This window comes from Stenotrophomonas sp. FW305-C-20-S1 (assembly GCF_058783335.1).
This window is the reverse complement of the sequence record NZ_JBYTEK010000006.1, coordinates 57,672-115,342: the sequence shown is the minus strand read 5'-3', so window position 1 is coordinate 115,342 and position 57,671 is coordinate 57,672. Positions and strand designations below refer to the sequence as shown.

At 67.0% G+C, this 57,671-nt stretch carries 44 protein-coding genes (2 of these 44 cut by a window edge); 21 read left to right on the top strand and 23 right to left on the bottom strand.

All coding sequences use genetic code 11. From position 1 onward, the window contains the following. The 4 genes from cheD to AC3WTC_RS05060 form a co-directional block, all read left to right on the top strand. Nucleotides 1-547, top strand: partial view of a chemoreceptor glutamine deamidase CheD gene (gene cheD / locus AC3WTC_RS05075; RefSeq protein WP_025878962.1) — the 3' portion only. 50 nt of this gene lie to the left of the window's left edge; the window shows 547 of its 597 coding nt (coding positions 51-597); the start codon falls outside the window, past its left edge; its stop codon occupies nt 545-547. Further along, nucleotides 544-1,617 carry a protein-glutamate methylesterase/protein-glutamine glutaminase gene (locus AC3WTC_RS05070; protein ID WP_492710819.1) on the top strand — a complete coding sequence of 358 codons (1,074 nt, stop codon included), beginning with the start codon at nt 544-546 and terminating at the stop codon, nt 1,615-1,617. Before cheD ends, AC3WTC_RS05070 begins: the two co-directional genes overlap by 4 nt. 87 nt (nt 1,618-1,704) lie before the next feature. Further along, the gene (locus AC3WTC_RS05065) at nt 1,705-3,300 is read left to right on the top strand and encodes a hypothetical protein (RefSeq protein WP_492710817.1); all 1,596 of its coding nucleotides are present in this window, start codon (nt 1,705-1,707) and stop codon (nt 3,298-3,300) included. A gap of 44 nt (nt 3,301-3,344) precedes the next feature. Next, nucleotides 3,345-4,295 (top strand): hypothetical protein, encoded by a 951-nt coding sequence (locus AC3WTC_RS05060; RefSeq protein WP_492710815.1) that lies wholly within the window; start codon nt 3,345-3,347, stop codon nt 4,293-4,295. 178 nt (nt 4,296-4,473) lie between these two features. Here AC3WTC_RS05060 and acnB read toward each other — a convergent pair whose 3' ends face one another. The 3 genes from acnB to AC3WTC_RS05045 are packed head-to-tail and all read right to left on the bottom strand — an operon-like array spanning nt 4,474 to nt 7,739. Continuing rightward, complete coding sequence (acnB, locus tag AC3WTC_RS05055; protein WP_223495029.1) at nt 4,474-7,065, bottom strand: bifunctional aconitate hydratase 2/2-methylisocitrate dehydratase; 2,592 nt, start codon at nt 7,063-7,065, stop codon at nt 4,474-4,476. Between the two features lie 41 nt (nt 7,066-7,106). Beyond that, on the bottom strand, nt 7,107-7,508 hold the full coding sequence (locus AC3WTC_RS05050; RefSeq protein WP_049466025.1) for a type II toxin-antitoxin system VapC family toxin: 402 nt from the start codon (nt 7,506-7,508) through the stop codon (nt 7,107-7,109). A 6-nt stretch (nt 7,509-7,514) separates the two neighbouring features. Continuing rightward, nucleotides 7,515-7,739 carry an AbrB/MazE/SpoVT family DNA-binding domain-containing protein gene (locus tag AC3WTC_RS05045; RefSeq protein WP_025878955.1) on the bottom strand — a complete coding sequence of 75 codons (225 nt, stop codon included), beginning with the start codon at nt 7,737-7,739 and terminating at the stop codon, nt 7,515-7,517. Between the two features lie 190 nt (nt 7,740-7,929). Between AC3WTC_RS05045 and bamE the strand changes: the two genes are divergently transcribed. Both bamE and acnA read left to right on the top strand, forming a co-directional pair. Next, nucleotides 7,930-8,301, top strand: a complete 372-nt coding sequence (bamE, locus tag AC3WTC_RS05040; protein WP_025878954.1) for an outer membrane protein assembly factor BamE domain-containing protein — start codon at nt 7,930-7,932, stop codon at nt 8,299-8,301. Between the two features lie 257 nt (nt 8,302-8,558). Continuing rightward, nucleotides 8,559-11,312, top strand: coding sequence for an aconitate hydratase AcnA (gene acnA / locus AC3WTC_RS05035; protein WP_140227023.1), 2,754 nt, complete (start codon nt 8,559-8,561; stop codon nt 11,310-11,312). 265 nt (nt 11,313-11,577) lie between these two features. Here the strand turns inward: acnA and AC3WTC_RS05030 are convergent, their stop codons facing one another. Next, complete coding sequence (locus AC3WTC_RS05030; protein ID WP_025878952.1) at nt 11,578-13,128, bottom strand: BCCT family transporter; 1,551 nt, start codon at nt 13,126-13,128, stop codon at nt 11,578-11,580. Between the two features lie 170 nt (nt 13,129-13,298). On the opposite strand from AC3WTC_RS05030, the gene betI reads away from it, so the two are divergent. The 5 genes from betI to AC3WTC_RS05005 all read left to right on the top strand — a co-directional run bounded on the left by betI (nt 13,299) and on the right by AC3WTC_RS05005 (nt 20,160). Beyond that, nucleotides 13,299-13,889 carry a transcriptional regulator BetI gene (gene betI, locus AC3WTC_RS05025; protein WP_025878951.1) on the top strand — a complete coding sequence of 197 codons (591 nt, stop codon included), beginning with the start codon at nt 13,299-13,301 and terminating at the stop codon, nt 13,887-13,889. 41 nt (nt 13,890-13,930) lie between these two features. After that, entirely contained in the window at nt 13,931-15,403 is a 1,473-nt protein-coding gene (betB, locus tag AC3WTC_RS05020; RefSeq protein ID WP_492710810.1) for a betaine-aldehyde dehydrogenase, read from the top strand. A gap of 101 nt (nt 15,404-15,504) precedes the next feature. Next, nucleotides 15,505-17,187 (top strand): choline dehydrogenase, encoded by a 1,683-nt coding sequence (gene betA, locus AC3WTC_RS05015; protein WP_032975473.1) that lies wholly within the window; start codon nt 15,505-15,507, stop codon nt 17,185-17,187. 262 nt (nt 17,188-17,449) lie between these two features. Then, nucleotides 17,450-19,126 carry a long-chain fatty acid--CoA ligase gene (locus tag AC3WTC_RS05010; protein ID WP_025878948.1) on the top strand — a complete coding sequence of 559 codons (1,677 nt, stop codon included), beginning with the start codon at nt 17,450-17,452 and terminating at the stop codon, nt 19,124-19,126. Nucleotides 19,127-19,287: 161 nt separating this feature from the next. Continuing rightward, the gene (locus AC3WTC_RS05005) at nt 19,288-20,160 is read left to right on the top strand and encodes a crotonase/enoyl-CoA hydratase family protein (protein WP_025878947.1); all 873 of its coding nucleotides are present in this window, start codon (nt 19,288-19,290) and stop codon (nt 20,158-20,160) included. A 105-nt stretch (nt 20,161-20,265) separates the two neighbouring features. Here the strand turns inward: AC3WTC_RS05005 and AC3WTC_RS05000 are convergent, their stop codons facing one another. The 8 genes from AC3WTC_RS05000 to AC3WTC_RS04965 form a co-directional block, all read right to left on the bottom strand. Continuing rightward, on the bottom strand, nt 20,266-22,437 hold the full coding sequence (locus tag AC3WTC_RS05000) for a response regulator (protein ID WP_032975476.1): 2,172 nt from the start codon (nt 22,435-22,437) through the stop codon (nt 20,266-20,268). Next, a complete protein-coding gene (rpfG, locus tag AC3WTC_RS04995) occupies nt 22,434-23,579 on the bottom strand; it encodes a cyclic di-GMP phosphodiesterase response regulator RpfG (RefSeq protein WP_025878945.1) in 1,146 nt (381 codons plus the stop codon). Before rpfG ends, AC3WTC_RS05000 begins: the two co-directional genes overlap by 4 nt. A 203-nt stretch (nt 23,580-23,782) precedes the next feature. Continuing rightward, nucleotides 23,783-25,294, bottom strand: a complete 1,512-nt coding sequence (gene lysS / locus AC3WTC_RS04990) for a lysine--tRNA ligase (protein ID WP_025878944.1) — start codon at nt 25,292-25,294, stop codon at nt 23,783-23,785. A gap of 348 nt (nt 25,295-25,642) precedes the next feature. Beyond that, nucleotides 25,643-27,283, bottom strand: coding sequence for an acetolactate synthase large subunit (locus tag AC3WTC_RS04985; RefSeq protein WP_025878943.1), 1,641 nt, complete (start codon nt 27,281-27,283; stop codon nt 25,643-25,645). A 75-nt stretch (nt 27,284-27,358) separates the two neighbouring features. After that, nucleotides 27,359-28,750 carry an NAD-dependent succinate-semialdehyde dehydrogenase gene (locus AC3WTC_RS04980; RefSeq protein WP_492710806.1) on the bottom strand — a complete coding sequence of 464 codons (1,392 nt, stop codon included), beginning with the start codon at nt 28,748-28,750 and terminating at the stop codon, nt 27,359-27,361. A 637-nt stretch (nt 28,751-29,387) separates the two neighbouring features. Beyond that, entirely contained in the window at nt 29,388-30,170 is a 783-nt protein-coding gene (locus AC3WTC_RS04975) for a helix-turn-helix transcriptional regulator (protein WP_025874707.1), read from the bottom strand. Nucleotides 30,171-30,269: 99 nt separating this feature from the next. Next, nucleotides 30,270-31,395, bottom strand: a protein-coding gene (gene prfB, locus AC3WTC_RS04970; RefSeq protein WP_099783880.1) for a peptide chain release factor 2 whose coding sequence is annotated in 2 segments (ribosomal slippage) — nt 30,270-31,319 and nt 31,321-31,395 — 1,125 coding nt in all. Because the reading frame shifts where the segments join, the coding sequence is not laid out codon by codon here. Between the two features lie 90 nt (nt 31,396-31,485). Beyond that, on the bottom strand, nt 31,486-32,328 hold the full coding sequence (locus AC3WTC_RS04965) for a LytTR family DNA-binding domain-containing protein (protein ID WP_492710858.1): 843 nt from the start codon (nt 32,326-32,328) through the stop codon (nt 31,486-31,488). Between the two features lie 197 nt (nt 32,329-32,525). On the opposite strand from AC3WTC_RS04965, the gene AC3WTC_RS04960 reads away from it, so the two are divergent. Then, nucleotides 32,526-33,734: an acyltransferase family protein gene (locus tag AC3WTC_RS04960; RefSeq protein ID WP_492710803.1), complete on the top strand. Its 1,209-nt coding sequence runs from the start codon at nt 32,526-32,528 to the stop codon at nt 33,732-33,734. Between the two features lie 76 nt (nt 33,735-33,810). On the opposite strand, the gene AC3WTC_RS04955 is transcribed toward AC3WTC_RS04960, so the two are convergent. Then, a complete protein-coding gene (locus AC3WTC_RS04955) occupies nt 33,811-36,717 on the bottom strand; it encodes a DUF2135 domain-containing protein (protein ID WP_492710802.1) in 2,907 nt (968 codons plus the stop codon). 133 nt (nt 36,718-36,850) lie between these two features. Between AC3WTC_RS04955 and AC3WTC_RS04950 the strand changes: the two genes are divergently transcribed. Continuing rightward, complete coding sequence (locus tag AC3WTC_RS04950; protein ID WP_080148844.1) at nt 36,851-37,900, top strand: DUF1176 domain-containing protein; 1,050 nt, start codon at nt 36,851-36,853, stop codon at nt 37,898-37,900. 40 nt (nt 37,901-37,940) lie between these two features. Here AC3WTC_RS04950 and recJ read toward each other — a convergent pair whose 3' ends face one another. After that, nucleotides 37,941-39,698, bottom strand: a complete 1,758-nt coding sequence (gene recJ, locus AC3WTC_RS04945; RefSeq protein WP_080148925.1) for a single-stranded-DNA-specific exonuclease RecJ — start codon at nt 39,696-39,698, stop codon at nt 37,941-37,943. A gap of 121 nt (nt 39,699-39,819) precedes the next feature. Here recJ and AC3WTC_RS04940 point away from each other — a divergent pair, with 121 nt between their 5' ends. Together AC3WTC_RS04940 and AC3WTC_RS04935 are read left to right on the top strand one after the other, a co-directional pair. Continuing rightward, complete coding sequence (locus tag AC3WTC_RS04940) at nt 39,820-40,863, top strand: DUF1176 domain-containing protein (RefSeq protein WP_059064105.1); 1,044 nt, start codon at nt 39,820-39,822, stop codon at nt 40,861-40,863. Nucleotides 40,864-40,879: 16 nt separating this feature from the next. After that, nucleotides 40,880-41,929: a DUF1176 domain-containing protein gene (locus tag AC3WTC_RS04935; RefSeq protein WP_492710800.1), complete on the top strand. Its 1,050-nt coding sequence runs from the start codon at nt 40,880-40,882 to the stop codon at nt 41,927-41,929. A 36-nt stretch (nt 41,930-41,965) separates the two neighbouring features. Here the strand turns inward: AC3WTC_RS04935 and AC3WTC_RS04930 are convergent, their stop codons facing one another. The 6 genes from AC3WTC_RS04930 to dapB all read right to left on the bottom strand — a co-directional run bounded on the left by AC3WTC_RS04930 (nt 41,966) and on the right by dapB (nt 49,356). Beyond that, nucleotides 41,966-42,886, bottom strand: a complete 921-nt coding sequence (locus tag AC3WTC_RS04930; RefSeq protein ID WP_025874723.1) for a phosphoglycerate mutase — start codon at nt 42,884-42,886, stop codon at nt 41,966-41,968. A gap of 3 nt (nt 42,887-42,889) precedes the next feature. Further along, entirely contained in the window at nt 42,890-43,354 is a 465-nt protein-coding gene (gene greA, locus AC3WTC_RS04925; RefSeq protein ID WP_492710856.1) for a transcription elongation factor GreA, read from the bottom strand. Between the two features lie 8 nt (nt 43,355-43,362). Then, nucleotides 43,363-46,605 (bottom strand): carbamoyl-phosphate synthase large subunit, encoded by a 3,243-nt coding sequence (gene carB, locus AC3WTC_RS04920; protein WP_492710797.1) that lies wholly within the window; start codon nt 46,603-46,605, stop codon nt 43,363-43,365. A 54-nt stretch (nt 46,606-46,659) separates the two neighbouring features. Next, nucleotides 46,660-47,208 carry a hypothetical protein gene (locus tag AC3WTC_RS04915; protein ID WP_492710795.1) on the bottom strand — a complete coding sequence of 183 codons (549 nt, stop codon included), beginning with the start codon at nt 47,206-47,208 and terminating at the stop codon, nt 46,660-46,662. Continuing rightward, nucleotides 47,208-48,338, bottom strand: coding sequence for a glutamine-hydrolyzing carbamoyl-phosphate synthase small subunit (gene carA, locus AC3WTC_RS04910; protein WP_025874731.1), 1,131 nt, complete (start codon nt 48,336-48,338; stop codon nt 47,208-47,210). Before carA ends, AC3WTC_RS04915 begins: the two co-directional genes overlap by 1 nt. A gap of 289 nt (nt 48,339-48,627) precedes the next feature. After that, complete coding sequence (gene dapB / locus AC3WTC_RS04905; RefSeq protein ID WP_025874733.1) at nt 48,628-49,356, bottom strand: 4-hydroxy-tetrahydrodipicolinate reductase; 729 nt, start codon at nt 49,354-49,356, stop codon at nt 48,628-48,630. Nucleotides 49,357-49,515: 159 nt separating this feature from the next. On the opposite strand from dapB, the gene AC3WTC_RS04900 reads away from it, so the two are divergent. Further along, a complete protein-coding gene (locus AC3WTC_RS04900; protein WP_080148926.1) occupies nt 49,516-49,911 on the top strand; it encodes a MerR family transcriptional regulator in 396 nt (131 codons plus the stop codon). 55 nt (nt 49,912-49,966) lie between these two features. After that, nucleotides 49,967-50,548, top strand: coding sequence for an NAD(P)H-dependent oxidoreductase (locus AC3WTC_RS04895; RefSeq protein WP_492710792.1), 582 nt, complete (start codon nt 49,967-49,969; stop codon nt 50,546-50,548). 204 nt (nt 50,549-50,752) lie between these two features. Here the strand turns inward: AC3WTC_RS04895 and AC3WTC_RS04890 are convergent, their stop codons facing one another. From AC3WTC_RS04890 to AC3WTC_RS04880, 3 genes are read right to left on the bottom strand one after another with little or no spacing between them, the layout of a single operon-like run. Beyond that, nucleotides 50,753-51,007 (bottom strand): DUF6587 family protein, encoded by a 255-nt coding sequence (locus tag AC3WTC_RS04890; protein WP_080148849.1) that lies wholly within the window; start codon nt 51,005-51,007, stop codon nt 50,753-50,755. Next, the gene (feoB, locus tag AC3WTC_RS04885) at nt 51,007-52,869 is read right to left on the bottom strand and encodes a ferrous iron transport protein B (RefSeq protein WP_080148850.1); all 1,863 of its coding nucleotides are present in this window, start codon (nt 52,867-52,869) and stop codon (nt 51,007-51,009) included. The genes AC3WTC_RS04890 and feoB overlap by 1 nt, the downstream gene beginning before the upstream one ends. Continuing rightward, complete coding sequence (locus tag AC3WTC_RS04880; RefSeq protein WP_025874743.1) at nt 52,866-53,120, bottom strand: FeoA family protein; 255 nt, start codon at nt 53,118-53,120, stop codon at nt 52,866-52,868. The genes feoB and AC3WTC_RS04880 overlap by 4 nt, the downstream gene beginning before the upstream one ends. A gap of 120 nt (nt 53,121-53,240) precedes the next feature. Here AC3WTC_RS04880 and AC3WTC_RS04875 point away from each other — a divergent pair, with 120 nt between their 5' ends. The 4 genes from AC3WTC_RS04875 to AC3WTC_RS04860 form a co-directional block, all read left to right on the top strand. Continuing rightward, on the top strand, nt 53,241-54,029 hold the full coding sequence (locus tag AC3WTC_RS04875; protein WP_033831003.1) for an enoyl-CoA hydratase-related protein: 789 nt from the start codon (nt 53,241-53,243) through the stop codon (nt 54,027-54,029). Nucleotide 54,030: 1 nt separating this feature from the next. After that, nucleotides 54,031-54,417, top strand: coding sequence for a VOC family protein (locus AC3WTC_RS04870; protein ID WP_025874747.1), 387 nt, complete (start codon nt 54,031-54,033; stop codon nt 54,415-54,417). A 173-nt stretch (nt 54,418-54,590) separates the two neighbouring features. After that, nucleotides 54,591-55,484 (top strand): hydroxymethylglutaryl-CoA lyase, encoded by an 894-nt coding sequence (locus AC3WTC_RS04865; RefSeq protein ID WP_080148851.1) that lies wholly within the window; start codon nt 54,591-54,593, stop codon nt 55,482-55,484. Next, nucleotides 55,481-57,671: the 5' portion of a sensor domain-containing protein gene (locus AC3WTC_RS04860; protein ID WP_080148852.1), read on the top strand. Its footprint extends 383 nt past the window's final position; the window shows 2,191 of its 2,574 coding nt (coding positions 1-2,191); the start codon lies at nt 55,481-55,483; its stop codon lies beyond the right edge, outside the window. The genes AC3WTC_RS04865 and AC3WTC_RS04860 overlap by 4 nt, the downstream gene beginning before the upstream one ends.

Genomic DNA, 57,671 nt, shown 5'->3' with positions numbered 1-57,671 from the left:
CTTCAAGACCATCGCCGCCAAGCTGCTGCCAACCCAGTACCTGGTGGTGGATGACACCACCGCGCTGACCACTACGCTGGGCTCCTGCGTGGCAGCTTGCCTGCGCGACCCGGTACTGAAGATCGGCGGCATGAACCACTTCCTGCTGCCCGAAGGCAACGCCGGCGACGGCGCGCCCGCACGTTATGGCAGCTATGCGATGGAACTGCTGATCAACGACATGCTCAAGCGCGGCGCCCACCGCAAGCGCATCGAGGCGAAGGTGTTCGGCGGCGCCAACGTGCTGAAGGGCTTCACCAGCAATCCGGTAGGCACCCGCAACGCCGAGTTCGTGCGCCAGTACCTGCAGGCCGAACACATCCCGATCCTCGCCGAGGACCTGTGCGGCATCCATCCGCGCAAGATCTGGTTCTTCGCCGATACCGGCCGCGTGGTGGTGCAGCGCCTGCCACACGCCCACGAAGCCGAAGTGGCCGCGACCGAATCGGCCGTGCGCGCACGCCTGTCCAAGGCCCCGGTCACCGGTGGCGTGGAGCTGTTCGAATGACCCTGACCGGCAACGCCCCCTGCCGGGTCCTGATCGTCGACGACTCCGCGGTCGTCCGGCAGATGCTTACCGAGATCCTGTCCAGCGATCCGGCCATCGACGTGGTCGGCACCGCCGCCGACCCGCTGCTGGCCCGCGAGAAGATCAAGCGCCTGGCCCCGGACGTGATCACCCTGGACGTGGAAATGCCACGCATGGATGGCCTGGCGTTCCTGGAAAACCTGATGCGCCTGCACCCGCTGCCGGTGGTGATGATCTCTTCGCTGACCGAACGCGGCGCCGATACCACCCTGCAGGCACTGGGCCTGGGCGCGGTGGACTTCGTGTCCAAGCCCAAGCTCGACGTGGCCCGCGGCCTGCAGGGCTATGCCGATGAAATCATCGCCAAGGTGAAGATGGCTGCGCGTTCCCGGGTGCGCCCGCTGGTACGCGTGGCCACGCCGAAACTCACGCTGGACACCGCCCCTGCCGCACGCCCGGCAGCAACGCAGTTCCGCACCACCGACCGCCTGATCGCCATCGGCTCGTCGGCTGGCGGTACCGAAGCATTGCGCGTGGTGCTGGAAGGCATGCCCGCAGACGGTCCGGCCGTGGTGATGACCCAACACCTGCCCGCCAGCTTCAGCACCGCCTTCGCCGAACGACTGGACCGTCACTCGGCAATGGCCGTGCGCGAAGCCAGCGACGGTGAAGCGGTGCTGCCCGGCCACGCCTACCTCCCTCCGGGCGGCAAGCACCTGCGGATCATCCGCGACGGTGCACGCTGGCGTTGCCGTGTCGACGATGGTCCTGCGGTGAACCGGCACAAGCCGGCGGTGGACGTGCTGTTCCGCTCGGTGGCACAGAGCGCGGGCGGCAATGCCATCGGCGCGATCCTCACCGGCATGGGCGACGACGGCGCACGCGGCCTGCTGGAAATGCGCCAGGCCGGCGCGCCGACGCTGGTGCAGGACGAGGCGACCAGCGTGGTCTGGGGCATGCCCGGCGCGGCCTTCAAGCTCGGCGCCGCCGAAGAACAGGTGCCGCTGGAGCGCATTGCCGAACGACTGCTGGCGCTGGCCCGCGGCTGACCGACCACAGCGCCGCAGCGCTTCATCCCGTCCTTCAAACGCCGGCCCCGGAGGGGCCAGCTGTTTCGTTCTTCAAGGAGCTTCACCATGGCCCAGCGCCGCTTCCCCACCCGAACCTCGCTGCTGACTGCCGCGCTGCTGGCCCCGCTGGCGGCCACGTCTGCCGCACAATCAGCACCGCCGCACACAACACCCGTCGCTGCTACCGCCACCGCTGCCACCACCGACCACCCTGCCCCCTGGACTGATCGCGTACAGATCCAGAGCGGTCCGGCCGGCGCGCTGAAGCGTATGCACGCACCCGACGTGGCGCTGCGCATCGTCACTCCCGATGACAGCGAGGCGCTCACGCCTAAGGGGCTCGCGCTTCTCTTCAGCGGCAACGAGCCGGACTACTTCCAGCGTAACAACCTGCCCGGCAGCATCATCGAAGGACAAGCCAGTCCCGCCATCACACTGATGCCAAACGTGGCCAAGGCGCTGGTGGGCGGCTACTTCCGCTATGCACCCGACGCGCTGCCCGCGCAGACCAGTACCCTGCGCTTCAGTGCAGACACGTGGGCACTGGTGCACCAGGGCAACACGCGCAAGGATCCCCTCTACCGCCTCAACCACTCCAGCACCATCGAGCAGCGGCGTGCCGACGGTACGCTGGCGGAAATCATCAGCTGCAATGACAGCGACAACCGCGCAACCCTGGAAGCATGGCAGGCCGATGATTACGCGCGGCTCAAGGGGGCCGCGCAGATGATCACGATGAAATGCATCGAGAAGCTGGTCAAGAGGATCCCCGCAATGTACCCGCGCCCGTTGGCCGCTGAAGATGTCAGCGCCTATGCTGACGGCGCCGCTCCCCCGGCACGGGTGCGCGTCTACGCAGCCCTGGGGCGCACCACCACCCTGTACACCGATGCCGCCTGCCGCGAGGATTACCGCGACAGGATCGACGTCAAGTACAACAACGCCGGCGACAAAGGCGTGCTCGGCATCCCCGTCACGGAAACCCTGCGCAGCAAAGAAAACGAGCGGTTTTCCACGCTCAGCTACCAGGAATACGAAGTACCCGGTGGCAAGCCGCTGATCTTCGAGGCACGCTTCGACGCAAGCAGTCGCGTGTACTGCGACGGCAAGCTGTCGGGTCAGTTCGTGGCCAGGCCCGGTCAGGATTACGAAGTGGAATTTGAAGTGGCCGACAAGATCTGTCGGCTGCATATCCGCCAGGTGCATGCCGACGGCAGCATGACACCGCAGCAGGCGCGGGCCACCCCCACCATCTGTGAGCGCACCCGCGCACCGGTTCGCATCGAGCCGCGGCAGGAAATGCAGGTGCTGCTGTTCAGCCCGGGCGAGGTGCAGATCCAGGATGCCAGCCTGAGCAGCGCACCGCAGCGGCTGAGCGACGATGCAGGCAGCAGCCAGGCACTGCAGCAGATGCTGCAGCAGGCCAGCAGCACCCCCGGTACGCGGTTGTGCGTGGTGGTCCCGGCCGCGGATTACAGCAGCGTCCTGCACGATGCCGTGCGCGAACGCGTGCTGGATGCGCCGCAGGTGTTGCCCAGTCTGTGGGAGGAGACGTCCACGGTGAACCAGCGCCGCAATGCCGCCGCCGATGCTCCGGTCGACATCGCCGCGGCGGTCACGCGCTGCAAGGCGTTCCCGATCAAGGAATTCGCGGCGCAGTGAGTTGCAGCGCGCGCACCCATCACGTTTCCCCAAGGAGTACCACCGTGGCATTACGCCCAGCCTGCCTCACCGCCGCGATCGCGGCCAGCCTGCTGCTGGCTCCGTCGGCCTACGCCGTCGACGAAGCACCCATACCTGTCGCCGCCTCTGCGGTCACGTCCGGTGCATCACCCGATCCGGCAACGGACACCACGCCCGTAACCGATATCGCCGAGGCCGCACCGGCAGCTGCGGCCGTCGCCGGACCAGCCGTCGGGGACGTCACAGTGGCTGTGGCACCCGCACTGGATCTCAGCAGCCTGCAACGGGTAAAGGTCACTTCCGGCCTGGGCGTCGGGCCCAACGGCAATCGCGTGGGCGACCATGTGCTGCGCCTGGTGATGCGCGGTGACACCGCCGCGGTCACCGCAGCCAAGGTCGGTCTGTCTGCCTTGGCGTTCGTCACCGGCGTGGGTGACATCGGCACCAGCAACAGCTTCAGCAAGAACAACGTGCGCGGCGAGGACATCCAGTCCGTTCCCAGCCCGGCCTTCGGTGCGTTGCCCGGCATGATCCGCGAGCAGTTGGCGCTCTATTTCGCAGCGCATCCCGGCGCCATTCCCAGCGACGAGCGCACCGTGGAAGCCAGCGCCGGCCAGTGGTCGCTGGTGTACCAGAAGCTCAGCGACGCAGAGACCCCGTATGAGCTGCGCCACGATGTAACCATCGGCTTCCCGCTGGTGCGCAAGCTGTTCCGCAGCGCCAGTGGCGGCCAGGGCGTGCACTGCCAGGACGAAGCGCGGGTTGCTCCGCTGCAGGAATGGCAGGCTGACGACTACGCCAAGGCGAAAGCTGCATCGCGTGAGTTCGCCGAAGCCTGCATCGTCCGCTTCGTCGCCGAGCTGCCGCGCCTGTTCCCCGACCACGGTGCGTTGCCCGAAACGGCCGCGGAACCGGAGCTGCCGATGGACACGCCAGCGGTGACCGAGGAAGCGGCCGCCGCCGCCCAGGCCTGACCCCGGACGGACCTGAATCGCGACTAGTGCCGGCCGCTGGCCGGCAGCGCTCTTGACCTCGCACGGCTGCCGGCCAGCGGCCGGCACTACCAGGCATCATCGGCACCACAAAAAACCCCCGGCTTTCACCGGGGGTTTTTCGTTTCAACGGGCTGCCGGCCAGCGGCCGGCACTACCCTCAGGCAGCGACCGTGTTGGCCACGTCCTGGTATTCCTCGATCTGGTCGAAGTTCATGTAACGGTAGATCTCGCTGCCGCTGGCGGCGATCACACCGATATCGGCCATGTACTCTTCCTTGGTCGGGATGCGGCCCAGGCGCGAGCAGATCGCCGCCAGTTCCGCCGAACCCAGGTACACGTTGGTGTTGCGGCCCAGGCGGTTCGGGAAGTTGCGGGTCGAGGTCGACATCGCGGTGGAGCCTTCGCGGATCTGCGCCTGGTTGCCCATGCACAGCGAGCAGCCCGGCATTTCCATGCGTGCGCCGGTCGCGCCGAAGGTGCCGTACACGCCTTCCTTGGTCAGCTCGGACGCATCCATCTTGGTCGGCGGGGCCACCCACAGGCGGGTCGGCAGGTCACGCTTGCCTTCCAGCAGCTTCGCAGCCGCACGGAAGTGACCGATGTTGGTCATGCACGAACCGATGAACACTTCGTCGATCTTGGCGCCAGCGACTTCGGACAGGGTCTTCACGTCGTCCGGGTCGTTCGGGCAGGCCACGATCGGCTCGTGGATGTCGGCCAGGTCGATCTCGATGACGGCGGCGTACTCGGCGTCGGCATCCGGCTCCAGCAGCTCCGGGTTGGCCAGCCACGCTTCCATCTTCTCGATACGGCGCTGCAGCGAGCGCGGATCCTGGTACCCCTCGGCAATCATCCACTTCAGCAGCGTGATGTTGCTGGTGAGGTACTCGATGATCGGCTCCTTGTTCAGGCGCACCGAGCAGCCGGCCGCCGAACGCTCGGCCGAGGCATCGGACAGTTCGAACGCCTGTTCGACCTTCAGTTCCGGCAGGCCTTCGATTTCCAGGATGCGGCCGGAGAAGATGTTCTTCTTGCCAGCCTTGGCCACGGTCAGCAGGCCCGACTTGATCGCGTACAGCGGAATCGCGTTGACCAGGTCACGCAGGGTCACGCCCGGCTGCATCTTGCCCTTGAAGCGCACCAGCACCGACTCCGGCATGTCCAGCGGCATCACGCCGGTGGCAGCGGCGAAGGCGACCAGGCCCGAACCGGCCGGGAACGAAATGCCCACCGGGAAACGGGTGTGCGAGTCGCCACCGGTGCCGACGGTGTCCGGCAGCAGCATGCGGTTGAGCCAGCTGTGGATCACGCCATCGCCCGGACGCAGCGAGACGCCGCCGCGGGTGGAGATGAACTCCGGCAGGGTGTGATGAGTCTTGACGTCCACCGGCTTCGGGTAGGCCGCGGTGTGGCAGAACGACTGCATCACCAGGTCGGCCGAGAAGCCCAGGCAGGCCAGGTCCTTCAGCTCGTCGCGGGTCATCGGGCCGGTGGTGTCCTGCGAGCCCACCGAGGTCATCTTCGGTTCGCAGTAGGTGCCCGGGCGCATGCCCTTGCCTTCCGGCAGGCCACAGGCGCGGCCGACCATCTTCTGTGCCAGCGAGAAGCCCTTGCCGGTGTCGGCCGGCTGCACCGGCAGGCGGAACAGGTCGGTCGGGGCCAGGCCCAGCGCTTCACGCGCCTTGCCGGTCAGGCCACGGCCGATGATCAGCGGAATGCGGCCACCGGCACGCACTTCGTCGAACAGCACTTCGGACTTGACCTGGAACTCGGCGATCACTTCGCCGTTCTTCAGCGCCTTGCCATCGTACGGACGCAGCTCGACCACATCGCCGTGCTCCATCTTCGACACGTCCAGCTCGATCGGCAGCGCGCCGGCATCTTCCATGGTGTTGTAGAAGATCGGGGCGATCTTCGAACCCAGGCAGACGCCACCGGCGCGCTTGTTCGGGATGTACGGAATGTCATCGCCGGTCCACCACAGCACGCTGTTGGTGGCCGACTTGCGCGAGGAACCGGTGCCGACCACGTCGCCGACATAGGCGACCAGATGGCCCTTGTCCTTCAGCGACAGGATCTGCTGGATCGGGCCGCGCTTGCCGTCTTCTTCCGGGGTGAACGCGGCGTCGTCACGCTTGTTCTTCAGCATCGCCAGGGCGTGCATCGGAATGTCCGGGCGGGTGGTCGCGTCCGGTGCCGGCGACAGGTCGTCGGTGTTGGTTTCGCCCGGCACCTTGAACACGGTGACGGTCAGGCTCTGCGGCACTTCCGGGTTGCTGGTGAACCACTCGGCATCGGCCCAGCTCTGCAGTACGGCCTGGGCGTTGGCGTTGCCCGCCTTGGCCTTTTCCTGCACGTCGTGGAAGGCATCGAACACCAGCAGGGTCTTCTTCAGCGCGTCGGCAGCGATGGCGCCAACGCTGGCATCGTCCAGCAGCTGCACCAGCGGCGCGACGTTGTAACCGCCCAGCATGGTGCCCAGCAGTTCGGTGGCGCGCTCGCGGCTGATCAGCGGGTTCTGCTCGCTGCCCAGTGCGATCGCGGCCAGGTACGAGGCCTTGACCTTGGCAGCGTCATCGACGCCGGCCGGCACGCGGTGGGTCAGCAGGTCGAGCAGGAACTCGGCCTCGCCCTGCGGCGGGTTCTTCAGCAGTTCGATGACATCGGCCGTCTGCTGCGCGGTCAGCGGCAGGGGCGGGATGCCAAGCGCAGCGCGCTCGGCGACGTGGTGGCGGTAGGCTTCCAACATGACAACTCCCGGGTAATGCGTGAGGTGAATAAAAAGTGGGCTCAGGCTTGCGGCACGATCAGCTTCAGGCCCTTGAAGTAGTCGCGATAAAACGTGTCGTTCCAGGTGATCAGGCCATCGCACTGCAGCAGGGCGTGCGCGCCGATCATGAATTCGTCCAGGCCACGGCGCTGGCTGCCGCCGCGCTGGCGATGGCGGCGATGCATCTCACCCGCACGCAGTGCCGACTTGGCTTCCAGCGCGTTGAAGTGCACGCCCATTTCTTCCAGCGCTTCCAGCACCTCGGCACCGCCGCGCAGGGCGGCGCAGATCTCGGCCAGGGTCGCGCCGCAGACCACCACGCGGCCGCCGACCAGGCTCTGCCGCAGGCAGGCTTCCACCGCATCGGCCTGCGGGCCGTTGCTGAGCAGTTCGACCAGTACCGGTGAATCGACGGCGATCATCACCGCTTACTCCTCGTCGCGCAGGTCGCGCACGGCCGCGTCGGCCGATTCGAAGCCGTCCAGCGAGAACTTTCCGCGGGCGCGGGAGATCGCATCGTCCACGCTCTTGCGCAGGATGATCCGGCTGCCTTCCAGCTCCACCTTCAGCAAGGTGCCCTTGGTCAGGCCCAGCGCATCGCGCACTGCCTTGGGCAGGGTGATCTGTCCGCGTTCAGCAACGGTGGCTTCCATGGGGTACGCCTCAAAAAGTATGTATGAATTATACATACCCGTCGCATCCGGAACAAACCTCCCGATATGTGACCCTGATCCCGCGTCAGTCGCAGCCGGGGGTTAGACTCGCCCAGCAGCCCTGCTGCGCCCCGGCTGGACGCCCCGGCGTTCCAACCGCACCTATCCGCTCCATAAATAAGGAAGTTTCATGCGCGCGCTCGCCCTTGCCCTGATCCTCGCAGCCCCGCTGGCCGTTTCGACGACCTCCGCCCATGCCAACCCGTTCGGCGCCTACACCACCGGCATCGAGATCACCCAGCAGCAGATGGACACCCTGGAAGTGGGCAAGACCACCCAGGACAACATCCGTGAGAAGTTCGGCGCCCCCGGCCGCCGCGAACAGCTGGGCGACACCCAGGTCTGGTACTACGACTTCGTGAAGATCAAGAGCTTCGGCAAGAACATCCAGGAAGCGACCGTACTGGAGTTCAACAAGCAGGGCGTGCTGACGGCCAAGTCCAAGAGCAACGCTGTCGGCAAGACCGGCAATCCGCTGATCGATGCCGCCAACGGCAAGTAAGTCCTGAAGCCGATGCATTCCTGGACGGGGCGCCCATGAGCGCCCCGTCTGCGTGCGGGCCGGCGCAAAAACGATGCACACGCTGACACGAAGGCTACACACACCGCTGTAACCTTGCGTTCCAAGCCTGCCGGGTCATTGCCGGGCACTGGATCGCCGATACTGGGCAGGATCCGGGGCCGGAGTGCCACCGGCAAACGCAAGCAGGCCCGCCCATGCGGGCCACTGCAAGCCATCCGCAAGAGGAGTCATCCCGCATGAGCGATTCGTTCTCCACCCGCAGCCAGCTGGACGTCGGCGGCAAGACCTACGACTACTTCAGCCTGCCCAAGCTGGGCCAGCGCTTCGACATCTCCCACCTGCCCTACTCGATGAAGATCCTGCTGGAGAACCTGCTCCGGCACGAGGATGGCGGCGTCACCGTCGGCAAGGATCACATCGAGGCCGTCGCCCGCTGGCAGCCCAGCGCCGAACCGGATACCGAAATCGCCTTCATGCCCGCGCGCGTGGTCCTGCAGGACTTCACCGGCGTGCCCTGCGTGGTCGACCTGGCCGCGATGCGCGATGCGGTGGTCAAGCTCGGCGGCCGCCCCGAACAGATCAATCCGCTGATTCCCTCCGAACTGGTCATCGACCACTCGGTGCAGGTGGATGTGTTCGGCAAGCCCGACGCACTGGACCTCAACGGCAAGATTGAATTCCAGCGCAACCAGGAACGCTACGGCTTCCTGCGCTGGGGCCAGAAGGCCTTCGACAACTTCAAGGTGGTGCCGCCCAACACCGGCATCGTCCACCAGGTGAACCTGGAAAACCTGGCCCGCGTGGTGATGACCGCGGACAAGGACGGCAAGGCCGTTGCGTATCCGGATACCGTGTTCGGTACCGACAGCCACACCACGATGATCAACGGCATCGGCGTGCTCGGCTGGGGCGTGGGCGGCATCGAAGCCGAGGCGGCCATGCTCGGCCAACCTTCGTCGATGCTGATTCCGCAGGTGGTCGGCTTCAAGCTGACCGGCAAGCTGCCCGAAGGCGCCACCGCCACCGACCTGGTGCTGACCGTCACCCAGATGCTGCGCAAGCTCGGCGTGGTCGGCAAGTTCGTGGAGTTCTACGGTGATGGCCTGCAGCATCTGCCACTGGCCGACCGCGCGACGATCGGCAACATGGCCCCCGAATACGGCGCCACCTGCGGCATCTTCCCGATCGACAACGAATCGCTGACCTACCTGCGCCTGTCCGGCCGCAGCGAAGAGCAGATCGCCCTGGTCGAAGCCTACGCCAAGGCGCAGGGCCTGTGGCACGACGCCAACAGCCCGCATGCGCAGTACAGCACCACGCTGGAACTGGACATGGGCACGGTGAAGCCCTCGCTGGCCGGCCCCAAGCGCCCGCAGGACCGCGTGCTGCTGGAAGACGTGCAGAAGAACTACCGCGACGCGCTGGTCGGCATGACCGCCAACCGCGACAAGCGCAGCGAGGATGTCTCCACCTTCGTCAATGAAGGCGGCGGCGCCGCAGTGGGCAACGAGCAGCTGGCCAAGGGCTACGCCGACATCGAGATGGACGGCAGGAAGGTGCGGCTGAAGGATGGTGCGGTGGTCATCGCCGCCATCACCTCGTGCACCAACACCTCCAACCCGGCGGTGATGATCGGTGCCGGCCTGCTGGCCCGCAACGCGGCCGCCAAGGGGCTGGACCGCAAGCCGTGGGTCAAGACCTCGCTCGGCCCAGGCTCGCGTGTGGTCACCGACTATCTTGAAAAGGCCGGCGTTCTCACCGAGCTGGAGAAGATCGGCTTCTACGTGGTGGGCTATGGCTGCACCACCTGCATCGGCAACTCCGGCCCGCTGCCGACCGAAGTCAGTGCCGGCATCGCCAGTGGTGATCTGGTGGTGACCTCGGTGCTGTCGGGCAACCGCAACTTCGAGGGCCGCGTGCACCCCGAAGTGAAGATGAACTACCTGGCCAGCCCGCCGCTGGTGGTGGCCTACGCCATCGCCGGCACCACCGACATCGACCTGACCACCGAACCGCTGGGCACCGGCAGCGATGGTCAGCCGGTGTACCTGCGCGACATCTGGCCAAGCAACAAGGAGATCGGCGACGTCATCGCCGCCACCGTCGGCCCGGAGATGTTCAAGCAGAACTACGCCGACGTGTTCAAGGGCGATACCCGCTGGAACACCATCGCCTCGCCGGACGGTGACCTGTACGAATGGAGCGATGCGTCCACCTACATCAAGAACCCGCCCTACTTCGATGGCATGACCATGCAGGTCGGCACCATCGATGATGTGCACGGCGCGCGGGTGATGGGCCTGTTCGGCGATTCGATCACCACCGACCACATCTCCCCGGCCGGCAACATCAAGAAGGATTCGCCCGCAGGTCGCTTCCTGCAGGAGCGCGGCGTGCAGCCGGCCGACTTCAACAGCTACGGCAGCCGCCGCGGCAACGATGACGTGATGGTCCGCGGCACCTTCGCCAACATCCGCATCAAGAACCTGATGTTCGGTGGCGAAGAAGGCGGCAACACCCTGTACTACCCGGCCAACGGCGGCCAGCCGGAAAAGCTGGCGATCTACGATGCGGCGATGAAGTACAAGGCCGACAAGGTGCCGCTGGTGGTGCTGGCCGGCAAGGAATACGGCACCGGCTCGTCGCGTGACTGGGCCGCCAAGGGCACCCTGCTGCTGGGGGTGAAGGCGGTCATCGCCGAAAGCTTCGAACGCATCCACCGCTCCAACCTGGTCGGCATGGGCGTGCTGCCGCTGCAGTTCCGCAACGGCGAAAACGCACAGTCGCTGGGCCTGGATGGATCGGAAGTGATCGATGTCACCGGCCTGCAGGACGGCGCCAGCAAGCGCGCCACGGTCACCGCGACCAAGGCCGATGGCACGAAGAAGACCTTCGAAGTCTCGGTGATGCTGCTGACCCCGAAGGAAGTGGAGTACTTCCGCCACGGCGGCCTGCTGCAGTACGTGCTGCGCCAGCTGGCAGGTCGCTGAACCCTTCCGTGGACCCGATGGGCGGAAGCCCGGCCCCCGCGCCAGCGCGGGGGCGCTGCGGAGGCGCGCGAACCCGTGGTTCGCAAGCGCGCCTCCTCGCCCACCACGGTGGCCTGCTGCAGTACGTGCTGCGCCAGCTAGCTGCCAGGTAACGGGTAGCGCCGGGCCATGCCCGGCGGATCCCGGAAAAAAACGAAAAGGGCCGGATCCTCACAGATCCGGCCCTTTTCTTTGCTGCTCGCCGGGCGTGGCGGCCCGGCGACACCTATCGCCGCGGCGCGTCCGGGTCGGTACGCAGCGCCTTCAGCAGGCCCCACATGTAGAACGCCAGGATGAACGAGAACGGCAGGCCGCACAGCACCACCGCCGTCTGCATCGCGCTGAAGTTGCCGGCCAGCAACAGGCCGACACTGGCCACGGTGATGCCCGCCGCCCAGAACACGCGCAGCCAGATCGGCGCGTCATGCCCATCCTCCACGCCATCATCGACACGCCGGGTACACAGGTTGGCGATCATCAGCGTGCCCGAATCGACCGGGGTCAGGAACAACACGAAACCAATGACCACTGCCGCACCAGCGATGTACGGCGCTGCGGGCAAGTATTCCAGCAGCTTGAACAGGGTCATCGCCGCATCGTGCTGGGCCACTTGGCCCAGCACCGCCTGGCCGTGGTTCAGCACCAGGTCGATCGCGGTGTTGCCGAAGATCGACAGCCACGCCAGGGTGAAACCCAACGGGATCAGCAGCACGCCCATGATCACTTCGCGGATGGTGCGGCCGCGCGAGATGCGCGCCACGAACAGGCCCACGAACGGCGCCCAGGCAATCCACCACGCCCAGTAGAACAACGTCCACGAGCCCATCCACTCACGCCCCTTCGGGTCGTTGAGGTACATGTCGAAGCTCTTGCGCACGAACGCGCCCAGGTAGTCGCCGGTGTTCTGTACCAGGCCATCGAACAGGTGCAGGGTTGGCCCGGTCACCAGCACGAACAGCAGCAGCAGGCACAGCAGGCGCACGTTGAGGTTGGACAGCCAGGCGATGCCCTTCTCCACGCCGGCAACCACGCCGATGGTGGCCACGACCATCATCACCAGCACGATCGCCACCAGCACCTGCGGCGTATCCGGGATGTGGAACAGGTAGACCAGGCCGGACTGCACCACCAGTGCACCGATGCCGAGGTTGGTGACCATCGAGATCAGCGTCGCGAGGATGCCGAAGCCATCGACCATGTCGCCGATGCGGCCATGGATGCGCTCGCCGAAGATCGGGTACAGCGCCGAACGCAGGGCCAGCGGCAGGTTGCGGCGGTAGGCGAAGTAGCCCAGCGCCACGCCGACCAGCGCGTACAGCGCCCAGCCATGCAGGCCCCAGTGCAGGAAGGTCAGCACCATCGCTTCGCGGCCCGCGGCGACGGTGCCGCCGGGCTGCCCGGGCGGGTTGAGGAAATGATCGAGCGGCTCGTAGGCGCCGTAGTACAGCAGCGCGATGCCGATGCCGGCCGAGAACAGCATCGACACCCAGGCCACGTAGCCGAACGCCGGCGATTCCTCGTTATGGCCCAGGCGGATGCGCCCATACGGCGAAAACGCCAGCCACAGCACGAAGCCCAGGCAGGCCACGATCAGCAGCATGTACCACCAGCCGAACGCCGCCGAGACCTCGGCCTGTGCCCATTGCAGCCAGTGCTCGCTGGCCTCCGGGAAAAAGACGGTCAACGCACCGAGGATGCCGATGGAGACCGACGAACTGAAGAACACGAAACGGTTCAAGCGCAGGGGCGAGCGCTTGGGATGAGCCAGGGAAGACATGGGGTCGTCTCATCAGTCCAGGGGGGCACATGGGCGGGGCCGGACCGGAAACCGGGCCCATGGCGTGGGGGCGCGACCGGCATCGTAGGGTTTATTGATTGAACGTTCAATCAATAAAAAGTATGATCTTCACCAGCCCGGCATTCCGGGTCGCAATCCGTGGAGAGACAATGCCGAAGAAAGGCGTGGAACCGGTCCGTCGCGAGCAGCTGATCCGGGCCACTTTCCAGACCATCGACGAGATCGGCATGGCCGATGCCACCGTCGCCACCATCGCAAGGAAGGCCGGCCTGTCCAGCGGCATCGTCGCCCATTACTTCGGCGACAAGGACGGCCTGCTCAATGCGGCGATGCGGCAGATCCTGCGCGAGCTGAAGGCAGCCGTTGCCCGCTATCGCGACGCCGCCGCCGGCGACGCACGTTCACAGCTTCGCGCCATCGTCGATGGCAACTTCGACGACAGCCAGACCAACGGGACCGCCATGCGCGTATGGCTGACCTTCTGGGCCGCCAGCATGCATCAGCCGGAACTTGCGCGGCTGCAGCGCGCCAACGACCAGCGACTGTTCTCCAACCTCTGCCATCAGTTCAACCGCCAGTTGCCGCATGCACAGGCACGCCTGTCCGCACGCGGGCTGGCCGCGATGATCGACGGCCTGTGGCTGCGCGGCAGCCTGGTCGGTGGTGACTTCAACGCCGACAAGGCGCGCCGCATCGCCTACGGCTACATCGATTTCCAATTGCAGGCCAACGCGCCCTGAGCGCGCCACGACCCCGCCCCATCCCTTCCAGGAGCAAGCCGATGACCACCCTGCCCGTGCAACAGCTGTACATCCACGGCCGCCGCGTCGACGCCACCAGCGGCAAGACCTTCCAGACCGTCAACCCTGCCAATGGCCAGGTGCTGGCCGACGTGCAGATCGCCAGCCAGGCCGATGTCGAACGCGCCGTTGAAAGCGCCAGCGAAGGCCAGAAGGTGTGGGCAGCGATGACCGCCATGGAGCGCTCGCGCATCCTGCGCCGTGCCGTCGAGATCCTGCGCGAGCGCAACGACGAGCTGGCCCACCTGGAAACCCTGGATACCGGCAAGGCGCTGGCCGAAACCACCACGGTGGACATCGTCACCGGTGCCGACGTGCTGGAGTACTACGCTGGCCTGGCCACCGCCATCGAAGGCATCCAGCTGCCGCTGCGCGAATCGAGCTTCTTCTATACCCGCCGCGAGCCGCTGGGCGTGGTCGCCGGCATCGGCGCCTGGAACTACCCGATCCAGATCGCCATGTGGAAGTCGGCCCCGGCCCTGGCCGCCGGCAATGCAATGGTGTTCAAGCCGTCCGAAGTGACCCCGCTGACCGCGATCAAGCTGGCCGAGATCTACACCGAAGCCGGCGTGCCGGACGGCGTGTTCAACGTCGTGCAGGGCCCGGGCCGCGAGATCGGCAACTGGCTGACCGAGCACCCGGTGATCGAGAAGATCTCCTTCACCGGCGGCGTGGCCACCGGCAAGAAGGTCATGGCCAGCGCTGCATCGTCGTCGCTGAAGGAAGTGACGATGGAACTGGGCGGCAAGTCGCCGCTGGTGATCTGTGACGACGCCGATGTGGACCGTGCCGCCGACATCGCGGTGATGGCCAACTTCTTCAGCTCCGGCCAGGTCTGCACCAACGGTACCCGCGTGTTCGTGCCGCGCAGCATGCTGGCCGCGTTCGAAGCTGCCGTGGTGGAGCGCGTCAAGCGCATCCGCATCGGCGACCCGATGGCTGAAGAGACCAACTTCGGCCCGCTGACCAGCTTCCCGCACATGGAAAACGTGTTGCGCTTCATCGAAAGCGGCAAGAGCGAAGGCGCGCGCCTGCTGACCGGCGGCGGCCGTGCCACCGACGGTGCCCTGGCCGAGGGCGCCTATGTGCTGCCGACCGTGTTCTCCGACTGCCGCGACGACATGACGATTGTCCGCGAAGAGATCTTCGGGCCGGTGATGAGCATCCTCGCCTACGACGATGAGGACGAAGTGATCCGTCGCGCCAACGACACCACCTTCGGCCTGGCCGCAGGTGTGGTCAGCAAGGACATCAGCCGCGCACATCGCATCATCCATCGCCTGGAAGCCGGCATCTGCTGGATCAACACCTGGGGCGAGTCGCCGGCGGAAATGCCGGTCGGCGGCTACAAGCAGTCCGGCGTTGGCCGCGAGAACGGTATCTCCACCCTCGGCCACTACACCCGCATCAAGTCGGTGCAGGTCGAGCTGGGTGACTACGCCAGCGTGTTCTGACCGGCGCGCCCTGAGCACCGCCCATCGTCCGGCCACCGCGCCGATCCGACATTCCGCCGGGACGCCTGCATGCAGCGCGCCCGGCCTGCAGGAGAGCAACCATGAGCACCCATAACGAGTACGACTACATCATCATCGGCGCCGGTTCGGCCGGCAACGTGCTGGCCACCCGCCTCACCGAAGATGCCGATGTCAGCGTGCTTCTGCTGGAAGCCGGTGGCCCGGACTACCGGCTCGATTTCCGTACCCAGATGCCCGCCGCACTGGCCTTCCCGCTGCAGGGCAAGCGCTACAACTGGGCGTACAAGACCGATCCCGAGCCCTTCATGAACAACCGCCGGATGGATTGCGGTCGTGGCAAGGGCCTGGGCGGTTCGTCGCTGATCAACGGCATGTGCTACATCCGCGGCAACGCGATGGACTACGACAACTGGGCCGGCATGCCGGGCCTGGAAGACTGGACCTACCTGGATTGCCTGCCGTACTTCCGCAAGGCCGAAACCCGTGACATCGGCCCGAACGACTACCACGGCGGCGACGGCCCGCTGCGCGTCACCACGCCCAAGGCCGGCAACAACGAACTGTTCGCGGCGATGGTCGAGGCCGGCGTGCAGGCCGGTTATCCGCGCACCGACGACCTCAACGGCTACCAGCAGGAAGGCTTCGGCCCGATGGACCGCACCGTCACGCCGAAGGGACGCCGCTCCAGCACCGCCCGTGGCTACCTGGATCTGGCCAAGCCGCGCCCGAACCTGACCATCGTCACCCACGCGCTGACCGACCGCATCCTGTTCTCGGGCAAGCGCGCAGTGGGCGTGCAGTGGCTGCACAACGACCAGCCGCAGCGCGCCACCGCGCGCCGCGAAGTGCTGCTGTGTGGTGGTGCCATCGCCTCGCCGCAGATCCTGCAGCGCTCCGGCGTCGGCCCGGCCGACCTGCTGCGCAGCCTGGACATCGACCTGGTGCACCACCTGCCCGGCGTCGGCGCCAACCTGCAGGACCATCTTGAGATGTACCTGCAGTACGAGTGCAAGAAGCCGGTCTCGCTGGCCCCGGCACTGAAGCTGTACAACCAGCCGGCGATCGGCGCCGAATGGCTGTTCCTGGGCACCGGCATTGGCGCCAGCAACCAGTTCGAAGCCGGCGGTTTCATCCGCAGCGATGCCGAATTCGACTGGCCCAACCTGCAGTATCACTTCCTGCCGGTGGCGATCAACTACAACGGCTCCAACCCGATCAAGGCGCACAGCTTCCAGATGCATGTCGGCTCGATGCGCTCGCCCAGCCGTGGCCGCATCCACGTGCGCTCGAAGGATCCGCGCGAAGATCCCAGCATCCTGTTCAACTACATGTCGCACGACCAGGACTGGCGCGAGTTCCGCTCGGCAATCCGGATCACCCGCGAGATCTTCGCGCAGCCGGCGCTGGCACCGTACAGCGGCCGCGAGATTTCGCCGGGCAGCGCGCTGCAGACCGACGCGCAGATCGATGCGTTCGTGCGCGAGCATGCCGAGACCGCCTACCACCCGTCGTGCTCGAACAAGATGGGCCACGCCGATGATCCGATGGCGGTGGTTGACGGCCAGGGCCGCGTGCACGGCCTGGAAGCCCTGCGCATCGTCGATGCCTCGATCATGCCGCAGGTGGTCACCGGCAACCTCAACGCACCGACCATCATGATCGCCGAGAAGCTGGCCGATGTGATCCGTGGCCGCGCGCCGCTGCCGCGCAGCACGGCTTCGTACTACAAGGCCAACGGCGCGCCGGTGCGCAACAAGAGCTGAGTCTCCGGCCATCGGAATCATCCGCCGGGCATGGCCCGGCGCTACCAGCCGGGCTTTGCCTTCGGTCGACGGGCATGGCCCGGCACTACGAGGCGAGCTTTGCCTTCGGTAGCGCCGGGCCATGCCCGGCGGCTTTTGGCGCATACGGCCGCGGAGTGTCCACCCTCTTCGCGTTTTCCCTACGGGACGGTATGCTGCGGAGAGCGGTTCTGGCGGATACTGTCCGCGCCGCACCCATCATTACGATTCCTGGAGGGGGAATATGAGTCTGGATCGTCCCTGGCTGCAGAGCTATCCGAAAGGCGTTCCCGCCGAAATCGACGTCAACGAGTTCCATTCGGTAGTTTCGGTCTTCGACGCCTCCGTCGCGAAGTACCGCGACCGACCGGCCTACTCCAGTTTCGGCAAGACCCTCACCTACGGTGAGACCGACGCCCTGGTCGAACAGTTCGCCGCTTACCTGCTGGGCGAGCTGAAGCTCAAGAAGGGCGACCGCGTCGCCCTGATGATGCCCAACTGCCTGCAATACCCGATCGCCACCTTCGGCGTGCTGCGTGCCGGCCTGACCGTGGTCAACGTCAACCCGCTGTACACCGCGCGCGAGCTGAAGCATCAGCTGGTCGACGCCGGCGTGACCGCGCTGGTGGTGGTGGACAACTTCGGCGATACCGTCGAACAGGTCATCGCCGATACCCAGGTCAAGCAGGTCATCACCACCGGCCTGGGCGACCTGCTCGGCGCCAAGGGCACGATCGTCAACTTCGTGCTCAAGTACATCAAGAAGATGGTGCCCAACTACCACCTGAAGGGCGCGATCCGCTTCAAGCAGGCGCTCAAGCTGGGCAGCCGCCACACCCTGCCGAAGGTCGAGATCGACCATGACGACGTGGCGTTCCTGCAGTACACCGGCGGCACCACCGGTGTCGCCAAGGGCGCGATGCTGACCAACCGCAACCTGATCGCCAACATGCAGCAGGCCTCGGCCTGGATCAGCGCATCGGGCATCGAGATGGGCAAGGAATGGATCATCACCGCCCTGCCGCTGTACCACATCTTTGCGTTGACGGCGAACGGCCTGGTCTTCATGAAGTTCGGTGGCTGCAACCACCTGATCACCAACCCGCGTGACATGAAGGGCTTCGTCAAGGAGCTCAAGTCGGTGCGCTTCACTGCGATCACCGGCGTCAACACGCTGTTCAACGGCCTGCTCAACACCCCCGGCTTCGACACCGTCGATTTCTCCTCGCTGAAGGTGACCCTGGGTGGCGGCATGGCCGTGCAGCGTGCGGTCGCCGAGCGCTGGAAGAAGACCACCGGCGTCACCCTCGTCGAGGCCTACGGCCTGACCGAGACCTCGCCGGCGGCCTGCATCAACCCGCTTACCCTGGCCGAGTACAACGGTTCGATCGGCCTGCCGATTCCGTCCACCGATGCCTGCATCAAGGACGACAACGGCAACATCCTGGCGCTGGGCGAAGTGGGCGAGCTGTGCATCCGCGGCCCGCAGGTGATGAAGGGCTACTGGCAGCGCCCGGAGGAAACCGCCAAGGCCATCGACGCCGACGACTGGCTGCACACCGGCGACATGGCGAAGATGGACGAGCACGGCTTCTTCTACATCGTCGACCGCAAGAAGGACATGATCCTGGTGTCCGGCTTCAACGTGTACCCCAATGAAGTCGAAGACGTGATCGCGATGATGCCGGGCGTGCTGGAAGTGGCCGCGGTCGGCGTACCGGACGAGAAGTCCGGCGAGGTGGTCAAGGTGGTCATCGTCAAGAAGGACCCGAACCTGACCGCCGAGATGGTCAAGGAGCACGCGCGGGCCAACCTGACCGGCTACAAGCACCCCAGAATCGTTGAATTCCGAAAAGAGCTGCCGAAGACCAACGTCGGCAAGATCCTGCGTCGCGAACTCCGCGATACGCCCGCCCCGTAAGGGTTTCGGGAAAGTTGAACGCGCTCAGGCCCGGGTCGGCAACGACCCGGGCCTTTTCGCATGCGCGGGCCCGGGGCCGGTGTAGCATCGCCGCGTGAGTGGACCGTTCGGCCCGCCGGCCACCACCTTGATCTGCGGGCCGCACCGCCGAGGACCCTTCCATGAGTACCATCGAAAAGCTGCCCAGCAGCGGCTCGCCCTATGCCACCATCCGCACCCAGGACAGCGCCGACGGCGCCGCACACTGGCTGTTCATGCACGCCGATGCCTCCACCGGCGTGCGTCCCTGCTGCCGCAAGGACATGCTGGACGAGATGTGGAGCTACATGAGCGCCATCACCCGCGGGCCGGCGCAGCGCCACAGCGGCCAGCTGCGCCATTTCGTGCTGGCCTCCGACGCCGCCGCCTACAACCTGGGCGGCGACCTGGACCTGTTCACCCGCCTGATCCGCGAAGGCAACCGCGACCTGCTGCTGACCTACGCCCAACGCTGCGTGGAGGGCGTTCACCACCTGCACACCGGCTTCGGCGGCGACGTCCGCTCGATCGCCCTGATCCAGGGCGATGCGCTGGGCGGTGGCCTGGAAATGGCCCTGGCCTGCCACACCATCGTGGCCGAGGAAGGGTGCGGCATGGGCCTGCCCGAAGTGCTGTTCGGCCTGTTCCCGGGCATGGGCGCCTACTCGTTCCTGTGCCGCCGGGTGGCGCCGCAGCTGGCCGAGAAGATCATCCTCGATGGCCGTATCTACAGCGCCGAGGAGATGCACGCGATGGGCGTGGTCGACGTGCTGGTCAGGAAAGGTGAAGGCCGCGGCGCGGTCGAAGAGATGATCCGCCAGCAGCAGCGCCTGCCGCAGTCGTACCTGGCAATGAACGCCGCGCGCAACCTGGCACAGGCGGTCAGCTATGACGAACTGCTGGAAATCACCAAGGTCTGGGTCGATTCGGCACTGGCCCTGGGCGATCGTTCGCTGCGCACCATGGACCGTTTGATCAAAGCGCAGACCCGACGCGCCAATCTGGATGTGGCCTGATACGTTCCCCTCCCCCGCAGGGTTCAAGCCCGGCTGGCCACCGGGCTTTTTTTATGCGGCGCGCAGTCATCGAAAGCCCGCCGCGCAGGCCTGGCAGGCCTGGCTCTACCGCTCGCCGTCGTCGGCCACGCCGCGTGCCTTGCGTTCGGCGCGCGCATCCAGCGCCTGCCGGCCTTCCTTGATGGCCCCCTGCAGCACCGCAAGACGCTGCCGCCATTCGGCCTTGAGTTGCCAGTCGGCCATCCGCATCAACTCACCGGCGCGGTTGGACGCGCGCACCAGGCCCAGATTGCTGGCCACGCCCTTGATCGCATGCGACTGCTCGCGGAAAGCACCCCAGCGTGCCGCTTCACCATCACCTTCGGCCTTGCGCAGGCACGACTCGGCATCGTCCAGGCACTGGCGGATGAACTCGCGCTCGAAACCCTCGCCCATTCCCAGCGACGCCAGCTCATCAAGCACGCCGGTATCGAGCACGCCATCGAGGTTGGTGACGGTGCGCACGATCGGCGGCGCACTGGCCTTGAGCTGAGCGTTGTTGGCAATCTCGGCCAGGGTGTCCAGCAGTCGCACGGCCACCACGGGCTTGGCCAGGAACGCATGTGCACCGGCCTGGGTACAGCGCTGGATGGCTTCGGGAGTGACGTCGGCGCTGAGCACCAGCACCGGCGTGCGCGGGCCGCCGCCGGCCTGCATCACCCGCAGCTCCTTCAGCATGTCCAGGCCACTCATGCCCGGCATGTGCAGGTCGACGATGGCCGCATCGAACTCGCTTTCAGCCAGTGCATCGAGCACCGCCTCGCCACCATCGACGCACAGCACCTTGTGCCCGGCCTTCTGCAGCAGCCGCTGCAGCACCATGCGGTTGGCCTCGTGGTCGTCGGCGACCAGGATCTGCATGCTGCGCACGCGCGCGCGATGGCGCAGGAACGGATCGGCGAAGGCGATGACGTTGCCGCCGGCACCGGTTTCGTCGCCAGCAGCAAGGGTCGGTACCGCGCCCGGCACCACCGGCTGCGGCGGCGCGAACGGCAGCTCCACCCAGAAGTGGCTGCCCTGCGGCGGGTTGTCCAGGTAACCGATCTCGCCGTCCATCGCTTCGACCAGCCCCTTGGCGATGGTCGTGCCCAGGCCGGTACCTTCATGGCGGCGGGCCATGCTGACGTCGGCCTGCTCGAAGGCCTCGAACAGACGCGGACGCATCGCCGGTGCAACGCCGATGCCGGTGTCGAGAATGTCAAAGCGCAGCCGCACCCCACCCTGGGTGTCGGCGTGGACAACGCTGACGCGGATCTCGACCCGGCCGTGATCGGTGAACTTGACCGCGTTGCCGGCCAGGTTGAGCAGGATCTGCCGCAGATGCCCGACGTCGCCGCGCAGGGTCGGCGGCACGGTCTCGGCCACCTTCACCCGGTAGTCCAGGCGCTTGGCCTTGGCCTGCGGCAACAGGATCAGGCCGATCGCCTGCATCACTTCGGAAAGAACGAAATCCTCGGCGACCACGCGCAGCTTGCCGGCCTCGATCGCCGAGATGTCCAGCACTTCCTCGACCAGCGCCAGCAGGCTGCGCGATGACGCCTGGATGGTACTCACGCACTCACGCTGCTCGTCATCCAGGCGCGTGGTCGCCAACACTTCTGTCATGCCATTCAATCCATTGAGTGGGGTACGAAACTCGTGGCTCATGTTGGCCAGGAATCGACTCTTGGCTTCGCTGGCGCGCCGCGCCTCGGCCATCGCTTCGGTCAACTGCCGCAGCAGCGTGGAAAAATACAGGGGAACCGCCGCCAGGCCAAGCCACAGGCCGATGGCCAGGCGTGCGTTCTGTTGCCAATAGGGGGTCGACAGCGCGGTACTGCCGAAGCTGACCATCGCCATCGCCACGGCCACATACAGGTAGTGGTTGCCGAAGCGCATGCCGTTGCCCACCGTCACCCACATCACCACGATGTAGACCCACGACAGCGGCTCGCCCATCTGGATCATGCCGGCGGCGATCAGGCCGTAGTCGGCCAGCATGCCCAGTACGCGGCGCGGATCGGAACGCTGCGGCCGCCACAGCAGCCAGCCAAACAACAGCAGCGACAGACTCAGCCCCGTCAACACGATCGCCAGCACACCGACATACTGGGTGTGCGGTAGATCGTGCCGCGCCGAAGGCAGCAGCACGTAAGCCAGGATCAGGCTGATCAGGACGATGCGGACGATCTGCTGCCCGTGCTCGCTGTCCTGCCGCTGGGACAGGCGCAACCGCAATCGCGACAGCAGGCGTTTCACGCGCCCAGTCCCGGCCGTGCAGAGGCGGTGGAGTGCTCGGCGCAGATCTGTTCCAGCTGCTCACGACCGCGCAGCAACGCGTCCACGCAACGCGGATCGAACAGGCGCCCGCGCTGGGCATACAGGTAGGCCATGGTGGCTTCCATCGTCCACGCTTCCTTGTAGGGGCGCGGCGAGATCAGCGCATCGAACACGTCGGCCACGGCGACGATGCGTGCCTCCAGCGGAATCGCATCGCCGACCAGGCCATCGGGATAACCACTGCCGTCGTAGCGCTCATGGTGACGCAGCGCGATCAATGCACCGACCTGGATGAAGCGGTTCTGGCTGCCGCTGAGCAGTTCATGGCCAATGCGTGGATGCCGTCGCATGATCGCCAGCTCCTCATCATTGAGCTTGCCCTGCTTGAGCAGCACCGCATCGGGAATGGCGATCTTGCCCATGTCGTGCAGCGGCGCGGCCATCTCGATCAGCTTGACGTCGTCTTCCGGCAGGCCCAGCTGTTCGGCGATAAGGCCAGCCACACGCGCCATGCGCTCAAGGTAGGCACTGGTGCCGGCATCACGGAACTCGATCGCACGCGCCAGCCGCGAAAGCGTCTCGCGCTCGCGCTCCTCCACCTCGTGCATGCTGGCCAGCAGCCGCTGCTCCAGCGACAGCGCACGCTGCTTCACGTTCTCGGTCTGCTGGCGCAGCTGCAACAGGTTGTAGCAGCGTGCGCGCAGTTCGCGCGGGCGGATCGGCTTGACCAGGAAATCGATCACGCCGGCTTCCAGTGCTGCCTGGCGGATCGGCTCATCACCCACCACGGTGATCAGGATCACCGGAATATCGCGATGTTTGGGCAGCCGGCGGAAGCGGCGGGCGAATTCAAGCCCGTCCATCTCCGGCATGCGGTAATCGAGAAGCAGCAGGTCGACCGGGTACGATTCGCACCATGCCAACGCCGTCAACGGATCGCCGAAGTCATGCACGCTCAGTTCCGGCGCGATGTCCTCGATGACGTGACGGAGCATCGTCCGCGCGGATGTCTGGTCATCGACGATGACGATGTTCAAGGCGTTCTCTGCCTGCTTTCTCGACCATGCTGAAAGGTCAGCGGGCGAGGATACCCCGCCGCTGTGCACGCTGGCACCCTGCATCGGCTCGACTCCCGTCACAAGCTCCCCGATTCATGATCGTCGTCACAATGTGAAGCGGATTCTCCACATGGCGGCCTCCCCTGACGCCATCAAGCCATAGCCGGTGTCAAGGTTGTGCAATAACGATACGCCGAGTGCGGGATGCGTCAATGGCGCCGTCTCAAACCGAGACGACGCGCACAAACGGACGCCGAAAACGCCGGTTACTGCTCCGGACGCATGTACGGGAACAGCAGCACGTCGCGGATCGAGCTGCTGCCGGTCAGCAGCATCACCAGGCGATCGACGCCGATGCCAAGGCCGCCGGTCGGCGCCATTCCGTACTCCAGCGCACGGATGTAGTCGGCGTCGTAATGCATGGCCTCGTCGTCGCCGCCTTCCTTCGCCGCCACCTGCGCCTGGAAGCGCTGGGCCTGGTCTTCCGGGTCGTTCAGCTCGGAGAAGCCGTTGGCCAGCTCCTTGCCGTTGACGAACAGTTCGAAGCGGTCGGTATAGCCGGGATCGTTGTCGTTGGCGCGGGCCAGCGGCGAGACCTCCACCGGGTGATCGGTGATGAAGGTCGGCTGGATCAGGGTGTGCTCGACGGTGGCTTCGAAGATCTCCAGCAGCAGCTTGCCCCAGCCGTAGGACGGCTTGACGCGGATCTTCAGGCGCTCGCAATGGCGCAGCAGCGCGTCACGGTCGGTGCAGTCGGCCGCGGAGATTTCCGGGTTGTGGTGGCGCACCGCCTCGTCCATGCGCCAGCGGCGGAACGCCGGGCCCAGGTCGATGTTGGCGCCGTCCCACTCGACCACGGTGGTGCCGTTCACCGACTGTGCCACGTCACGGATCACGCCTTCGGTCAGGTCCATGATCTCGTTGTACGTGGCATAGGCCTCGTACAGCTCCATCATGGTGAATTCCGGGTTGTGGCGGGTGCTGACGCCTTCGTTGCGGAAGTTGCGGTTGATTTCGTAGACGCGTTCCAGGCCACCGACGGTCAGGCGCTTGAGGTACAGCTCCGGCGCAACGCGCAGGTACAGGTCAAGGTCCAGCGCGTTGTGGTGGGTGGTGAACGGCTTGGCCGCCGCGCCGCCGGGGATGTAATGCATCATCGGCGTTTCGACTTCGAGGAAGTCGCGGTTGTCCAGCCATGCACGCATCGCACGGATGATCTTCGAGCGCTTGATGAAGACCGCGCGCGACTCCGGCGTCACGATCAGGTCGACGTAACGCTGGCGATAACGCTGTTCGACGTCGGCCAGGCCATGCCACTTGTCCGGCAGCGGGCGCAGCGACTTGGTCAGCAGACGGATCGATTCGGCCTTGACCGACAGCTCGCCGGTCTTGGTGCGGGTCAGGCCACCTTCGACAGCGATGATGTCGCCCACGTCCCAGCCCTTGAAGGCGGTGTAGGCATCACCCAGCACGCTGCCCTGCAGGAACAGCTGGATGCGGCCCGATTCGTCCTGGATCTGGGCGAAGCTGGCCTTGCCCATGACCCGCTTGGCCATCAGGCGACCGGCCATCTTCACCTGGCGGCCGTTGCCTTCCAGGGTTTCGGCGGTCCACTGCTCCGCATCGGCGAATTCTTCCTGCAGGCTGCCGGCGAAGTCCTCGCGACGGAAGTCGTTCGGATACGCGATCCCCTGCCCGCGCAGCGCTTTGAGTTTCTCACGGCGCTCGGCGATCAACTTGTTTTCGTCGACGGGGGGGGTATCGGTAGCTTCGCTCATGGATCTGCGGGAATCGTGTAGTGAGGGGGAGTGTTGCGCCCGGCGCAGCCGGTTGCCCAGCATACCAAAAGCGCCCCGCCCCGGCCTCGGGCCGCCCCTGCTCCGGTAGCCGCCAACCTTGGTTGGCGCTCACCGTGTCGACCAAGGTCGACACCTACCAGGCTCCCAGGAACGCCTGCCGCAGTCGATCAACCTCGATCCACGCCCTGGTAGCCGCCAACCTTGGTTGGCGCCCTACCGCGCCGGGCATGGGGAGGCATCCACGCATGGTCTGGATCTACTGTGTCGACCAAGGTCGACACCTACCGGGCTCGGGGGCGACGCCTACGGGGCTCCGGGGGGCGACACCTACCCGTTTCCCGGGAATGCCTGCCGCAGCTCATCCACCAGCACCCGCTGGTTCTCCGAATAGTCCACCGGCACCGACACCAGATGCACGCCGCCCGCGGTGAAGGCCGCTTCCAGGGTCGGAATGAACTGCTCGATCGCCGTCACCTCGTGCCCCTGGCAGCCATAGGCCTCGGCGTATTTGACGAAATCCGGATTGCCGAAGGTCATGCCGTAGTCGGCGAAACCATCCACCGCCTGCTTCCAGCGGATCATTCCGTAGGCGCCGTCGTTGAGGATCAGCACTACCAGGTTCAGGCCCAGCCGCCGCGCGGTCTCCAGCTCCTGGCTGTTCATCATGAAACCGCCATCGCCACACACCGCCAGCACGCGGCGCTGCGGGTACAGGATCGAGGCCATGATCGCTGACGGCAGCCCTGCGCCCATCGTTGCCAATGCGTTGTCCAGCAGCAGCGTATTGGCCACCTGGGTACGGTAGTTGCGCGCGAACCAGATCTTGTACATGCCATTGTCCAGCGCCACGATGCCGTCCGGCGGCATCACCTGGCGCACGTCATGCACCAGCCGCTGCGGCGTGAAACCGGCCTCTTCGGCGCGATCGGCGATGTGCTCCAGGATCGTCGCGCGCAGCGGCAGCAGTGCAGCGGCGTTGTCCACCCTGCCCTCGATACGGTCGGCCAGCAGGGTCAGCGAGCGGCCGATATCGCCGATCACCTCCACCTGCGGGAAGTACACCTGCTCCACCGCGGCCTGCGAATAGCCGATGTGGATGACCGTGCGGCCACCCGGGCGCATCACGAAGGGCGGCTTCTCCGTCACCTCGTGGCCAATGGTCACGATCACGTCGGCCTGATCGATGGCCATGTGCACGTAGTCGCGCTCGCTCAGTGCCGCCGTGCCCATGTACAGGCCCGAGCCACCGGCCACCGCGCCCTTGCCCATCTGCGTGGTGACGAACGGGATGCCGGCCCGCAGTACGAAGGCCGACAGCGCTTCGCTGGACTGCGGTCGCGACGCCGCCGAGGCGATCACCAGCAGCGGCCGCTTGGCCTCGCGGATGATCTGCGCCGCACGGTCCAGCGCCTCGGGACTGGCGATCGGCCGATCGACCGGGTGTGGCGGGATCAGTGCAACGTCCTCGACCTCCATCGCCGCGATGTCCTCGGGCAGTTCCAGCAGCACCGGCCCGGGGCGCTCTTCCAGCGCCGTGCGGAAGGCCTCGCGGACGATGGTGGGGATGGTGCGCGCCGAAACGATCTGCCGCGCCGACTTGGTCAGCGGCTTCATCGTGCTGACGATATCCACGATCTGGAAGCGCGCCTGCTTGCTGGCCACGATGCCCTTCTGCCCGGTGATCATGATCACCGGCCACGCGCCGAGCAGTGCATACGCGGCACCGGTGGTGAAGTTCAGTGCACCCGGGCCGAGCGTGGCCAGGCACACGCCGGGCTTGCCGGTCAGGCGGCCGTAGGTGGCGGCCATGAACACGGCAGCCTGTTCGTGGCGGGTGATGACCAGCTCGATGCTGGAGTGGCGAAGCGACTCGACGACATCGAGGTTCTCTTCACCGGGAATGCCAAAAATGCGCTCGACGCCCTCGTTTTCGAGTGCGGCGACGAGCAGATCGGAACCCTTGGACATGGAATGACGTCCTTCTCGCAGTGCGTGATGATGGAACGTTGCAGGGATGCTGACAGGAACGGTGGATGGCCCGCGTCAACGGCGGTCGAACCACACCGTCTGCGCGTTGACGAACTCGCGGATGCCGAAGTGCGACAGCTCGCGGCCGAAGCCGCTCTTCTTCACTCCGCCGATCGGCACGCGTGGATCGGAGGCAGAGAAACCGTTGACGAACACGCCACCGGTCTGCAGCCGGCGCGCCAGCTGCATCGCGCGGGCGTGGTCGCCGGTCCATAGATTGCCGCTCAGGCCGAACTCGCTCTGGTTGGCCAGTTCCACCGCATGGTCGGCGTCGCGCGCGCGGCTGATCGACGCCACCGGCCCGAAGGTCTCGGTGTCGAAGGCCTGAATGCCCGGCTCGACGCCCGCCAGCACGGTGGGTGCATAGAAACTGCCGGGGCGATCGAGCTGCTTGCCGCCCACGAGCAACTGCGCACCGGCCTCGACCGACGCACGCACCTGTGCATCAAGCTGTTCAAGCAGGTCCTGCCGGGCCATCGGTCCGATCCGGTTGCCGGCCTCGCGGCCATCGCCCACGGTCAGCGCCTGCACGCGCTCGCAGAACAACGCCACGAAACGCTCATACACGGCGTCTTCGACGATGATGCGCTTGCCGGCAATGCACACCTGCCCGGTGTTCTGGAAGCGCGAGGCAACAGCCGCATCGACCGCTGCCTCCAGGTCGGCGTCGGCCAGCACGATGAATGGATCCGAGCCACCCAGCTCCAGCACCACCTTCTTCAGCGCCTGCCCGGCCTGCGCGGCGATGCTGCGCCCCGCGGCGACGCTGCCGGTCAGGGTCACGGCAGCGATGCGGTCATCGGCGATGGCGGCACTGGTTCCCTCGCGGCTGATGTTGGCGGCAATGAAGGTGCCGTCGGGCAGGCCCGCGTCGCGCCACGCAGCGGCGAGCAGCCCGGCGGTGCCGACGATGTTCTCGGCCGGCTTCAGCAGGAAGCCGTTGCCGCCCATGAGGATCGGCACGGCCGCGCGCATTACCTGCCAGTACGGGAAATTCCACGGCATGATGCCGAGCACAACGCCCAGCGGCAGGTACGAGACATAGGCCTTGTTGTCGGCCACCGCGGTCGGCTCATCGCGCAGGAACGCCGCACCGTTGTCGGCGTACCAGTCACACAGCACCGCGCACTTCTCGATCTCGGCCAGCGACTCGGCGTGGACCTTGCCCATTTCGGCAGTGGCCATCGCGGCCAGCGGTTCACGGTCGCGGCGCAGCACGGCAGCCATCGCACGCAGCACGCTCGCGCGTTGTTCCAGTGACTGCGCGCTCCAGGCTGCAAAACCGGCCTGGCCGCGGTCGAGGATGGCTTCCAGCTCAACGTCGGTGGCGAAGGGGTGGCTGGCGATCTGCTGGCCGGTCGCCGGATCGCGGGAAATGGCAGCGGGGGCTGCGGGGGAAGCGGACATGCAGGTCTCCTGTTGTCTCGACAACGGGCGGCTGCCCGTTTCCTGACAACGAATGTGGACCCGATCGATGGCAGCAACAAGGCGTCTGCGTATCCTGTGACCTGTACTTACCTGCCTGAATGGGGTGGTTTCCCGGCAGGGCTGCGCCCGGGTACGCGCCATCGCATGCGCGCTGCCGCTCCCACGCTTCGCTACGCGAACCGCGGGCCCCACTTACCAGCCCCCATACCCCCGCCGCTTCGCGGCCGCCCCCTGACTCAGGGGGCTCTTCTCCAGACCCAACCCGGCGCCTCCAGTAGATCCACGCCATGCGTGGATGAATTTCCATCGAGATCGACTATCTCGAATTGAAACCGAAAAGCATCCACGCATGGCGTGCATCAACGTGTCGACCAAGGTCGACACCTACCAACAGCCGCGGAGATCTGTCAGAGGTGGGGCGGCGTCGGAGTGCGGGGTGTCCGCGGCATGGATGCCGCGGCCAAGCCGCCATGGATGGGTTCACGGCGTCCCCGCACTCCGACACCGCCCCGCCACCCCACGGAAAGCCCGCTGTTGCTGTTGCTGTTGCTGTTGAGGTTGCCGGCCAGCGGCCGGCACTACAGCAGGTGCAGGGCTGCAAGCCCTGCCGACCAACCTACCTTCGCGGCAGGTAGGTCACCAGTGACAGGTCATGCCGGCTCTCCGGCACCAGCGCCACGTACTGCAGGTCCAGCAGCCCGCGCGTGGGATGGTTCAGCTTCTTCGCACCTTCGTCGAAACGACGCACATCGTGCTCCGGCCACCACTGGCGGAACTGCTCGCTGTGCGCACCGATGTCCTCGGCCAGTGCCAGGAACGGCGCCTTGTCCGGCGCCTGCGCCATCGCCGCGCGGAAGCTGGCCAGCAGCCCGCGGGTCATTTCTTCCCAGTTGAGGATCAACGTGCGGTACGGCGGATACAGGAACATCAGCCGCAGCGTGTTGCGTTCGTGCGGCGCCAGCTGACCGTAATCAACAAACAGATCGGCGATGGCCGGGTTCCAGGCCAGGATGTCGAATCGGGTATTGCGCACGTAGGCCGGGATCGGCTGCATCGCCTCCACCAGCTGGCGCAGGCCGTCGGTCACCGTCTCGTCGGGCGATTCCAGCGGCACGCCATAGCCGGACAGCGCGAACGCGTAGGCGCGCTCGTCGTCGCTCAATCGCAGTACCTGCGCCAGGCGCTCCAGCACTTCGGGCGAGGCGCGCACTTCGCGGCCCTGCTCGATCCAGGTGTACCAGCTGACACTGACCCCGATCGCCAGTGCGACTTCCTCGCGCTTCAGGCCCGGCGTGCGTCGGCGGCCGGCTGGCAGCCCCAGCGTTGCTGGGTCGACCCGCGCACGGCAGGCCTTGAGAAAGCCTCCCAGTTCCTTGCGTTCGGCTTCACTGCGCATCATCGCCCTGCCCTGCAGGTTTCAACGGCGTTGCGGGACGCCGAAGACGTCCCGCAACGCAGGGCCCGGGCAGCGGACGGTACCGCTGTCGCCGGGCACGCATCAGGCATCGATGCGCTTGGAGCCGACCGCCAGGCCGGCCTTCAGGCTGGCCTCGACGAACTCGTCCAGGTCACCGTCGAGCACCTTCTGCGTATCCGAACGCTCGATGCCGGTGCGCAGGTCCTTGATACGGCTCTGGTCGAGCACGTAATTGCGGATCTGGCTGCCCCAGCCGATATCGGACTTGGTGGCTTCCACCGCATCACGCTCGGCGTTGCGCTTCTGGATCTCCAGCTCGTAGAGCTTGGCGGCCAGCATCTTCATCGCGTTGTCGCGGTTCTGGTGCTGGCTGCGGCCGGTCTGGCAGGCCACGACCGTGTTGGTCGGGATGTGGGTGATACGCACCGCCGACTCGGTCTTGTTGACGTGCTGACCACCGGCACCGGACGAGCGGTACACGTCGGTACGCAGATCGGCCGGGTTGATGTCGATTTCGATGTTGTTGTCCACTTCCGGCGACACGAACACCGAGGTGAAGCTGGTATGGCGGCGGTTGTCCGAGTCGAACGGCGACTTGCGCACCAGGCGGTGCACGCCGGTCTCGGTCTTCAGCCAGCCATAGGCGTAGTCGCCTTCCACGCGCAGCGTGGCCGACTTGATGCCCGCGACGTCGCCACCGGACACTTCCATCAGCTCGGTCTTCCAGCCACGCGATTCACACCAGCGCAGGTACATGCGCAGCAGGATCTCGGCCCAGTCCTGGGCTTCGGTACCACCGGCACCAGCCTGGATGTCGACGAACGCCGGAGCGTTGTCCATCTGCCCGGAGAACATGCGCTGGAACTCCAGCTTCTCCACGTGCGCCTGGTGCTTGTCCAGGTCGGCCACCACGGCCAGCGCGGTGTCCTCGTCCTGCTCGGACTCGGCCAGCTCCAGCAGTTCGGTGGCGTCGCTCAGGCCTTCCAGCACCGCGGCGATGCCGCCCACGGTCTTTTCCAGGGTCGAGCGCTCGCGCCCCAGGTTCTGGGCGTACTCGGCGTTGTTCCAGACGTCGGGGCTTTCCAGCTCCCGCGTTACTTCCTCAAGACGCTCTTTCTTGGCGTCGTAGTCAAAGATACCCCCGGAGCGACAACACGCGATCGGTCAGATCGGCGATGCGCTGGCGGACAGGATTCAGTTCGATCATGTCGGCGGTTATGCATTCAAAAGATGACTGCAAATGATACCGCAGGCCGGGGTGAACCGGCGCAGAAGCCGGTCCCGCCCTGCCACGCCCCTACCCGCCCAAGGCCTGGCGCAGCAACGGCAGCTGGCGCCGGCTGCAGGGTACCTTGGCCCCATCGGCCATGTGCAGCAAGGCCTCGCCCCCATCCAGCGGCTCGATCGAGTGCAGCTGGTCACGGTTGACCAGCCAGCTGCGGTGGCTGCGCAGGAACAGGACCGGGTCCAGCCGCGCCTCCAGCACTGCCATGGTGATCCGCAGCGGGTAGTCATGCCCGCGCACCCGCAGGTTCACATAGTTGCCGGCGGCCTGGGCGTACTCGACGTCGGCCGTGGCCACCAGGAACTCCTTGCCCAGCTTGCGCACAAGGAAATGGTCGGGGCGATCGACCGGCTCGACCGGAGGCCCCTCGTCGGGTGCGGCCAGCAGGGTCGCTTCACCCTGGCGGCGGCGGCCGAACCAGGCCAGGGCATGGACTGCCGAGACCAGCAGCGCATAGGTCTGGATGTCCTTGAAGAACTCGTAGAACCATTGCGCCGGCCAGTCCCCAAAGGTGTAGTGGCTGCCAAGCACGGCGTGGCCGGCCTTGCGCAGCAGGACCATCGCACTCACATGCAGCAGCCACCACGCAACCGCGCCCAGCAGATACGGCACCAAGCGCTGTCGCCAGGTATCGGTGTGCAGCGGCCAGCGCGACGCGGCGCGGATCAGCACCGCCAGCAGCAGCAGCGACACCAGCGCACTGCTGAACTCGTCAATCGTGGCCGCCATCCATTGGGAGGGCAGTCCATCGCGCGCCGCCATCATGGCCTTGGCCAGCACATTGGCCGCCGCCGTCCCCAGGAACAGTACGACCCAGAACACGGCTGCCTGCCGCCCTTGCCTGCCGTTGCCCATCGATTCGCCACGCACGTCCGGGTCCTGCTGGTTGTACTCATCCATCACTGGATTATCGCCAACCACAGCCCCGCTGACGTACGCCATTCGTCCCCCCGCCCCGCCATTGGGCCCTGCAGGGCATCCAACCGCCCCTTGCTGCTGGCGACAGCCCACAAGGACTTCCACTCTGCGAGGACGCCAACACGGATACCGCCATGACCCGCCGCCACGACCTCGACACCCTGCGTATCGGTGCCTTCGGGCTGTTGATCCTCTACCACGTGGCCATGGCCTACGTGGCCGGATGGGACTTCCACCTCAAGAGCGTCCACACCGCGGAGTGGCTGCAATGGCCGATGATCGCGCTGAATCGTTGGCGCATGCCGCTGCTGTTTGCCATCTCCGGCATCGCGCTGGGCCTGTGCCTGCCCGCGCAGGGCCGGTGGCGATTCGCGCTGCGGCGCGGCGGGCGGCTGTTGTTGCCGCTGTTGTTCGGCATCGTCGCGGTCGTTTCGCTGCAGGCCTACTGTGAAGCGGTGGACAAGGGCGACGTCACGCCAGGGCTCGGTGCATTCCTGTGGCGCTACTGGCAGTTCCGGCCGTGGCCGGGAGCCAGCTTCACCGGTGCCGCCTATGGCTTCACCTGGAACCACCTGTGGTACCTGGCCTATCTGATCCCTTACACGCTGCTGGCGATCGTGTTGGCCAGCGTAGTGCGGCCGCTGCACCACCGCCTGCCGGGCCTGCCTGCGAGCGACCGCTGGGTGGCCACGCTGGGCCTGCTGCTGCCGGTGCTGTGGCTGGCGTGGGCACTGCTGGTGATCCTGCCCACCCACCCGCCAACCCATGCGCTGGTCGATGACCTGTACGTCCACGCCGAATCGCTGCCCCTGTTCCTCGGCGGCTTCCTCGCCGCGCGCTGGCACCGCGGCTGGGATCTGCTGGTGCGCGGCCGGCGGTTGACCCTGGTGCTGGCCGTTGTCGGGCTGACTGTCGAACTGGGCATCCGCGCGTTGGGGCGGATGCCCGACCTCGGCGATCTGCCGCAGTGGGTGCTGGCGCTGCCGTGGGCGCAGACCGAGCGCGTTGGCCGAGCGCTGTACACCTGGTGTTCCCTGCTGGCCCTCTTCGGATGGGCGCAGGTCCTGCTGGCGCGGCCATGGCGTGGCCTGGGCTACTGCCGCGAGGCGGTGTTCAGCTGGTACATCCTGCACCAGACCGTGCTGATCATGCTGTTGTACTGGTTGCGTCCCCTGCAGCTGGGCGCATGGCTCGAGCCGGCGCTGGTGATTGTCGGCACCGTCGCCGGCTGCCTGCTGATCCATGAACTGCTGGTACGCCGTGTGCGCGGGCTGCGGCCGCTGTTCGGGTTGCGTGCCGCACCGCTATCGTCGCCTGCAGTGCGCGTCGTGCCGGCACAATAAGGCCTGCGCCCCGTGGAACCGAGCGTAAGCTCGGCTCCACAAGGCGAGGGCTGCGACAGCCACGCATGGCGTGGCTCTACTTCACCTCGAACTCGCCAACCAGCACCGTCTCGGCACGATCCTTCAGCCGCATCGTGATCATCTGGTCCTTCTGCTTCGGCGTGCCCCAATGGGTAGTCAGGCGCAGCATCAGCGTCGTCGCACCGGTCACCAGCTGCTGGCGGCTGCCGAAGTAGTTCGCCTCCACCTTGTACTTGCCCGGCTTGGCGTTGCGCAGCGAGAACTGTTCCGGACCATAGCCACCGGTGAAGTCCTGCGACATCTGCCCACCCTGGTAGGTCAGGCGGTTGCCGTAGTACGCACGCTCGCCGTTCGGGTCGGTGACCCACAGATCCATGTCGCTGTTGTCGGCATCCCAGGCCAGCACCACGCGCAGGTCCAGCGGCATCGCCTGCAGCAGGCGCGGGTCGACGCCGGTGGTATCCAGGCGCGGCTTGCTGCCGGCCACCAGGTTGGTCAGTTCATCCAGGGCGATCAGCGCGATGCCGTCGAAACGACCATCCCACGGCCGCACGACCACCTGGTACAGCGGCGCCAGCGCCTGCTGCGGCTTGCCCGCTGCGGCCAGCGCCAGGCCCAGATCACGGAAACTCTGCGGTTCTTCCTGGCCCATCGCCAGCACCTGCTCGAACACCGGCACCGCCAGTGCGGGTGCATCGGCCTGCAGCAGGCGATAGCCGAGAACGCGCAGCAGATGGCGGTTGTCCAGCTCCATCTCGGCCAGGTTGGACAGCACGCGCAGGGCAAGATCGCGCTGCCCCTGTTCGATCAACAGATCGGCCACGTCGAGGAAGAACGCACTGCTGTTGGCGTTCGCAGCGCGCTCGGCCAGATAGCGGTCGTACAGCTGCGACGACGGCCCCTGGCGCAGGCGGCGGGCAACCGGCGAATCCGATTGCCAGGCGGCCAACCGGATTCCCAGCTGACCGTCATTGGCGGCGGCCGGTGCATTGGACGCCGTGGGTTCGATGGCAACGGCATCCATCGCGGCCTCCAGGCCCGCAGGTGCCTGCCGCGGCGGCGATCGACGGGCGCGCGCGCTGCTGGACTCCGCCCGCTGCTCGGCGGCAACGGCCATCGGCGCTGGCGCGGGAGGAGGCGCGGCGAGCATCGCCACCGGGGCAGCCGCATACGCGTCCTGACCGACCACTTCCAGCGCCTTCGCCTGCACGCGCATGCCCTTCGGCCAACTGCGGCTCCACCATTGCTGGCGCTGCTGCCACTGCGTCACCACCTTGTCCAGGCGCTGACGGTCGGCGGCATCGCGATCTGCAACCTGGCGTGCGAAGCGCTGGTCGTACTGGGCGCGCAAGGCACCTGCGGGGCGGATCGCGTAGCGCAGGTAGTCGTCCAGCGTTTCCAGCACGATCAGTGAAGTGTCCGGGCCCACCAGGCTGAACTGCTGCGACAGGCGCTGCATCGCCTCGCGATTGCCGCGCCGATCGGTCGACAACTGCTGCAGGCGTGCCTGTGCCCACAGGCCGGCCAGCAGATCGCCATCGGCGCTGGTGGAGCTCTCCGGCAGTGCCTGCCATTGCCCACCGGCAATGCGCACCCGCATCGGCACACCTTCGGCCGCCAACCGCGCATGCAACCACAGCCAGCCCTGGGCCTGGCTGCGGCGGTCGACCACCACGTCCTGCACGCCACGGCCGGCATCGATCTGGACATCCAGTGGCATCGACAGCAGCTCCCGTGCAGCGGCATCGATATCGCTGCCGAGCGCCACGAAACTGCCGGCATGCGCCTCGCTCCAACCGCGCAGGCGGGTGGCATCGGTGCGTGCGCCGGCACTGCTGACCGCAAACAGGCGCTGATCGGCGGCCAACGCCGGCAGTGCTTCCGGCCCGTAGGTCAGCAGGCCGTCGCTGATCATCAGGTACTCCTTCACCGAGGGCTGCGGCTGCCACTGCGCCAGCGCGCTGGCGCCATCCGGCTGCACCGCCATCAACGCGCGCCGCAGTTCACTCCAGTCACTGCTGCGTATACGGAAATGACGCACGGGCTCGGCGCGATCACGCAGCACGGTCAGCGCGACGTTGCCCTCGCCCATCGCAGCAAAGTAGCGATCCAGCAGCGCGAACTCGCGGGTGCGGTCGCGCTGGCCTGCGGAACCCGAACCGTCCCACAGCAGCCCCACTTCCGACGGCACACGGCGCGGCGCGGTCGACGTCGGCACCGGCAGCTGCGCCAACAGGTAGTGACCGTCCTGCCAGCGTGCAACCTGCACCTGTGCCTTGCGCTCGGCCGGCAGCGTCCATTGCAGCTGGGCCGGCAACTGCGCGCCACGTCCTTGCCAGTGCAGGCGGCCATCGGCGATGCGGAACGGCGCGCTTCCTGCCTCAGCCCCCTTCGGTGCCCGCACGTCCAGTTCGACGGCTGCGGCGCCGGCGACGAACTGCAGCGGTAGTGTCCAACGCCAGCCCTGCCCGGCATATGCCAGCGGCTCGCGTACGACCAGCTGTACGCGGCGGCTGCCGCCGGCCGGCAGTGGATACACGCGCAGCCGGAACTGGTTGCCGGCGGTCTGCTCCAGCAGGCCCGGATCAACGCCACGACGGGCGATCTCCTCGAACACTTGACGACCGCGGTCCTTGGGCACCGGTACTGCCTCGCGCAACTCGCCGTTGATGTCCAGGGCGAACCCGGTGATCTGCTGGCCCTCGGCCAGCGGGAACTGCAGCTCGCCTTCCAGCTCGCGCTGGTTGGGGTTATGGAACTCCAGGGTGATACGGGTCTGGGCGATACCGGCCTGGACCTCGCCTTCGATGCGGGCATGTCGCAATTGAACCGGCTGCTCGGCGGCGGGCGCGATCAGGAGCGGAGTGGTTGCCTGCGGTCGAGCAATTCGGGGCGCCTGAGCGCCGACAGGCCAGGCCGCAAGGGCCAGCAACAACACAGCGCAGCAACGGGCGAAGACCATGACAGGACTCCAGTGGGATCGTGACTGCTTGAACGCACCAACCGGGTGGACGGGGTTAACGTGATTCGATGCTGGTTCTTCGCTGCCCCTGGGCGCACCATGTGCGACTTCCCGATCCCGTGCAAGGATGCCCATGCGTTCTCCCCTGCTTCCCACCCTGCTGGCCCTGTGCTGGCCGTTGGCCGCCGGCGCCGTCGATGCGCCTGCAGGCCTCTATTTCCAGCATCACGACTGGGTCGTGGCCTGCGACAACACACGCACGTGCCGCGCGGCCGGCTACGCCAGTGGCGATGACAGCACCCTGAGCGTGCTGCTGACCCGGGCGGGCGGCCCCAATCAGGCCATCAGCGGTCGGATGTCGTTGCAGCCGATCGATGACCAGCCGCAGCCCAAGGGCGCGCTGCACCTGCGCATCCAGCAGCGTGACCTCGGTGTGCTGGCGCCGGCCACGGAGCCGGGTGTCCATGTGCTCAGCGCGGCACAGACCAGCGCAGTGCTGTCCGCGCTGGTGCGCGATGGTGGCATCGCGGTTGTCGATGGCGCCGGCCACACGTGGCCGCTGTCGGACAAGGGCGCAGCGGCTGTGCTGTTGAAGACCGACGAATTCCAGGGCCGTGTGGGCACGCCGGGCGCGGTGATGCGCAAGGGGGCCGCTGCCGAAAGCAGCGTGCCTGCCGCCGTTGCCAAACCCGTGGTGCGCAAGGCACCGACGCTGTCGACGCCACCGGACGACCCGGCGTTTTCCAAGCTGGCCGCCTCGCCGGCGCTGCGTGCGGCGCTGCGCGCCACTCTGGTAGAACCCAGCTGCGAAGGCCTGCTCGACACCGACCCGGATCTTCCGATCAGCAATTCACCACTGCAGATCCAGCGCCTGGACACCAAGCATCTGCTGGTCAACGTCCCCTGCTGGCGCGCGGCCTACAACACCGGTGATGGTTACTGGGTCATCGGTGAGAACGCGCCCTACCAGCCGCAATGGGTGACCAGCGACGCGATCGACTACGGCGACGGGCAGATCGTCGCCTCGCACAAGGGCCGCGGTCTGGCCGACTGTGTGTCGGATGAAACGTGGACCTGGGATGGCACCCGCTTCGTCGCGACCTCGGCGATCAGTGGCGGCCTGTGTCGCGGCGTTCCCGGGGGTACCTGGGAACTGCCGACGCGGGTGACCGACGTACGCTGACCCTTCCGAAGCGGTAGCGCCGGGCCATGCCCGGCATGGACTACGCCGGCAGGCAGTGCTCGACGATCAGCTGGATGGCGGCGCCGCCACGATAGTCATCGCAGGCGAGCCGGTAGGCGAGATGCACGTGGCGACCGGGCGCATTGCCGTGCCAGCCACCGAAGTGGATCGCATTGATCGTGCCCGGTACGCCGGGCAGGCGCAGTTCCAGCTTCAGGTGGCGCTCCTTCAGCACGCGCCAGTTGGCCACTTCGAAGTGGCCATCGAACAGCGGCTCGGGAAAGCCCTGCCCCCATGGACCCGCCAAACGCAGCGCATCGGCATGGCGATGATCGAGTTCGTCCGCGGCCAGTTCGCCGTCGCTGAGCACCTGCTGCTGCAGTGCAGCCGGGTCGAGCATTTCCAGCACGGTGGCGACGAACGCGGCTTCGAAGGTGGCCAGATGATCCAGACGCATGCTCAACCCGGCGGCCATCGCGTGACCGCCGAAGCGCTCGATCAAGCCGGGATGGCGTGCATCGACCAGCGCCAGCGCATCACGGATATGCAGGCCGGCGATCGAACGCGCCGAGCCGCGCAGGGTGTCGGCGCCCGGCTCGGCCGGCGCGAACGCGATCACCGGCCGATGCAGGCGATCCTTCATCTTTGAAGCAACCAGGCCAACCACGCCGGGGTGCCAATCAGCATCGAACAAGCAGGCCGCCACCGGGCGCTGGCCTGCGGTATCGAGCACCACCCGCGACAGCGCGTGTTCGGCGTCATCGGTCATCGACTGCTGGACCGCACGCCGCTCGGCGTTGATCTGTTCCAGCGTCTGCGCGATGTCGCGGGCCTGCCGCGGATCTTCGGTGAGCAGCAGGGCGATACCCAATGCCATGTCTTCCAGCCGACCGGCCGCGTTCAAGCGCGGGCCAAGCCCGAAGCCGATGTCGGTGGCGGTCAAGCGTGCAGCATCGCGGCCGCTGGCCTCGATCAATGCCTTCAGGCCGACGCAGCCCTGGCCATTGCGCAGCCGGCGCAATCCCGCGCTGACCAGGGCGCGATTGTTGGCATCGAGCACCACCAGGTCGGCCACTGTGCCCACCGCCACCAGGTCCAGCAGCGTGGTCAGGTCCGGCCCTTTGCCATCGGCAAATACCCCCGCTTCGCGCATCTGCCGGCGCAGCGCCATCAGCACGTAGAAGATCACGCCGACACCGGCCAGCGCCTTGCTGGGGAAGGCGTCGCCGTCGAGGTTGGGGTCGACGATGACATCGGCCGGTGGCAGCAGTGGACCGGGCAGATGGTGATCGGTCACCAGCACCTGCCAGCCACGCGCCTTGGCCGCGGTCACGCCGGCATGGCAGGCAATGCCGTGGTCGACGGTGACCAGCAGATCCGGCTGCAGCGCAGCCAGCTCGTCCACCAGTGACGGCGACAGACCATAGCCGTGCACCATGCGGTTGGGCACTGCGTGGAAGACATGTTGCGCGCCGAGCATGCGCAGCCCGCGCACACCGACCGCGCAGGCGGTGGCGCCGTCGCAGTCGAAATCACCAACTACCAGGATGCGCTTGTCGGCGGCGATGGCTTGCACCAGCAGGTCCACTGCCGCGTCGATGCCGGTCAGCAGTTCCGGCGCATGCAGGTTGCCGAGCTTGGGCAGGGCCAGCTCCGGCGTGTGCGCACCACGTGCGGCATACAGGCGTGCCAGCAGCGGCAGCGTGCCCTCCGGCCAGCTACCGGGCGCGACTGCATCGCGACGGCGGATCATCGGCGTATCGGAAGACGGCAGCGCAGCATCGGCGGCAAGGGACATCGGCATCGCCGGGTTGCGGAAGACCCGCGCATGATACCCCGCTCGGCTCGCCAGGCTCTTCCGGGCTTGGCGCAGGCGTGGCGATCGCCCATGCTTGTTCGCTTCTGAAACGGAATTCGCCATGTACCGCCTGCTGTCCGTACTGCTTGCCAGCCTCCTGCTGCCACTTGCTTCCCAGGCCGCAAACACGCCGCCAACCCCCGGTATCGAGTTCGTACACCACGACTGGTTCCTGGCCTGCGACAACACCGGCACCTGCCGTGCAGCCGGCTACAGCCCTGAAAAGGCGGACAGCCTGCTGGGCCTGATGCTGGAGCGCGCCGGCGGCCCCGGCACGGCAGTGAAGGCGCGGCTGCGGGTCGGTGAGGATGGCGAAAGTGCAGTGCCTGAAGGTTCAATGCGCCTGCACGTGAACGGTCGTGATCTGGGCCCAGTGCAGGACACCGGGGCCGACGAAGCAGTGATGCTGCGGCCGGCGCAGGTAGAAGGCCTGCTGGCCGCCCTGCCCGGCCAGGCTCGTATCGAGGTGATCGACAGCAGGGGCACGCGCTGGCCGATTTCCGATCGTGGTGCCGCCGCGGTGCTGCTGAAAATGGACGAGGTCCAAGGGCGCGTGGGCACGCCCGGTGCGCTGGTACGCCGCGGCACGCGTGCCGAAGCGAGCGTGCCCGCCGCAGTGGCCAAGCCGGTGATCGTGCGCGGTGTGCTGGCGGCCGGCCGCCCCGGCGATAGCGGGCTGGGCAGCAGCGAAGCGCTGCGCGACGCGCTGATTGCCACGCTCGGCGACAACGACGACTGTCCGCGCCTGATCGAGTACGAGGGAACACCGGAAATGGTGATCGAGCGGTTGGACGACCACCACGTGCTGGTGCAGGCGTTGTGCCAGATGGGCGCGTACAACTACAGCAATGGCTTCTGGATCGCGCGCGATCAGCCGCCGTTCGCACCTGAGACGGTCACGCTGGAGGCAGAAGGCTTCTCGCGCTCCGATCGCACGTTGTACGCGCGCTACAAGGGCCGCGGCATCGGCGACTGCGTTTCCGGCTGGGACTGGGCCTGGGATGGCCGCAGATTCCAGCCAAGCAGTGCGTTCAGTACCGGTCTGTGTCGTGGCGTGGCGGGCGGGCACTGGACGCTGCCGACGCTGGTCAGCACGGTCCGCTGACCCGGAAACCTGGAACATGACTACGCTTCGATGTCCTCTACTGGCGCTGGCGTCACTGACGCTGGCACCTGTCAGCTTCGCCGGCACGCCCGCGCAGTTCACGTTCCTTGAACAGAACGGACACCTGGCATGCGATAACACAGGCACCTGCCGGATGGTGGCGTTCGGCCCACCGGCCGCGTTGATGCTGGGCGTGCTCATTGAGCGTGCCGCTGGACCAGACACCCCCGTGACAGCGCGATTGTCGCTGGCTGATGGCAGTGACGGCGCGCCCCGCAGCCCGCGGGTGCATCCAGAGGGCCGGCTGCGGCTGCATGTGGATGGCGCGGACCTGGGTGATATCGGCCCGGTGGATGCGCTTGAGGCCGGCCTGGCTCTGGCACCACCACATGCGCAGGCGCTGCTGGATGCACTGGTGCGCGGGCGGCCGGTCAGGATGACCGACACGGCGGGCCAGGCATGGCCACTGGCAGAGAACGGTAATGCCGCACTGCTGCTGAAGATGGACGAGGCACAGGGCCGCTTGCACACCCCAGGGGCGTTGGTGGGCAAGGGTTTGCGGCCGGAATCGCAGGTGCCGGCCGCACGGGTGGCACCTCGCCTGGTGCCGCCACCGCTGCTGGTTGAAGCCCACGACGAGGATGCCGCGCTGGCCGAACGTGCCGATCTACTGCAAGCGCTGCTACCGCGCGCCGAGGCCGGCGCGGGTTGCGCTGCAGCCTCTTCCCGCTACCTGCGCATCGAGCGGATCGATGCAACGCATGTGCTGGCGATGTTGAACTGCACGACCGGCCGCTACATCCGGCCAGCCGGCAGCTGGGTGATCCGCGACCGAACGCCCTTTGCGCCCGTGCCGATCACCGCATCCACGCTGTTCCCGCTCTACCCGCATGCCGTGTTCCTTGAAGAAGGCGTTGCAAGCGCTACGGACCGCTGCGGGATAGACCGGCATTGGGCCTGGGATGGAGCCCGCCTGGTGCTGGCGGCAACCTTCGTCGGCCGGCACTGCCTGGGCGCCGGTCAGCGCCACTGGCAACTGCCGACCTACGTTACGGAATTGCGCTAGGGCATCCGCCGGGCATGGCCCGGCGCTACCACCACGTCAGGCGTCGTGCAGCTGCCGTGGCTTCTTCCAGAACTGCCAGCGCTGGCCGCGATCCAGCTGGAACTGCAGGCCGTCCTCGAAGTCCAGCACCAGCCGCTGCAGCTCGCCACGCTTGAGCGCGGCCAGCAGCGGCCGGATTGCATCGTTGCCCAGCTGCTGCAGCGAGCGCAGCTGGCGCAGGTCGACCAGTGCATCGACCGACTGCTCGCCATCCACCGCGACACCTGCGGCCTGGGCCAGGCCCTGCAGCAGCGCATCGCGGCTGCGCACCTGCGCGTGCGGCGTGGCCACCGATACCGGCATCACGCCACCACCCCAGAACCACAGCGAATTGATCGGCTGCTGGCCCTGCGCGGCGCGCTGCTGGTTCCACGAGTGGGTGTGCAGCAGCACCTGCGCTTCGGTCATCAGTGCGCGCCAGCGACGGCCCGCCTCGCCCGGCGGCAGGTGCGAGAACAGGTCATCACCCAGCACCTCGTCGGGGCTGTCGAACTCCGGCAGTTCAGTACCGATGGGCAGGCGCAGGTACCAGCGTGACGGATCGGGTGCATCCAGCACGAAGCCTGCATCCGCAAACAGCGGCTGCAGCACGGGCAGCAACGCCAGCGTATCGGCCAGGCTGGGCCGCAGCGTTTCGCCGTGGCCCATCATCCGCGCGCCATGCATGTCCGGCACCATGCAGGCCGGATCGGCACGCAGCCAGCAGGCGCCGGCGGCATCACCGACGTCACGCTGGCGGGTCAACGCGGCCACCGGCCAGTGCGGCGCGGCCACCGTGAAGTGGCGCAGCAGCTGCGCGCGTTCACCGGCGTCGCCCTGCGAGGTGGTGGCGCGGCCCAGGGCGCGCGCCACGTCATCCGGCAATGCAGCCACCGCAAAGCGGCTGCGTGCCGGCAACAGCAGGGTTGCCGTCGCCACGGATCAGTCCTGGTAGCTGACGCTGACGATCTCGTACTCGCGCTGGCCGGCCGGCGCATCGATCACGATCGAGTCACCTTCCAGCTTGCCGATCATCGCGCGGGCGACCGGCGAGGAAATCGCGATCAGGCCGAGTTTGATGTCCGCCTCAAGATCACCAACGATCTGGTACTTCTTCTCTTCGTCGGTTTCCACGTCGGCCAGGATCACGCTGGCGCCGAACACCACCTTGGAGCCTGCATTGAGCTTGCTCACGTCGATGATCTCGGCGTGCGACAGCTCGCCTTCCAGCTGCTTGATGCGGCCTTCGATGAAGCCCTGTTCCTCGCGCGCGGCGTGGTACTCGGCGTTCTCCTTCAGGTCGCCATGCTCGCGCGCTTCGGCGATCGCGGCGATCACCCTCGGACGCTTGACCGACTTCAGGTGATCCAGTTCGTCGCGCAGACGCTGCGCGCCCTTCATCGTGATGGGTGCTCTCATGCGTTCAACTCCTTGTGCAGTTCCTGCAGCGACCAGACCGGGCCGGTACCGCGGAATTCCAGTGAATCCACCAGCGCCTTGGCACCGGCAATGGTGGTCGAATAGGTGACACGGTGCTGCAGTGCCTCGCGACGGATCGAGAACGAGTCGTTGATCGCGGCACGGCCTTCGGTCGTGTTGACGATATAGACGATCTCGCCGTTCTTGATCGAATCGACGATGTGCGGGCGACCCTCGACCACCTTGTTGATGATTTCGCAGTCCATGCCGTGCTGCTGCAGCCACGCTGCGGTGCCACGGGTGGCAACCAGGCTGTAGCCACGCGCCAGCAGGGCCTTGGCCACCGGCAGCACGCGCTTCTTGTCCGGGTCGCGCACCGACACGAACGCCTTGCCCACCGGCGGCGCCTTGATGCCACCGGCTTCCTGCGCGCGCGCGAAGGCGGCGTTGAAGCTGCGGCCCACGCCCATCACCTCACCGGTGGAGCGCATCTCCGGCCCGAGGATCGGGTCGACGCCCTGGAACTTGGCGAACGGGAAGATCGCTTCCTTCACCGAGTAGTAGTCCGGCACGATTTCCTTGGTGGCGCCCTGCTCTTCCAGGGTCTTGCCCGCCATGCAGCGGGCCGCGATCTTGGCCAGCGGCATGCCGGTGGCCTTGGACACGAAGGGCACGGTGCGCGAGGCACGCGGATTCACTTCCAGCAGGAAGATGGTGTCGTTGCCTTCCTCATCGGTCTGGATCGCGAACTGGGTGTTCATCAGGCCCACCACGTTCAGGGCCTTGGCCAGCTCGACCACCTGGCGACGCAGCTCGGCCTGGGTTTCAGCCGACAGCGAGTAAGGCGGCAGCGAGCAGGAGGAATCGCCCGAGTGCACGCCAGCCTCTTCGATGTGCTCCATCACGCCACCGATCAGGACGTTGCCCTGGGCGTCGGCGATGATGTCCACGTCGCACTCGACGGCGTTGTCGAGGAAGCGATCCAGCAGCACCGGCGAATCGTTGGACACCTTCACCGCGTCACGCACGTAGCGGGCCAGATCGGATTCGCCGTAGACGATTTCCATCGCGCGCCCACCCAGCACGTAGCTCGGGCGCACCACCAGCGGGTAACCGATCTCGCGCGCCAGCAGCAGGGCTTCCTGGTCGTTGCGGGCAATGCGGTTCGGCGGCTGCTTCAGGCCCAGGTTGTCCACCAGCTGCTGGAAGCGCTCGCGGTCTTCGGCCAGGTCGATCGAGTCCGGGCTTGTGCCGATCACCGGCACGCCGTTGGCTTCCAGCGCGCGTGCCAGCTTCAGCGGGGTCTGGCCGCCGTACTGCACGATCACGCCCTTGGGCTGCTCCAGCTCGACGATTTCCAGCACGTCTTCCAGGGTCAGCGGTTCGAAGTACAGGCGGTCGGAGGTGTCGTAGTCGGTCGACACGGTTTCCGGGTTGCAGTTGACCATGATGGTTTCATAGCCATCCTCGCGCAGCGCCAGTGCCGCGTGCACGCAGCAGTAGTCGAACTCGATGCCCTGGCCGATGCGGTTGGGGCCACCGCCGAGGATCATGATCTTGTCGCGGTTGCTCGGTGCCGCCTCGCACTCGTCCTCATAGGTCGAGTACAGGTAGGCGGTGCTGGTGGAGAACTCGGCGGCACAGGAGTCCACCCGCTTGTACACCGGGCGCACCTTGTGCGCGCGACGCAGCGCACGCACGGCCGCTTCATTGGTGCCGGTCAGCTGGGCCAGGCGGGCGTCGGAGAAGCCGGCGCGCTTGAGCTTGCGCAGGCGCGCCGCATCCAGGGCGTCGATGCCATCGGCCGCGACCTGGGTCTCGGCGGCGATGATTTCTTCGATCTGGTCCAGGAACCACGGATCGATATAGGACAGCTTGAAGATGTCCTCCACGCTCATGCCGGCACGGAACGCATCGGCGACGTAGAACAGGCGCTCCGGGCCCGGCGCCTTCAGCTCGCGGCGCAGGGTCTGCAGGTCGTCTTCGTTGGCCAGGTCCAGGCCGGTCGGGTCGAAGCCGACCTTGCCGGTTTCCAGGCCACGTAGGGCCTTCTGCATCGATTCCTGGAAGGTGCGGCCCATCGCCATCACTTCGCCCACCGACTTCATCTGGGTGGTCAGGCGTGCATCGGCGGCCGGGAACTTCTCGAACGCAAAGCGCGGGATCTTGGTGACGACGTAGTCGATGGACGGCTCGAACGAGGCCGGGGTCAGGCCGCCGGTGATCTCGTTCTTCAGTTCGTCCAGGGTGTAGCCCACGGCCAGCTTGGCGGCGACCTTGGCGATCGGGAAGCCGGTGGCCTTGGAGGCCAGCGCCGAGGAACGCGACACACGCGGGTTCATCTCGATCACCACCACGCGGCCGGTGTCCGGGTTGATGCCGAACTGCACGTTCGAACCACCGGTATCCACGCCGATCTTGCGCAGCACGGCGATGGAGGCATCGCGCAGGCGCTGGTATTCCTTGTCGGTCAGGGTCTGCGCCGGGGCCACGGTGATCGAGTCACCGGTGTGCACGCCCATCGGGTCCAGGTTCTCGATCGAGCAGACGATGATGCAGTTGTCCGCGGTATCGCGGACCACTTCCATCTCGAATTCCTTCCAGCCCAGCACCGACTCTTCGACCAGCACTTCGGTGGTCGGCGACAGTTCCAGGCCGCGGTTGACGATCTCGATCAGCTCTTCGCGGTTGTAGGCGATGCCGCCGCCACTGCCGCCCAGGGTGAAGCTGGGGCGGATGATGGTCGGATAGCCGACGCGGGTCTGGATCTCCAGCGCTTCGTCCAGGGTGTGGGCAACGGCAGCGGTCGGGCACTCCAGGCCGATCTCGCTCATCGCCACGCGGAACAGTTCGCGGTCTTCGGCCATGCGGATCGCATCGCGCTTGGCGCCGATCAGCTCGACGTTGTACTTCTCCAGCACGCCGTGGTCGGCCAGGTCCAGCGCGCAGTTCAGCGCGGTCTGGCCACCCATGGTCGGCAGCAGCGCGTCGGGCTTTTCCTTGGCGATGATCTTCTCGACCGTCTGCCAGTTGATCGGCTCGATGTAGACGGCGTCGGCCATCTCCGGGTCGGTCATGATCGTGGCCGGATTGCTGTTGACCAGCACCACGCGGTAGCCCTCATCTCGCAGGGCCTTGCAGGCCTGGGCGCCGGAGTAATCGAACTCACAGGCCTGGCCGATGACGATCGGGCCGGCACCGATGATGAGGATGGTCTTGAGGTCAGTGCGCTTGGGCATTTTCTTCTCTAAGTCAGTACAGCGTGACAAGGGGGAGTGATCGCACGCTGTCGATCAGGAAATCTCTTCGGGTTTCAGCGCAATCCCGCACTGGTCCTGCAATCCCTGGCTCAGTTTCACCGCAAATTCGTCAGGGACGCCCATTGCATCGAAACCAGCATCCAGGCGCTTGAAGGACGTACTGCCGAGAAAGGCGTCGAATCCGGCGGCGTACGCCTCGTCGTTGACGTTGACCGACGCGTCCGCTGCCGACTCCGGGAGCGCGCGGGTGAGGATCAGGTAACCCTTTCCGGACGGTGTGGCCAGGAAGCGCGACCAGTCCGCGACGATCGCGTCACCGTCCTCGCCAAGGCTGTTGATCAACGACTGGCGCGCATGAACGTAGAAGAACGACTGGATGGAGGTGCGGGCGCATTGGCGATCGCTTTCGGCCAGCGCTTTGAGCGTTGGCACCTCCTCGACCATCATCGCCGCCGACGACGCACCGACCGAGTCCTTCTTCAACGTGTGCAGCAGCGCGTCCATGTCCGCAGCGGACGCCGGCGCAGCCTGTGCCGCACCCGCGGCGCAGCACAGCGACAGCAGCAGCGCGGCGCTGCGCATCAAGCCTTCGCCTCGGCCATCAGGGTCACGAAACGATCGAACAGCGGACCGACGTCATGCGGGCCCGGCGAGGCTTCCGGGTGGCCCTGGAACGAGAACGCCGGCACATCGGTGCGGGCGATGCCCTGGTTGGTGCCGTCGAACAGCGAACGGTGGGTCACCCGCAGGGTGGCCGGCAGACTGGCTTCATCGACCGCGAAGCCGTGGTTCTGCGAGGTGATCATTACCCGGCCGCTGTCCAGGTCCTGCACCGGATGGTTCGCGCCGTGGTGACCATGGCCCATCTTGATCGTCTTCGCGCCCGAGGCCAGGCCCAGCAGCTGATGGCCCAGGCAGATGCCGAAGGTCGGGATCTTCACGTCGATGAAGGTCTTGATCGCGGCGATCGCGTAGTCGCACGGTTCCGGGTCACCCGGGCCGTTGGACAGGAACACGCCGTCCGGCTTCAGCGCCAGCACTTCAGCGGCCGGGGTCTGCGCCGGCACCACGGTGACCTCACAGCCGCGCTCGGCCAGCATGCGCAGGATGTTGGTCTTCACGCCGAAGTCGTACGCCACGACCTTGTACTGGGCCGGCACGCTGACGAAGGCGTTGGCGTCCAGGTCCAGCTGGCCCTCGGTCCAGACGTAGGTCTTGTCGGTAGTCACGACCTTGGCCAGATCCATGCCCTTCAGACCCGGGAACTTGCGGGCCGCTTCCAGTGCCTTTTCCACGTCGATACCGTCGCCGGCCATCAGCGCGCCGTTCTGGGCGCCCTTCTCGCGCAGGATGCGGGTCAGCTTGCGGGTGTCGATGCCGGCGATGGCGACCACGCCACGCTGGATCAGCCAGTCCTGCAGCGACACTTGGCTGCGCCAGCTGCTCGGGCGGCGCGGTACGTCGCGCACGATCAGGCCGGCCGACCACACCTTGGACGCTTCATCGTCCTGGTCGGTCATGCCGGTGTTGCCAATGTGCGGATAGGTCAGCGTGACCATCTGCCGGGCGTAGGACGGGTCGGTCAACACTTCCTGGTAGCCGGTCATGGCGGTGTTGAACACCACTTCACCGACGGACAGGCCGGGCGCGCCTACGGATTCGCCCTCGAATACGGTGCCGTCTTCGAGGACGAGGATTGCGGCTTGGGTCACGGAATTCTCACTTTGGCTACCGAGGGGGTGCCGAAGTCACGCCTGCGCTTCACGGAAATCCGGTTGCAAAAAAGCGCGGACGTACGGTCTGGGACCGGTCCGGCTTTCGTGATTCGGCGAGTGCGAATTGTAGCGGTGCCGGGGCGCTCGCGCCAGCGGTTATCGCCATTCATGAACAGGCGATTGCGCATTCATTTCAATCCGGGGCCGTATGCAGGCACTCAAGGGTAGCGCCGGGCCATGCCCGGCGGATCTGCCACCGACGCCGGGCATGGCCCGGCGCTACCGTTTACAGGGGGCCGTCCAGCAGGTCCCTTACCCGGTAGCTGCCTGCCACCCGGCCCTGCAGCTGGCGAGCGGCAAACAGCGCCCCGCGGGCAAAGATGTCGCGGTTGGTGGCCCGGTGCACCAGCTCGATGCGCTCGCCCAGGCCGGTGAACTGCACCAGATGCTCGCCGACGATGTCTCCGGCGCGCAGGCTGGCGTACTGCGGCTCGGCACCGCCCCGCTGCGCCGCGGCCCCCAGGGTCAACGCCGTGCCCGAGGGAGCGTCCTTCTTCTGCGTATGGTGCGATTCGACGATGTCGCAGTTCCAGCCGGCCAGCGCCTGCGCCGCACGTTCCACCAGCTCATCGAGCACCGCCACGCCCAGGCTGAAGTTCGACGCCCACACCAGCGGGATCTTCGCCGCCGCTGCTTCCAGTGCCTGGCGCTGCACACTGGAAATACCGGTGGTGCCCGATACCAGTCCCGCACCGCGCTCCACGCACAGTGCCAGCAGCGCATCGAAGCCCTCGGGCAGGCTGAAGTCGATCGCCACATCGAACACCGGCGCCCCCGGCAACTCGCTGGCCGCGAAGAACGGCACGCCGTCGATCACCCGCTGCGCCGGCGCGCGGCCGGTCACCGCAGCGACGATCTGCAGGGAATCAGGATGTTCGGCGGCCAGCCGCAACAGGGCCTGGCCCATGCGCCCGGAGGCGCCGTGAATAAGCAATCGCAGGGGAGTCTGGTTCATGCACGCAGGCTAGCGGCAGCACGCATGGTCCGGCAAGCACTGTCGCTGCTACGCTGCGTGCCCCTTCAAGCGCTGGCCCGCACCTCATGCACCTTTGCAAACCGCCCGCGCCAAGCGCTGACGCCATCATGCCGCCTGCGCGGATGCAGGGCTGAAACGGTGCGCATTTCCGAAGTCGCCCGCCGTACCGGCGCCAGCGCCAAGGCCATCCGCCTGTACGAGGCACGCGGCCTGCTGCCGCCAGTGCCGCGCCTGAACCGCTATCGCGACTACAGCGAGCAGGACGTGGCCTGGGTGCAGCTGATCCGGCAGGCACTGGGGCTGGGCATCGGCTTGGCCGCCATCACCCGCCTGCAGCGTGGCGACGGCCAGCTGGACTGGCCAGCCGTGCTCGCCCTGCTGGAACGCCAGCGCACTGCGATTGCCGCCGAGCGCGAGCGGCTTGCCCGCGTCGAGGTCGAACTGCAGCAGGTGGGTGACGAGCTGCGGCAATGGCTGCAGCAGGGCGATGGCACCTGCGTGCTGGCTCCCGCTGGCTGCCCTGGCGGGGTTTGACTCTGCCCTTGGGGCATAGCGCAACGTCGGATGCTTTCCAGCCCCCGAGACTGCCGTGCCCCGCTCCATCCTGATCCTGCTTGGCCATCCCGACCGCGACAGCCTGTGCGGCGCCTTCGCCCAGCGCTACGCGACCGCCGCCGGTAACGCCGGCCACCACGTGCGCATGATCGCCTTGGGCGACCTTCAGTTCGACCCGGTGCTGCGCCACGGTTATCGCCAGATCCAGCCACTGGAAACCGACCTGCAGGATGCAGCAGACGCGATCCAGGCCTGCGACCACCTGGTGCTGGTCTACCCGACGTGGTGGGGCGCGATGCCGGCACTGCTGAAGGGCTTCTTCGATCGCGTGCTGCTGCCGGGCTTCGCCTTCCGCTACCGTCGCGATTCGGTGTGGTGGGACCGGCTGCTGGCGGGGCGCAGCGCGCGGGTCATCACCACGCTGGATACGCCGCCCTGGTACTACCGCTGGATCTACCGCGATCCGGGCATCACCCAGATCCGTGCCACCATCCTTGAGTTCTGCGGTATCCGCCCGGTGCGGGTCAGCCGGCTGGGCCCGGTGCGCAGCAGCACGCCGCAACAGCGCGAACGCTGGTTGGCACTGGCAGCGGAGCTTGGCACGCGGGCAGGTTGACGCATCGCCGCGAACCGGTCGCCTCACCCTGCCTGCAACGTAGATCCAAGTCCTGCGTGGATGATCAATTCCGACACCGCTGGAGGGCAGCGCTGGGGATGGGTAGATCCACGCCATGCGTGGATGATCAATCGGCAGTGCGGACCAAGGTCCGCACCCACCAGGGAAGGTCCGCACTCACCAGGGCAGCGCCCAGACGCCTCTCTAGTGCTGCTTCGGCGGTGTCGGTCCGCAGCTGTCGCAGCCGCCGCACGCCCCGCCCCCGCCAGTGGCCGGCGGCGCGATCTTCCGGCCCAGCGCCTGCAGCCAGGCCGCACGGCCCGGCTTCAGCAGCGCCAGTGCCAGCGCGCCGCGCAGTCTGCGCACGGTGCCGGGCGCCTGCTTCTTCAACACCACCCACGCACTGACCAGCACGGCCACCGCGATGATCAGGTACTGGACCAGCAGGCCCGCATCCATCAGCCGCCTCCCAGCGCCACGGTCACCTGGTAGGTGATCAGCGCCGCGACATAGGCGGCAGCAAACAGGTAGAACGCCGAGAAGCCCATCGTCTTCCACGAGTTGGTCTCGCGCTTGATGGTGGCCAGCGTCGAAATGCACATCGGCGCGTAGATGAACCACACCAGCAGGGCCAGGCCGGTAGCCAGCGACCAGCCGTCGGCCACCACCGGCGACAGCGCGGAGATCGCCGCATCATCATCGGCGGCCGACAGCGCATACACCGTCGCCAGCGAGGACACCGCTACTTCGCGCGCAGCGAGGCCCGGGATCAGCGCGATGCAGATCTGCCAGTTGAAGCCCAGCGGCGCGAAGATCGCGGTCATCGCATGACCGATCTGGCCGGCGTAGCTGTAGTCGATGGCCGGCATCGTCGCGTCGGCGGGCGCGCCCGGGAACGACAGCAGGAACCACAGCAGGATGGTCAGCGCCAGGATGATGCCGCCGACACGCTTGAGGAAGATCATGCCGCGCTCGTACAGGCCGACGGCGAGGTCGCGCGGATGCGGAATGCGGTACGACGGCAGCTCCAGCATCAGCGGGTGCTCGCTCTTGTCGCGGCGCCACTTCTTCATCACCCACGACATCACCAGCGCGCTGAGGATGCCGGCCACGTACAAGCCGAACAGCACCAGGCCCTGCTGGTTGAAGATGCCGATCCTGCCGGCCGGTATGAACGCACCGATCAGCAGCGCATACACCGGCAGCCTTGCCGAGCAGGTCATCAGCGGTGCCACCAGGATCGTGGCCAGGCGGTCACGCGGGTCCTGGATGCTGCGGGTGGCCATGATGCCCGGCACCGCGCAGGCAAAGCTGGACAGCAGCGGGATGAACGACCGCCCCGACAGGCCGGCCGCCGCCATCATGCGGTCCAGCAGGAACGCGGCGCGTGGCAGGTAGCCGGACTCTTCCAGCGCCAGGATGAAGGCGAACAGGATCAGGATCTGCGGCAGGAACACCACCACGCCGCCCAGGCCGGCGATGATGCCGTCGGTCAGCAGGCTGGTCAGCGGACCTGCCGGCAGCACGCTGGCGGCCAGCTCACCCAGCCAGGCAAAGCCGGCCTCGATGCCATCCATCAACGGCGTGGCCCAGGCGAACACCGCCTGGAAGATCAGGAACATCACCACCACCAGCGTGATCAGGCCGAACACCGGATGCAGCAGCCAGCGGTCCAGCGTGTCGTCGATCTTCGCCGTCCGTGCCGGCATGCGTACGGCTGCGGCCAGGATCGCGCGCACCTGCGCGTGGTAGTCCGCGCCGCTCTCAACGCCGGCCAGCGGCGCATCCAGGTGCGGCACCATCGTATCCAGGCGTTCCACCAGTGCACGCGCGCCCTGCTTGCGTACCGCCACGGTTTCCACCACCGGCACACCGATCTCGCGCTCCAGCGCGGCCACATCGATCTGGATGCCGCGGCGCTGCGCGGCGTCGACCATGTTCAGGGCGATGATCATCGGCTTGCCCAGCTCGCGCAGTTCCAGGGCGAAGCGCAGGTGCAGGCGCAGGTTGGTTGCGTCGATCACGCACAGAAGGACGTCCGGCGCGGCCTCACCCGGGTAGAACCCCCGGCACAGGTCGCGGGTGATCGCCTCGTCCAGGCTGGCCGGCTGCAGGCTGTAGGCGCCCGGCAGGTCGAGCACGGCGAACTCGCGGCCGGACGGCGCACGCAGGCGGCCTTCCTTGCGCTCAACGGTGACGCCGGTGTAATTGGCGACCTTCTGCCGGCTGCCGGTCAGCTGGTTGAACAGCGCGGTCTTGCCGCTGTTGGGGTTGCCGACCAGCGCGATGCGCAGCGGGGCGGCGGTTGCGGTGGCGCTCATGCACGTCCCTCCTGGCTGGCCGGATCGATGACCACGCGCCGGGCCTCACTGATACGCAGCGCGAAACGGGTGAACCCGACCTGCACCAGCAGCGGCTCGCCACCAACCGGGCCTCGCGCCACCAGGCGCACTTCCTCACCCTTGACGAAGCCCAGCTCGCGCAGGCGCCGGGCGATGGCATCGTTGGCATGCAGGTCCTGCACGGAATCGACCACGGCCGAGGCGTGCAGGGGCAGTTCGGACAGCGTCATCTAGCGTGTTCTCTGCTGGATGTAAATGGTTCTCGATTCTAACATTCCCGCGTCGCGTCATGGCCCATGACCAATGGCCCGCTATGATCCATACAGGTATGGAGCAACCCCCGGAATCCCATGAACGATGCTTTGCAGATCGAGCGCAACGGCGCTGTCCTGACCCTCTGGCTGAACCGGCCGGAGCTGCACAACGCCTTTGACGCCGGCCTGATCGCCCGGCTGACCGCAGCCCTGGAAGCGGCCGGCCGCGATGACACGGTGCGCACGGTGGTGGTGGCCGGCCACGGTGCCTCCTTCTCCGCCGGTGCCGACATGCAGTGGATGCGCGGCATGGCCTCCGCCAGCGAGGCCGACAACCGTGACGACGCCCTGGCCCTGGCCCGGCTGATGCGCACCCTGGACGAACTGCCCAAGCCCACCCTCGCCCGCGTCCACGGCGCCGCCTTCGGTGGTGGCGTCGGCCTGGTGGCCTGCTGCGATATCGCCATCGCTACCAGCGCCGCCCGCTTCGGCCTGACCGAAAGCCGCTTGGGCCTGCTGCCAGCAGTGATCTCGCCCTATGTGATCGAGGCCATCGGCAGCCGCCAGTCCCGCCGCTGGTTCGCCACCGGCGAGCACTTCGACGCCGACACCGCCCTGCGTATCGGCCTGATCCACCAGCTGGTGGAGCCCGAACGCCTGGACGAGGCGGTGCAGCGACAGTTGGCCCTGCTCGACAAGGCCGGGCCGATCGCCTCGGCTTCGGCCAAGCTGCTGGTCCGGCAGGTTCGCGACGCCCATGACCGCGACAGCCTGGACCGTGACAATGCCGCCCTGATCGCCCGCCTGCGGGTATCGGCCGAGGGCCAGGAAGGCCTGGGTGCCTTCCTCGACAAACGCGCGCCGCACTGGGTCACGGAGGCCTGACATGCTGGACCATATCGGCTTGAACAGCGGCGACCTGCCGCGCAGCAGGGCCTTCTTCCTGCAGGCGCTGGCACCGCTGCAGATCGGCGTGGTGATGGAGGTCAGCGCCGAACAGACCGGCGCCCACGACCACGTGGGTTTCGGCAACCACGGCAAGCCGTTCTTCTGGCTGGGCAATGCGGCGCCGCTCAGCCAGGGCGTGCACGTGGCCTTCGTCTGCGCCGAACGCGCCCAGGTTGATGCCTTCCACGCCGCCGCGCTGGCCGCAGGGGGGCGCGACAATGGCGCGCCCGGCCTGCGTCCCTGGTACCACCCGGACTACTACGCCGCCTTCGTGATCGACCCCGACGGCAACAACATCGAGGCGGTCTGCCACCTGCCCGGGTAGACCCCTGCGTCGCCACCAGGCGCAGGCGTGGCCGCTTGTGCGACCCGCCTGCGTATCTCATCTGGCAGCCTGGCGAAGACCGGGCCGCCCCCCCGTTTCCCAGGAACCGTCGTGACCCCAGCCGATCCCATCCGCCCTGCCCGCCCCGCCCCGCTTTTCATGGGGGTGCCGCGATGAGCGATTTCGTCCGCATCGTCGAGGTCGGCCCGCGCGACGGGCTGCAGAACGAAAAGCAGGCCGTGGCCACCGCCGACAAGATCGCCCTGATCGATCGCCTGTCGGCCACCGGCCTGCGCACCATCGAGGCGACCAGCTTCGTCAGCCCGCGCTGGGTCCCGCAACTGGCCGATGCTGCCGAGGTCTATGCGGGCATCCAGCGCCGCCCCGGCATCGCCTATCCGGTGCTGGTGCCGAACGAACAGGGCTACGACCGTGCGCGCGCCGTCGGCGTGCAGGAGATCGCGGTGTTCACCGCTGCATCGGAAGCATTCAATCGCACCAACACCAACGCCGGCATCGATGAATCGCTGGCCCGCTTCGAGCCGATCCTGCGCCGCGCGGCCGCCGACGGCGTGCGCGTGCGTGGCTACGTCTCCACCGTGCTCGGCTGCCCGTACCAGGGCGAAGTGCCGCTGGCCGATGTGGTGCGCGTGGCCCGCGCACTGCACCAGATGGGGTGCTATGAGATCTCGCTGGGCGACACCATCGGCGTCGGCACGCCACGCAAGGCCCGCGCGATGCTGCAGGCGGTGGCTGCCGAGATCCCGATGAGCGCACTGGCCGTGCACTTCCACGACACCTACGGCCAGGCCATCGCCAACATCGCCGCCTGCCTGGAAGAAGGCGTGCGCGTAGTCGACAGTGCGGTGTCCGGTGCCGGCGGCTGCCCCTACGCGAAGGGCGCCAGCGGCAACGTGGCCAGCGAGGACGTGGTGTACCTGCTGCAGGGCCTGGGCCTGGAGTGCGGGGTCGACCTGCCGTCGCTGGCCGAGACCGGCCGCTGGCTGGCCGGACTGCTCGGCCGCGCGACCGCCAGCCGCGTCGGGCAGGCGCTGGCAGCGACATGAACGACAGCGGCCCGCGCGACCGTACGGCCATCGGCGATACACCCGCCGCAACCGACGTCGCGCTGGCCGCTCTGGACGCGGCGCTGGCTGCTTCGCCGCCGCCGGCCCAGGCCAGGCTGCTGCGCCAGGCACGGCAGGCGCTGGCCGATGCGCAGCAGCGCGAACTGGATACCCAGGCACGCTATGCCGCGTTGTTCGACGCCGTGCCCGACCCGGTCAGCATCCTCAGCGCCGAAGGCGTGGTGCTGGACGTCAACCGCGCAGGCATCGTCGCCTACGACCGCCCGCGCGAGGACATCGTCGGCCAGCCGATCGAACTGCTCAATCCCGACCTGCCCAGCGACCATCTGCAACCGGTGTGGGAAGCGCTGAACCGCGGCGACACCTACGTCATCGAAGTGACCAACATGCGCGGTGATGGCAGCCGCTTTCCGGTGGAGGTGCACTCGGCCGGCTTCCAGGACCGCGGCCAACCCTGCATCGTCGCCGTCGCCCGCGACCTGAGCGGGCGCTGGCGCGCCGAGTCACGCTATCGCCTGTTGATGGAATCGATCGACAAGGGCGTGATCCTGTTCGACCGCGACCTGCGCGTGCTGTCCGCCAACCCGGCCGCACATCGCATCCTCGGCCTCACCGGTGGCGGCGTGGGCTTGAACGCGATGCTCGATCCCGAAGCGTGGATCATCGTCGACGAGCATGGCCACCCGTTGACCCAGTCACAGTGGCCGACCAGCCGCTGTTTCCAGGCCGGGCGGGTGATCCGCAGCACCATCATCGGCCTGTACCACCGCCCGCGCGGACGCATGCTGTGGTTGTCCACCACCAACGTGCCGGTGTTCGGCAACGGCTGCGACCAGGCCGACCATGTCTATGCGATGTTCAGTGACATCACCGAACTGAAGCGCAACAACACCCTGTTCGCGCGCGCGCAGTCACTGGCCCATATCGGCGGTTGGGAGTGGGATCGCGGCCTGCAGCGCCTGTACCTCACCGATGAAGCGCGGCGCATCGTCGGCCAGCCGGCCGACCTGGAGGACATGCCCGACCTGCTGGACTGCCTGCGCAGCGACGACCGCGCCGCCCTGCAGCAGGCGCTGGCCGACACCATCGAACACCGCAGCAGCTTCGGCCTGGAGCTGCAGGGCCAGCGCCGCGATGGCCACTCGTTCTGGATCCGGATGATCGGCGAGGTCTCGGCCGGCGATGTCGATGCCGCGCGCATCACCGGCACCGTGCAGGACATCACCGAGCGCAAGCAGGCCGAGGAAACCCTGCGCGTGCAGGCCCGCACCGACCCGCTGACCGGAATCATGAACCGCGATGCGGTGCTGAGCGACCTCGGCGTGCGCATGGACAGCCCCAGCCACGACCGCGTGGCGGTGCTGTACATCGACCTGGACCGTTTCAAGGTGGTCAACGACCTGCTTGGCCACAACGCCGGTGATGAACTGTTGATCGAAGCGACCCGGCGCATCGCCACTGCGATCGGCACCGAAGGCCTGCTTGCACGCTTTGGCGGCGACGAGTTCCTGGTGATCTGCGACCTGCGCGACCAGCCGGACCAGGCCGAACAGCTGGCCGAACGCATCACTGCGGCGTTCTCGGCACCGTTCCAGCTGGGCAGCGACGAGTTCCCGGTGACCGCCAGCATCGGCATCGCCCGCGCACCGCGCGATGGCAACCGGCCGCAGCAGCTGATCCAGAACGCCGACACGGCGATGTACGAGTGCAAGCGCCGCACCCGCAACGGTTGGCAGGTGTTCTCCCCGGAACTGGCACAGCGCCAGCATGACCGCCTGCAGATCGAGAGCCGGCTGCACAAGGCCCTCGATGGCGACGAGTTCCATCTGGTGTACCAGCCACAGGTCAACCTGCGCAGCGGCGCCACCATCGCCTGCGAGGCGCTGATGCGCTGGCACAACATACAGCTGGGGCCAATGCGCCCGGACCTGTTCATCCGCCACGCCGAGCACACCGGCGACATCGTGCGCATCGGCCAATGGGCGCTGCGCGAAGCCTGCCGGCAGGTACGGCAATGGCAGGATGACGGGCTCGGCCTGGTGCGGGTGGCGGTCAACGTGTCCTGGCGGCAGTTCGTCGGTGAGGATCTCGCCCGCTGGGTGCGGCAGGTGCTGGATGAGTTCGGCCTGCCCGGCAGCGTGCTGGAACTGGAGTTCACCGAGCGGG

Bases quoted from the DNA above. Each gene is read 5' to 3' on its own strand.
- AC3WTC_RS04955 (WP_492710802.1), bottom strand. From the start codon at position 36,717: ATGGTCTTCGCCCGTTGCTGCGCTGTGTTGTTGCTGGCCCTTGCGGCC.
- feoB (WP_080148850.1), bottom strand. From the start codon at position 52,869: ATGAGCGCCACCGCAACCGCCGCCCCGCTGCGCATCGCGCTGGTCGGC.
- AC3WTC_RS05070 (WP_492710819.1), top strand. From the start codon at position 544: ATGACCCTGACCGGCAACGCCCCCTGCCGGGTCCTGATCGTCGACGAC.
- AC3WTC_RS04975 (WP_025874707.1), bottom strand. From the start codon at position 30,170: ATGATGCGCAGTGAAGCCGAACGCAAGGAACTGGGAGGCTTTCTCAAG.
- carB (WP_492710797.1), bottom strand. From the start codon at position 46,605: ATGCCCAAGCGCACTGACCTCAAGACCATCCTCATCATCGGTGCCGGC.
- AC3WTC_RS04865 (WP_080148851.1), top strand. From the start codon at position 54,591: ATGAGCGATTTCGTCCGCATCGTCGAGGTCGGCCCGCGCGACGGGCTG.
- AC3WTC_RS05045 (WP_025878955.1), bottom strand. From the start codon at position 7,739: ATGGAAGCCACCGTTGCTGAACGCGGACAGATCACCCTGCCCAAGGCA.
- AC3WTC_RS04875 (WP_033831003.1), top strand. From the start codon at position 53,241: ATGAACGATGCTTTGCAGATCGAGCGCAACGGCGCTGTCCTGACCCTC.
- AC3WTC_RS04980 (WP_492710806.1), bottom strand. From the start codon at position 28,750: ATGTCCGCTTCCCCCGCAGCCCCCGCTGCCATTTCCCGCGATCCGGCG.
- betI (WP_025878951.1), top strand. From the start codon at position 13,299: ATGCCGAAGAAAGGCGTGGAACCGGTCCGTCGCGAGCAGCTGATCCGG.
- AC3WTC_RS05010 (WP_025878948.1), top strand. From the start codon at position 17,450: ATGAGTCTGGATCGTCCCTGGCTGCAGAGCTATCCGAAAGGCGTTCCC.
- dapB (WP_025874733.1), bottom strand. From the start codon at position 49,356: ATGAACCAGACTCCCCTGCGATTGCTTATTCACGGCGCCTCCGGGCGC.
- AC3WTC_RS05050 (WP_049466025.1), bottom strand. From the start codon at position 7,508: ATGATCGCCGTCGATTCACCGGTACTGGTCGAACTGCTCAGCAACGGC.
- AC3WTC_RS04880 (WP_025874743.1), bottom strand. From the start codon at position 53,120: ATGACGCTGTCCGAACTGCCCCTGCACGCCTCGGCCGTGGTCGATTCC.
- betB (WP_492710810.1), top strand. From the start codon at position 13,931: ATGACCACCCTGCCCGTGCAACAGCTGTACATCCACGGCCGCCGCGTC.
- AC3WTC_RS04950 (WP_080148844.1), top strand. From the start codon at position 36,851: ATGCGTTCTCCCCTGCTTCCCACCCTGCTGGCCCTGTGCTGGCCGTTG.
- AC3WTC_RS04890 (WP_080148849.1), bottom strand. From the start codon at position 51,007: ATGGATGCGGGCCTGCTGGTCCAGTACCTGATCATCGCGGTGGCCGTG.
- AC3WTC_RS05065 (WP_492710817.1), top strand. From the start codon at position 1,705: ATGGCCCAGCGCCGCTTCCCCACCCGAACCTCGCTGCTGACTGCCGCG.
- rpfG (WP_025878945.1), bottom strand. From the start codon at position 23,579: ATGCAGGGTGCCAGCGTGCACAGCGGCGGGGTATCCTCGCCCGCTGAC.
- lysS (WP_025878944.1), bottom strand. From the start codon at position 25,294: ATGAGCGAAGCTACCGATACCCCCCCCGTCGACGAAAACAAGTTGATC.
- AC3WTC_RS04960 (WP_492710803.1), top strand. From the start codon at position 32,526: ATGACCCGCCGCCACGACCTCGACACCCTGCGTATCGGTGCCTTCGGG.
- AC3WTC_RS04915 (WP_492710795.1), bottom strand. From the start codon at position 47,208: ATGCGCAGCGCCGCGCTGCTGCTGTCGCTGTGCTGCGCCGCGGGTGCG.
- AC3WTC_RS04940 (WP_059064105.1), top strand. From the start codon at position 39,820: ATGTACCGCCTGCTGTCCGTACTGCTTGCCAGCCTCCTGCTGCCACTT.
- AC3WTC_RS05005 (WP_025878947.1), top strand. From the start codon at position 19,288: ATGAGTACCATCGAAAAGCTGCCCAGCAGCGGCTCGCCCTATGCCACC.
- acnA (WP_140227023.1), top strand. From the start codon at position 8,559: ATGAGCGATTCGTTCTCCACCCGCAGCCAGCTGGACGTCGGCGGCAAG.
- AC3WTC_RS04935 (WP_492710800.1), top strand. From the start codon at position 40,880: ATGACTACGCTTCGATGTCCTCTACTGGCGCTGGCGTCACTGACGCTG.
- AC3WTC_RS04965 (WP_492710858.1), bottom strand. From the start codon at position 32,328: ATGGGCAACGGCAGGCAAGGGCGGCAGGCAGCCGTGTTCTGGGTCGTA.
- bamE (WP_025878954.1), top strand. From the start codon at position 7,930: ATGCGCGCGCTCGCCCTTGCCCTGATCCTCGCAGCCCCGCTGGCCGTT.
- recJ (WP_080148925.1), bottom strand. From the start codon at position 39,698: ATGTCCCTTGCCGCCGATGCTGCGCTGCCGTCTTCCGATACGCCGATG.
- AC3WTC_RS04985 (WP_025878943.1), bottom strand. From the start codon at position 27,283: ATGTCCAAGGGTTCCGATCTGCTCGTCGCCGCACTCGAAAACGAGGGC.
- AC3WTC_RS05030 (WP_025878952.1), bottom strand. From the start codon at position 13,128: ATGTCTTCCCTGGCTCATCCCAAGCGCTCGCCCCTGCGCTTGAACCGT.
- betA (WP_032975473.1), top strand. From the start codon at position 15,505: ATGAGCACCCATAACGAGTACGACTACATCATCATCGGCGCCGGTTCG.
- acnB (WP_223495029.1), bottom strand. From the start codon at position 7,065: ATGTTGGAAGCCTACCGCCACCACGTCGCCGAGCGCGCTGCGCTTGGC.
- AC3WTC_RS04870 (WP_025874747.1), top strand. From the start codon at position 54,031: ATGCTGGACCATATCGGCTTGAACAGCGGCGACCTGCCGCGCAGCAGG.